Source organism: Paenibacillus agri, assembly GCF_013359945.1.
Classification (GTDB): domain Bacteria; phylum Bacillota; class Bacilli; order Paenibacillales; family Paenibacillaceae; genus Paenibacillus_AQ; species Paenibacillus_AQ agri.
The window spans coordinates 1-54,567 of the sequence record NZ_JABWCS010000184.1; the positions used below are offsets into that span (position 1 = coordinate 1).

A 54,567-nucleotide genomic window follows, 5' to 3' on the forward strand; every position below is an offset into this window, starting at 1 on the left:
GCATACAGAACACCATCCGTTCAATAAATAGTTACCTATATTATACAACATTAACGCGGTGTCGTCTTAAATAATTAAGACATAAAGAAAAAGGCTGTCGAAACTTTCTCGACAGCCTGAACGGCAGAAATGCCGTTTTTTGTTTGGAGACATTGATTTAAAAATAAGACGAGTACTGTCTCAGTTTATTTATATCTACGATAGTTACGGTTTTATTTTCCTTAATAATAATGCCGTCATCTATCAGTTCATTGAGTAGCCGCCGGAGATGGCGGTCCGAAATCCCCAGCATGCTGGCAACTTCCTTGCTAACAAAAAAGATTACCGGTGTTTCGAACAGCTCCGAAGTCTGTAGCAGGTATTTGCATAATTTGTTACGGGCAGGGTACAGCAGGGACCTGGCATTCTGAATGGAGGACCGCATCAGCTTCTCTGTTATGCTGGAGCACATGAACATTAGGAAGGGGACGGATCGGGTCAGCGTGCTATTCATGATCTCCAAGGGAATTCGCAAAATTTCAGTCGGCACAGCGGCAATTACAGTATGAAGGTATTGGCATTTATGAAAATATTCTATGTCCCCCAGCAGTCCTCCGCGCTCCAAATAATCCACTACCGCAATGTTTCCCTTCTCAGATGAATTATGAATGGCTACCTTGCCCTCGATGATGATAAAGAACTCCGTCAATTCATTGCCGGTAGAAATGACCGTTTCATTCTTCTTGTAACGCTTGATTTCAAGAGCAGGCAGGATCTCATCCGGAATAAGGTCCTGCAGATTGGCTTTTACGATGGCTGCTCTAAGGTCTGGCCGAGGCTTGTTGACCGTCATGCAGGCAGACTCCTCACGTCTTTATTTGTCGTTCTAAAAAGCGGACATATGTCCTCCTGTTTATGATTTTCAAATCATTATACTAGAGCCAGAAAGACAAGACAAATGCATAAAGACAGAGGTGACGGTATGAATTCTATAATTGATGACCATAGTTTGGCGAGCGCGGGAGCTGTAAGAATGCATTGGTTCCGGGAGCGGATGCCCGTTGTTGCTGGGGTAAACCAAACATTTAAGGAACAGCAGATCTTCAAAGGCAAGACGATTGCGGTATGTATGCATATTGAACCGAAAACCGGATTTTGGATTGAGGGGCTGCTAGGCGGTGGTGCGGATCATGTCTATCTGTTAGGCTGTCTGGGGACAACCAAGAAGGATACTGCGGCATACTTGGCCTCCCTTGAGCATATCACCGTGCTGGGGAAGGAAGGGGACACTTACGAAGACCACAAGGAATATCTAAAGCTGGTGATGGAGCATAAAATAGACCTTTTCCTGGACAATGGCGCAAGCCTGATTCTGGCGCACCATGAGCTTAATCCGGGCTGGAGCCCTATGGGCGCCAATGAAGAGACGCGTTCAGGGAAGCTGCTTATCGAGAAAGGTCAGGTAGAAACGGCCTATCCCATTGTGGTGATTGACGATTCGCCCCTGAAGCAAATTCTGGAGAATGCCGTAGGTGTCGGTCAGTCGGTTGTCGACGGATTTATGAGAACCACCAGCCTGCTGGTCGGCGGGAAAAAGGTACTTATAGTGGGTTACGGATACTGTGGGAGCGGTGTAGCGAAGAAGTTCCGTGGCTTAGGCGCCACGACCCTGGTGTATGATCTCAATCCTGTCTATCAATTGAAGGCGAAGTCGGATGGTCATATTGTAGGTGAATTGCAGGAGTTAATTCCTCAGGCGGATGTCATTATTACTGTGACCGGCGTCTTTGATGTAATTACCGAGCAGCACATTCCTTTATTCAAAGATAAGGTGATCCTCGGCAATTCCGGTCATTACAGCTTCGAGATCAATGTTAAGGCGATCAAGCAGGCCTCCATTTCAATAGATCAGGTCAAGGAAGGGATTGAACGAATCAGCTTTGGGGAGAAAAGTCTTTATTTGCTTCACCAAGCCAATCCGCTGAACCTTGCCGGTGCTGACGGTAATCCGATTGAAATTATGGATCTCGGGCTAGGATTACAATCCTATTCCGCCTATCGTATTGTTACAGGACTAGAGACGCTGCAACCCGGAATGCAGCCGGTGCCGGATGATATTAATGAAAGCATCAGTCAGCTATTCATTGAATCCTTGAAATGATCCATTCCCTTTCAAGGAACAAGAAAACGAACAGTTGATTTCACGAAGCGTAGCTTGTGGAGTTATACAAAGAGGCTGTCCCAAACACAAACTTTGGAACAGCCTCTTGTACTTACTCGGGGTATGAAGTTGTCTACTCTACGTGTTTATTTAAGGGGCGGAGTGCTGAGTGGAGCTTTGCGCACCTTCGCTGCTTGCTCATAAGAATATGCAAGCGAGAGGAGCAGCGGTTCGCTGTAATCGCGACCGAGCAGTTCGGCTCCGATTGGAACGCCAAGCGGCGCCGTTGCGGTTGGCGTAGAGAAGCCGCCTGGGAACGTGACGGCCGGGAAGCCTGTGCCGTTAGATAGCGTACCGTTGCGCTCCATCTGATCCGCTGCGCTGATCGGCGCGACGAGTACCTTCTGCAGCGGGTACAGGATGGCGTCAAGCCCCAAGTCAGCCATCTTCGAAGATACTGCCAGACGCAGTTTGTCACGGTTCAGGGTGCGGTCTTTATACTCCTGGTTGTTCAGGCCGTCTTCCACGGCAATTTCGGTTTCAAGTGTTTTTTGGACTGTCGGTGATGCGGTTTTGGAATCCACCAGCTGACGGAAGGTTTTCACGGGAGCGTTGGGTCCAAGTTCGGCGAAGTATTTATCCATCGCAGATCTAGCTTCCCAGCTAGCCGTCCCTACCTTCGGTGACAATGTATCGTATTCCGGAAGCGAGAAACGGATGATCTTCGCGCCTTTGGCTTCCATCGTTTTGATCACTTGCTCCATGACCTTATTTACTTCTGCATGGCGTTCCTCCGTACCGTACAGATTGGTCATGACGCCGATTCGCGCGCCTTTCAGCGAATTCGCATTCAATCCGGCCGCATAGCTTTTCGGGGTCTTGCCGACGCCGAATGCGGTGATAGGATCTTTCGGGTCATAACCGACCATGACGTCGAGCAGTCTGGCCGCGTCTTTCACTGTGCGAGTGATCGGGCCTATTTCATCTTGCGTAAAGCTGTTAGGCATGACGCCGGCACGGCTGATCAAACCCCTGGTGGGACGCACGCCAACCAGGCTGTTGGCGGAAGCGGGAGAGCGGATCGATTGACCGGTGTCGCTGCCCGCTCCCAGCACGGCGAGATTGCTGGCAATAGCCGCGCCGGTACCTCCGCTTGAGCCGCCTGGGGTCAGGGTTAAGTCGTATGGGTTCAACACTTGGCCGCCGAGGCTGCTGATGGACATGCCTCCGCGCGCGAATTCCTGCAGATTGGCTTTTGCGAGGATGATAGCCCCGGCTTTGCGCATCTTATCTACTGTGAAGGCGTCGGATGGTGGTACCGAGTCTTTCATGGCCACGTTGCCTCCAGTCGTAGGCATATCCTTAGTATTGTAGTTGTCCTTCAAAATGATCGGGATGCAAAACAAGGGACTAACCTTGCCTTTGCTGTCTTTGTACTGCTTATCCATCTTCGCTGCAAGGTTCAATGCGTCATTGTTGACGTTAATAATGGAGTTGATGGCTGGGCCTTTCTTGTCATAAGCATTGATACGGGCGAGGTAACTTTTGACCAGTGCGGTACAAGTGAGTGTTCCGTTCGCGAATGCGGCGTGAATGCTGTCTACAGTTGCTTCCTCAAGGACGAAGGGCTTAGCTTTTTTGTCTTTATCTTTCGCGTCCTTGCCGTAGGCGGGAAACTGTAAAACTCCGAAGATTAAAACCAAGGCGATGACAAGTGATGTTAGATTTCTGGGTGTAAATTTCATTAAATGCCCTCCTATTATTTTATGCGTCAGATTATATAACTTAAAATTTAAAATAGCAATAGATTTCGTAGATTGTGTTAATTTATATAACATTAAAATTTAAAGCAGACCTCGGGGCTGCGTGGAAGCCGTCGTGAAGCAGTTAGAGTCCCGGATACAGGAAACGCCAAAGGATAAGCCGCTAAAAAAAGCAGTACGCGCGTTCCGCAAAGACCGGCTCCCTCGTCTGCAAAAATACGAAGTTCAGCAAAGCAAAAATACGAAGTTCAGCAAAGCAAAAAAAATGGCGATGCAAGGATAACCCTTGTACCGCCATTTTTTCATGTGCGCCCGGCATGGGCGATAACTTGGCGGTGAAAGTCCGCTACAGGCTTGGCAGTAGGAACTGTTAGCCAAGGGCAAGGGTGTCTGCCGCGAGGCAGAATCTGAAGGAAGCCGGAGGCAAACCCTCGGTCTGACGAACAGAAATCACATACAAGGCAGGGTGGGACGGACGAGCTCGCATGACAAAGCAAAGTCCAATACTGCCCGAATCCCATCCTGTAAATGTGGCGGATAGATGAGGGGAAGGTTATCGCTCTTACCCGGGGAGATCCCACAGACGCGAAGTAGGAAAAAAATCCGAAATAGCGGAGTGAAGCTCGCTGTGAGAAGTCAGCAGAGGCCATAGTACGGAAAGTTTCATCTACCTGAACGAATTTGACCAGGAAATGAAGAGTCGGGAAGTGAACGTCATCCGGTATGCAGATAACATCGTGGTACTAGCCAGAAGCAAACGGGCAGCAACACGGCTTTTGGAATCCTGCGGGAGGTATTTGGAGAACAAGCTAAGACTCCAGATGAATGCGCAGAAAAGCAAGGTCGTCAGCGTAGTGGCCCGGAAGCATTTCAAATTCCTTGGTTTTGCACTAGGAAAGAACAGAAATAGCGTGGATATTCGCGCGCATGGTCAGTCCCTCGCAAAAGCAAAGAAGAAGCTGAAAGAACTGACGAGCCGCAGTCAAGGAAGGAATATCCGTCAAGTCATGGAGAAGGTGAAAGTCTACATTCGGGGCTGGATTGGCTACTACTATGTGGCCGACATGAATTGAATCTTGCAAAACTGGAGCGAATGGCTGCGGAGGCGACTTCGAATGTACATCTGGAAAGGATGGAAGAAGCCGAGAAGTAAGGTGCAAAACCTGCGCAAGCTAGGAATACCGGAAGGGCAGGCATACCAGTGAGCAAACTCGCGCCTTGGGTATTGGAGAATCGCCGGAGCCCGGTGTTGTCTCGTTCCATGACAAATGAAAAGCTCGCGCTGGCCGGATATTATGACTTTCCGGCACAGTACGAGCATCTACGAAAATAGCACGTATGCGGTTGAACCGCCGTATACCGAACGGTACGTACGGTGGTGTGAGAGGTCGGCTACTCAACGATGGGTAGTCTCCTACTCGATTACGTTGATAATTTCTTTACTTGGATTTAATCATTACATAATAAATCGTACTTATACTCAAAGGTGTTTACTAATAGTAAATATATACTTACTATGAGTGAATTCATGGTGATAAACCGCTCGCAGGGCATTGCAAATGCCGAATTTCGGGCCAAATATTAGGGTGGGGTGAACATATGAACCGGTTAATTCCTTTCCAGGGAACACATAATTTCCGTGATATGGGCGGTTATCGTACTGCCGATGGCCGTAAAGTCAAACATGGTCTTTTCTTTCGTTCAGACGAATTATTTGCGTTATCAGAGCAGGATATCAGGGATTTTCAAGGCCTGAATATCCGAACGATAGTTGATTACCGCAGTGAATATGAGGTACAGAAGAAGCCTGACCCGATCTTCCCGCAGGTGAACCATCTGCACGTACAAGCCATTACGTCCGGTTCGCTATCTATGATGAATATGCCGGATCAAACGGAGAATGAGGATCAGCAGGAGCATTTTATAATAGGTTTGTTAAAAAGCGGGTTCTTCAAGCAGTATCGTTCAGATACGATGATGTTGGATCTATACAGGAACTTGGTGTTTAACAACCCGGCATATCAACGGTTAATGGAGATGATTCAGCTTGAAAACAATCTGGGACTGCTGCAGCATTGTACGGCTGGCAAAGATCGGACCGGCGTGGGAGCAGCTCTGATTTTAATGGCGCTCGGCGTTTCGGAGGCCGATATTATGGAGGATTATCTGCTCACCAATGAAACGATGAGGGAGATCAATGGCCAAATTCTGCATCAGCTTGCCGGGCATGTGGATGAGGATGACCTGAAGAATATTGAGCATATGCTCGGCATTAAAGAGGAGTATATGGAGGCTGTTTTTAAATCTGTTAAGGACAAATATGGAGATTACGATTCGTATTTAGCCGCCCAGTTCGACCTAACGCTTTCCAAACGGGAAGCTTTACAAAAGCTGTGTTTGGAATGAGTGTCAGGAGGATCAATAACGTGGTAAACTTGGAAGCAAAACCGTTTAATTTAAAGCCTGCGGACATACAGTGGGTTCATGAAACACTGGCAGCGATGGACGTTAAGGAGAAAATCGGACAATTATTCTGTCTGATCGGTTGGACAGATGATCCCCAGCAGTTAAAGGTGCTGCTTGAAGCAGTCAAGCCGGGCGGAATGCTATTTCGCCCTGGAGCAGGGGCGTCTGTGCAGGAGACGCATCGCTTCATTCAACAGCTGTCTGATATTCCGTTGCTTCTTGCTGCTAATTTGGAAGCCGGGGGAAATGGGATTGCTATCGATGGTACCTACTTCGGTAATCCTCTGCAGGTTGCCGCTACAGATGATGAAGACATGGCCTATAAGCTGGGTCTTGTGGCTGGCAGGGAAGGATGGGCGGTTGGCTGCAATTGGGCCTTTGCGCCGGTAGTGGACATAGATCTTAACTTTCGGAACCCGATAACGAACGTTCGGACGTTCGGAGCCGATCCAGCACGTGTCGCAAGGATGGCGAAAGCGTTCACTGCAGGGATGCAGGAGAGTGGACTTGCAGTGTCGGTTAAGCATTTTCCGGGTGACGGCGTGGATGAGCGTGATCAGCATCTCTTAACTTCGGTAAATTCCTTGTCCGTTGAGGCCTGGGAAGCGACTTATGGGAAGGTCTTTCGGGAAGTCATCGAGGCGGGGGCCAACACCGTAATGGCCGGCCATATTATGCTTCCGGCATACTCGCGAATGCTTGCTCCCGGCCTAAGTGATGAAGAAATCATGCCCGCGACCTTGGCCCCCGAGCTGTTACAGGGGCTGCTTCGGGATCGTCTAGGTTTTAATGGTCTTGTTGTTACGGATGCGACACTGATGGCTGGTTTTATGATGGCAGAGAGGCGTGAGATTGCCGTCCCGAAGGCTATTGCTTCTGGCTGTGATATGTTCTTGTTCAACAAGAATATAGAAGAAGATTTCAGCTTCATGGAGAAAGGGCTGGAAAGCGGAATTCTCACCGTGCAAAGGCTAGATGAAGCCGTCACCCGCATTTTAGCCCTCAAAGCATCTTTAGGGCTCCATCAGCGGCAACGTTCCGGCACACTTGTACCGGAGCCGGAGGCGCTCTCGCTGCTGCAATGTGAGGAGCATCGGTTATGGTCGAAGGCCTCCGCAGACCAAGGTGTCACCCTTGTCAAAGATACGCAACAGTTACTGCCGATTTCCGCCGCTAAGCATAGACGTGTACTCTTATATAGTCTGACAAATGGTAAAGCGCCTGGGAAGGGTTCGGACGTAAGCCAACTGGCAGAGCGATTAGTGAAGGAAGGGTTTGAAATTACACGCTTTGACTCTGAACAACTTGGCTTTGCAGCCATATTCCAAGCCGTAGAGCAGCTGCGCGATCAGTATGATCTGATACTATACGCAGCAAATGTGGAGACAGCAAGCAATCAGACAACCGTTCGTATCCATTGGGAACCGCATCTTGCGGCTAATGTGCCATGGTTTATACGGGAAGTGCCTACGGTGTTTATTTCTTTTGCCAACCCGTATCATTTGCTGGATGTTCCCCGCATACCTACGTATATTAACGCCTATTCGTGCAATGAAGCCACAATCGAAGCCGTGGTTGACAAGCTGCTCGGCCGCTCACCTTTTGCGGGAACCGATCCGGTAGATTCATTCTGCGGTTTGTGGGAAGCAAAGCTGTAGGCTGTAAAGGATATCCTTATTGGAAATGCCAATTTCGGTAACTATAAATGAATAAGGGGGAGTTTAATGGAACCCAAATGGAAAGAACAGCTGGAGCTGCATAGAAATCAGCGGCGTGAAGATATTATCCAGCATGCAAAGCAGTTATTCTTGGAGCATGGTTTAACCACGGTTACACTTAAGGATATTGTTGAGGCTTGCGGGATTAGTAAAGTGACCTTATATAAGTATTTCCGCTCTCTGGATGAGATTATTTTCGAGGTGGAAATTGAGATTTTAAGCGCTTGGTTAGAAAAGGTCAATCATGCGACTCACCAAGGCGATAGTGGCTATGAAAAGCTGCAATTCTTGCTGGAGGAGCAGATCTTGGACTCAAAGGGAAATAAGGATGCGATTCGATTCATTGCGATGTTCGATACGCTCTATCAGGAAGAATATCCGACTCCGGAACTTGAAAATCGATACCGATCATTTCTACGTGGTGTGCCGCATCCCTTCTTATCCTCACTCCAAGAAGGGGTGAATGATGGATCGATCCGCCAGGATATAGATGTCAAAGCGATGGGTTACACCATAAGTAATGTCGTGAATGCGACCAAACAGCGGATGATGCTACGCGGGAAACTACTTCACCAGGACCAGGATACAGATCCTGCTATTGTGATGAGACATATGGTGGATATGATCTTGGCTTATGTAAAAGCTTAAGCTAGTACGCGTACGCACTTAAATCATCGTTTTTGTAAATATAAAGGTGCTATTCCTTTGGGAATAGCACCTTTTTTTGTTCCAGCAGGCTTGAAATCGCACATTGGAGCGGATGTGATCCGTCCCCGGAATTTTAACAATAGATTTACTTCATGTTGATGATACTGTGACAATTTGATTCTATACTAAGGGTGTTTACTTGTGGTAAACACTTATGTACTACCAGTAAATGGAGAATGGGCGCAATGACAACAATTTGACTTTTAGAAAGGGTAGGCCACATGACAAAATCAACTGCAGACAAAAGGAAAAGCAAAGTCAGGAAATCCGGCGTGCTGCTTCTAATGATGCTGCCGGGAATCTTTTACCTTGTAATCAACAATTACTTACCCATGTTTGGAGTGGTCATTGCATTCAAGGACTTCAATTATACCAAGGGCATTTTCGGCAGTGATTGGGTTGGATTCAAGAACTTTGAATATCTCTTCAAGACATCGGATGCCTTCGTCATTACAAGAAACACGATTCTGTATAATGGCGTCTTTATTATTCTTAATCTATTTATTGCGGTCGGCTTAGCCGTCTTGCTGAACGAGGTGAAGCAGCGCTTCTTATCCCGTTTTTACCAAAGTGTCATTCTGCTCCCATATCTGATCTCTATGGTGATCATTGGGTACCTGACCTTTGCAGTGTTCAGTATGGACAGCGGGCTCTTGAACAAGAGTATTCTGCCGATGTTCGGAATATCCGAAATTTCCTGGTACAGCGAGGCGAAATATTGGCCCTACATCTTGACCTTTGTACACAGCTGGAAGAGCGCCGGTTATCTGTGCGTGATCTATCTGGCAGCAATCATCGGGATCGATCAGGAATATTACGAAGCTGCGACGATCGATGGGGCGGGAAAATGGAGACAGATCAAGAGCATTACCTTCCCGCTAATTATGCCGGTGGTCACGGTGATGACGCTCCTGCAGATCGGGCGAATCTTCTATTCCGACTTCGGCCTGTTCTATCAAGTTCCGCTCAACACGGGCGCCCTGCAATCGACCACGAACGTTATCGACACCTATGTCTATCGCGCATTGATGACACTTGGGGATATCGGAATGTCTTCAGCAGCCGGGTTGTATCAGTCCTTAGTTGGTTTTGTGCTCGTCTTCATCTCCAATTATGTGGTGAAAAAATTCAACAGCGATAACGCCTTGTTCTAAAGGAGGGAATGTATTGAAAACAAGAAATTTGATGTGGCAATGGGGAATCAATATCATTCTGATGCTGGTTGCCTGTGTATGTATCCTTCCTTTTGTTCTGCTACTGACGTCTTCTATAACCGATGAGCAGGCTATTTATCAGCATGGTTATTCCTTCTTTCCGGAGAAGATCAGCTTTGCTGCTTACGAATATTTGCTAAATGATGCCTCGGGCATCCTGCATGCTTACGGGATCACGATCTTCATTACGGTAGTGGGAACGGCTTGCGGCCTGATCCTGACGGCTTTGTTGGCCTATCCTTTATCACGGCCCAATTTACCGTTTCGTAATCTCTGGTCATTCTTCGTATTCTTCACGATGTTGTTCAATGGCGGTCTGGTGCCGACCTATCTGGTGTATACACAACTACTCGATATGAAAAATACGATCTGGGCACTTATCGTGCCAGGGCTGCTGATGAATGCCTTCTATGTCATGCTGATGCGTACCTTCTTCGTAACGTCGATTCCTGAACCTGTTATTGAATCGGCCAAAATAGACGGTGCAGGTGAACTTGGTACTTTTATCCGGATTGTGCTGCCGCTTTCCCTGCCGATTCTGGCGACCGTTGGATTATTTCAATCGATTAACTACTGGAATGACTGGTTTAACGGGATGATCTACGTTACGGATAGCAGCCTGTTCAGTCTGCAGAACCTGCTAAACCGGATATTGCTGGATATTCAATTTTTGGCGAGTAGCAATTTTGGTAGTAGTCAAGCTGACGTGTCTTCCAATGCGCCAATGGAAACCGTACGGATGGCAATGGCGGTGATCGGTGTAATTCCGATTGTGGTAGCTTATCCATTCTTTCAAAGGTTCTTTGTCAAAGGTCTTACAGTAGGTGCAGTGAAAGGCTAAGGCTATGTCCAGTATGACACTGGTTAGCATAAATAAGGAACTCACTAGGGAGGCTTCAGAGATGGACAGAAGAGGGAAAAAAGCAGTGTACAGTATTTTGACGTTGGCGATTACGGCAACAATGGTGCTGTCAGGCTGCAGCACAAAGAAAGCCGGCGGGGAAAGTGCATCAACAGACGGGAAGAATGAAGCTCCTTACGAAGTGACCATGGCTTTCTACGGCAATGAGCAGAAGGATATGCAGGAAGTGCAGAATGAAATGAACAAGCTCATCCAGTCCAAAATCAATGCCACCGTCAAATTGCTGCCCATCGCAGTGAGTAACTGGGCTCAGCAAACGAACCTGATGCTTGCCAGCAATGAAAAGATAGATTTAATGTTCACATCTTCCTTATTCAATTACAGTACACAGGTGGCTAAAGGGCAATTGACACCACTCGATGACCTGCTGGACAAAGACGGAGAAGGGATAAAAAAAGCGTTGGATCCTTCCCAGCTCTCGGCTTCCAAAGTTGACGGCAAGATCTACGGCGTTACGCCAGTAAGAGATCTTGCTTCTGACTACGGTATCTTGATGCGTAAGGATCTTCTGGACAAATATCATATCGACGCGGCCAATATTAAAAACATTAATGATCTGGATGCGGTCTTTCAGGTGATTAAAGATAAAGAACCGGCGATAGTACCACTGGTGGCCAAGAATCCTGGAACGGCTCCGTTCGACGCAGGATATATCACGTACGACCCTCTCGGAGGAGGCGTAGGGGTTCTGCCCGACTATGATAACAATATGAAGGTCGTTGACTTCTATGAAACGCCGAAATACGCAGAACAACTGAGCACGTTGCGCAGATGGTACCAGCAAGGATTTATGCTGAAAGACGCAGGGACAAGCAAGCAGGATGGTAGAGAAATGGTGAAGGCGGGCAAGGCCTTCGCTTACTTTTCCAACCTTAAGCCGGGATCTGAAATTGAAGCCTCCCGCAAGAGTGGCAAGGAAATGACGGTAGTACGCCTTACACCGGCTTATGCTACGACTGACTCCATCACAGGCATTATGTGGTCCATTCCGGTAAATTCGCAGAATCCCGAAAAAGCGATGAAGCTTCTGAACCTGCTGTACTCTGATAAAGAGTTGTACAATCTGTTCACTTGGGGTATTGAAGGCAAGCATTATGTGAAGAAGTCCGACAATGTGATTGATTATCCGCAAGGCGTAGATATTCAGAGCCTGGGCTATAACTTCGGTACGCCGTATCTGTTCGGTAACCAATTCTTGTCCTACACCTGGACAACAGAAGATCCGGATATCTGGAACAAGATGGACAAGTTCAATAGGGGTGCCAAGAAATCCAAGGCGCTGGGCTTCAGCTTCAATGTGGACAATGTAAAAACTGAAATGGCGGCAGTCAATAACGTCCTCTCAGAGTTTAGAGTGGGACTAGAGACAGGTACGCTTGACCCGGCAGAAAATTTGCCGAAGTTTATTGAAAAGCTAAAAGCAGCAGGCAGCGACAAGATTATCAGCGAGAAGCAAAAACAGCTTGATGAATGGGCGAAGATTCAGAAATAAAGGGTACAGTGCAGAAGGAGTCAAAAGCGTATGCGGACCAGGGAGAATTTTGATACAAACTGGATGTTTCATTTTGGTGAGGTAGGAAAGATCGTGAAGACGGTTAAGAAAGCAGGGATGATAGCTGGCTTGACCAATGCGCTTGAGGAAGAGCGGCATGAGCCTTTCGCTATGGGTGAAGCCGCACGAATCACCCAGGATGTTATTCGGAAATTAATGGGTGATCCTCATTTTGAAATTTCGCAAATTTACGGATCGGATACGCCAGATGACAAGCATACAGGCTGGGTTTGTGTAGATTTGCCGCATGATTGGAGATTGGAGCAACCCTATAGCCAGGAGGAACATGGAGCAGCGTTTCAGGGATATTTGCCGGGTGGTGTGGGCTATTACCGCAAAGTGTTCCAAATTCCGCAGGAAGACGAAGGTAAGAAAATCGTCATCGAGTTTGACGGTGTCATGCGGGCCAGCTCAGTTTGGGTAAATGGGTGCTTCGTTGGCGATCATCTTAGCGGGTATACCAGCTTCCATTATGACATTACTGATCTGCTGAAATACGGAGAAGCTGAGGGGGATAATGTCATCCTGGTTCGGACGGATACCACCGGCGGAGATGAGGGCTGGTGGTACGAAGGCGGAGGTATCTATCGTCATGTGTGGTTAACCAAACATGATTATCTCCATGTCGACCGCTGGGGAACCTTTGTCAGAACCGACTGGGTAAAGAATGAGACGGCTGCGATTACAGTGGAAACGACGATAAGTAACGAGTATTCACGGACGATGGATTATCGCATTCGTACAAGTATTTTGGATAGGAACGGCAAGCTGTCCTCTACAACAGAGACGGATTGTACAACAGGTGGACTCGACAAATTAACAACGCTACAATCACTTCAAGTCTCGTATCCGCAGCTCTGGTCACTGAGCACACCACATTTATATGAGGTTGTAACCGAACTGCTACATGAGGGCTGTATCGTCGATACGTACCGGACGGTTACAGGCATACGCACGGTGGAATACCGTCAGGACGGATTATATCTGAACGGTGAGTACGTGCTACTAAAAGGCACTTGCAATCATCAGGATTTCGCAGGTGTAGGCATCGCACTGCCGGATCGTGTACATGAATACAAAATCAAACGGCTGCTGGAAATGGGCTGCAATGCTTATCGCTGTGCCCATCATCCCCCGGCGCCGGAACTGCTGGAGGCCTGTGACAGACTCGGAATGCTGGTCATGAACGAGAACCGTGTGATGGAAAGTACGGAGATCAAGCTTGAGGAATTGAAATCGATGTTGTACCGTGACCGCAATCATCCCAGTATTTTTATGTGGAGTCTCGGCAATGAGGAGAAGATCAGCGGGAGCTATCAAGCCAAGCGAATGCTCAAGCGCATACGGGAGCTGGCTACAAAAATCGATCCTACCCGTCCCCTTACGGTGGCCTGCTTAAGTCAGGATGGAATCGAGATTGATGTGAACGGCGTTAACTATGCTGAGTCTATAAAAGGTAACCAATCGATCGGAGAGTGGTTCCATGACCATCCGCAGGCCAAGGTGCTGAATACGGAGAATGTCTCCTTCTTCTCTACGAGAGGGGTCTATGAGGATGATCCAGGGGGCGGGCGCTGCTCCAGCTACGGCTCTAAATATACGATGTCAGGCAAGGAGATGGATGTAGGCAACCTGGGCGGGGCGGGCGGAACGTCGACACCTGAGCAAAGCTGGCGCTACTATCTGGATAACCGTTTTACGGGAGGTTTGTTCGTGTGGACAGGCTTTGATTATCGCGGAGAGACGACACCATTCCAGTGGCCGTCTGTGACATCGCATTTCGGTATCCTCGATTACTGCGGTTTTGCTAAGGATTCTTATTATTTCTATCAATCGATCTGGAAGGATGAGCCCATAGTTCATCTAATGCCGCATTGGAATTGGTCCGAACGGGCGGGACAGCCGGTGGAGGTCCACGTGTATACCAATTGCAGTGAGGTTGAACTGGTATTGAACGGACAAAGCTTAGGTATTAAGAAAGCGGAAGTGGAAGCAGGAGAACATACATTATCATGGCAGGTCGTCTATGAACCGGGTGTGCTCGAAGCTGTTGCTTACCGGGGCGGTATGGAAGTAGCGAGAGAGCGGAAAGAAACTACAACCGAAGCGTATGCTATTCATCTGGAGGCTGACGGGACAGAGCTTATGGCTGACGGTCAAGATGTATCCATAATCACCGTAACAGTAAGAGATACAGCGGGGAGACTAGTGCCTGTTGCCAATAACCTGATTCAGTTTCAAATTTCAGGGGAGGGCAAGCTGCTGGGCCTGGGGAATGGTGACCCCGGGTGCCATGAATCGGATAAAGGGAATGCCAGGAGCGTGTTCAACGGCTATGCTCTAGCCTTGGTACAGTCAAAGGATCAGGCAGGAAATATCCAAATTAAAGCGTCGTCGGTAGGCTTAGTGTCGGACGTATTGACCTTAACCTCAATGAATTCATCTGCTATCTAATAGTAATTGAAGAGCACCCCTTAGAATAGACATTGGAATAAACCTTTGGTTTATCTGATAGAGTTCCAGGGGGTGTTTTTGCTTCGTTGATACTAATTGGTGAAATTTTGATGTTCATGAGAATATAAAACAGGAAGGGGGAACTTATGAACAGATTCCTGAATGTACTCAAGGTAACACTCATGCTGATGTTTATCTCTGCGTGTTCACAAGCAAATTCCAATTCTGTTGCAGAACCAGAAGAAATGTTGACACAGAAAGATTTTATCACCAATAAAGTGGAATTCTACACCCAAGATCACTTTAGGTTTGTGGAGAAATTCACAATTGAAGGCTCAAAAGCCCCGTACACGCTCCATTTTACGTTTGTGCCGGAAGTGGGTTCTGCACCTATCAAAGAGGATATTTATCGTTCGATGGTGGACTATGCCTGGAATGTGAACAACTTCTTCCCGGAAATTAAACGTTATGAATTCCAAGTCTTATGGGATGAGAATGTCAAGAAAGAGGCGATAAAGGCCATTATGGACGAAGAGGCTGTAAGGAACCTGATCATTCGCTACCTGGATTTGAAGAATGCCCAATTAGGTGGCAGCGGCGACGTCTCGTATCGGTCGTTCTTCTCCAACCTCACTGAATCGGATGAAGCAAAGCGTTGGGCGGAGAAAGAGACTGGAGTTTAAAATGCACCAATTGGCTGGAAGTTCATAGTGAAGGGGCTGTCCCAAAACTAGGTATATTTCTTGATAAGAAGCCTACCTGCTAAAAAATATAGCGCAAATAGAACATGGCGGTGCTCAGAAAGAGTCCTGATCCCGCCATGTTCTATTTGTGGTCGATGACCACCTTCTTCGGCAAGGGAAAGGCAAGCGAAAGCCAGAGCCAGAGTGAAACCCAAACCCAAACCCAAACCCAAACCCAAACCCAAACCCAAACCCAAACCCAAACCCAAACCCCAACCCAAACCCCAACCCAAACCCCAACCCAAACCCCAACCCAAACCACTCGGCCTTCAGAACGTGCAAGTCCCGTAAAGTAAAAATGGGTGTTACCCGTTATGCAGCGCTTAAATAACTGGAAATTCTCCCGTTAATTTTTCGGAAATGGCGTGTTCCAACAAAATAACGGGAAAAATTCCCGTTAATCTCTAGGATACCCTTCGATTTTCTGATAAAGGGGAAAAATAACTGGAGAAATTCCCTTTAATCCGGGCAAAACGCTTGAAAGGGGAGAATTAACGGTACATTTTCCTGTTAAATCAGAGCTATGCCCAGATCCCAGAACCACATCTCAGATCCCAGTTCCCAAGTTAGGGTGTGAGGATCTGCATGGATTCTGACCAATCCACCATTCTGCGCTACAAGCGCACGAAGGTTCATATCCTTTTTGGGACAACCCCTTCGTCAATAACGTTCTCCGGACGGCCTTATTCTGATTAAGTCCGGTCTTCAGTGAGATAGGTTTTAACCGCCGGTGCGTTGTATGCCGCGAACTGATCCAGCATCCCCTTGGCTGTAGTATCGACCAGCACCATGGAACGGTATTTTTCCTGCATGAATTTCTCGGCAGCGATATGATCAAACATGGTAATTAAAGCGTCGTAGTAATGTTCGATATTTAGCAGACCCAGTGGCTTATCATGAAGTCCAAGCTGGCCCCAGGTAAAAATCTCGAAGTATTCCTCCAGCGTACCTGGTCCTCCCGGCAAAGCGATGAAGCCATCGGCGAGTTCTGCCATCTTGGCTTTACGTTCATGCATCGAATCGACAACAATCAGCTCGGTCAGGTGGTTGTGGGCAATTTCCCGGGTTTGCAGAAAATGCGGCAGGACGCCGACTACCTTCCCGCCTTTCTCTAATACAGCGTCCGCTACGGCGCCCATCAAGCCTACACTGGCTCCGCCATAGATCAGGGTGATGTTACGCTCTGCAAGTTCATGACCTAACTTCTGTGCGCCTTCTCTATAGACAGGGGATGCACCTTCACTCGATCCGCAAAAAACAGCTACACTTTTCATCGTATCCTCTCTCCTTCGGAAAGCTTTTTATAGGTATCCTACCATACGTATGTTCGGGTGTGAAGTGACCAGAGTCATCGGCATGAACGCTACACTTCGGGGCCGGAGGAAGTACATTTGACTTTAATGATGTCTCTACCTATAATTAAAAATATGAACGGTCTGTCTTTTATTTTTTCGTAATTGTCCTAATATTATAAACAGCATAAGGAGAGATTAGAATGAGCAGAGTATGGTTTATTACAGGAACGTCAACAGGGTTTGGCCGGAAATTCGTGGAGCAGCTGCTTCACACTGGAGATAAAATTGTTGCTACAGCACGGAACATTGATTCCATCGCCGATTTGAAGGAGAAATCGCCGGAGAATGTGCATATTGCTGCACTGGATGTCACGAAGAAAGAAGAGATTGAAGCAGCGGTGCAAGAGGCAGTGGACGTATTCGGCCGGATTGATATTGTCGTTAATAACGCTGGCTACGGGCTATTTGGAATGCTGGAGGAATATACGGATGAGCAGATCAGAGATCAGTTCGATGTGAACGTGTTCGGTATGCTGGATGTTATCCGGGCCACTCTTCCAGTCTTCAAGAAGCAGAAGTCGGGGCATTATGTGAATTTGTCTTCGGTCTTCGGGGTATGGGCTGTTCCAACTTACAGTGTATATGCGGCATCGAAGTTTGCAGTGGAAGGCTTCTCCAAAGCAATGGCAGCTGAGCTGGCGATGTTCGGGATTAAGACTACGATTGTGGAACCGGGCGTCTTCTTAACCGAATTCATGGGATCTTCCCAAAAACAAAGCGAACCTACCGACGAATATGCACCGGTGTATGAAGCCTTCAACAAGAGCTATGAGGCCTTGAATATAGGCGATCAGGGTAAAGCGGTCGAATCCATTATCGCTATGATCAACAGCGAGAATCCGCCCCTGCATTTCCCGGTGGGTGCTATGGCATCGTATAGTATCCGGGATGAGCTGGGCAAAAGAATCGAAGAAGTTGTGGCGTGGGAAAAGGTTTCGTTGATCGCGGAGTAAACCCCGCCAGAGTCACGCTATCAGCAAAGAGACCTTACAGATGAAGCCGTAAGGTCTCTTTTTATTGCCAACATCGGTTTATTTCAATACATCATCGATATAACGAGATAGTTGATCTTTGATCAGCTGGAGCGGGGAGAACGGAAGAAGCTTGTTCATGAGCAGGCTCCCCTCGATCAGCGAGAGTATGACTACGGCCGTATTACGGGTATTGGCATCCGATCGGAATTCCTCTTGGGCGATTCCTGTATTTATGATATCTTCCAGCAATACCAGCATTCTGTCCATCGCTTCTTGTGCATGTTGGAACAGGGGAGGGGAAACAGCTTCGGCTTCTACAGCGGCATTGGCAATAGGACAGCCACCTGGAAAATCGAGGTCGAGATAAGTCTCGACAAAGGCATTCAGCTTATCGGCTGCTGCTGATGCCGAGGCGATGGCCGGCTCCATCTGTTCAGTAATCAGTGTGCAGTTGTATTTGAACGACTCGATCATCAGGTCTTCTTTATCTCTGAAATGATTATATAAGCCGCCCTTTTGCAGTCCGGTCGCATCTGTAACCTCGGCCAGGGAGGTGGATAAGTAACCGCGCTGATTGAGCAGCAGGGAGGTTTTCTCGATCACATATTGTTTCGTTTTCTCACCTTTACGAATCTTCAACACCGCCTTTCAAGCTCATGCTTCTTCTTTATTCTAAAATCAAAGGAAGCAGACGTCAATAAAAGACGGATTGTTCGTTTTCATAGTGAATCATTCTGCATATTATTGTATAGCAGAGAATGTATGAACAAATTTTCGTATCCCCGGCAAGGCCAGCATTGAGTGCTGTTTACAGTCCGGCAAAGGATATGTTAGCCCCCATGTAATAACCGATAGAGGTGAATACCAGAACCCACACCAGTGATCCTAGGCTGGCGGTAAGGAAATATTTCCGAAAGGGCATGGCACTAATTCCGGAGATGTAGCTAGTAGCATGTCTCAGGCCTGGAACGAAGTATCCGAGCAGAATCGTCCAGAGACCAAACTTTGCGAACCAGCGCTTCACAATCTCAAACCGTTTGGTGGTGAGGCCGATCCACTTGCCATGCTTGTCAACCAGTGGTTGTCCCAGTTTTTTGCCCAGGGTATAGCTAGTGAGCATACCTGTGACCGCTCCGATGAAGCAGACCAGCACGGAAATCGAGAAATCAAGGACCATTACAGAACACAGATAGCCTACGAACAGCATTAGAATTTCATCGGGAACCGGAATGCCTATAATTCCAAGCGCAAGCAGCGCAAAAATCGCGAAATATCCATATTGAGTGATCATATCCATAATCCATGCCATGCTGCAGTCACTTCCTGGCGTAAGTTTTTTTAAAGGATGGAAACGGAATTCTGCTTATCATCAGAACAGACAGCAAGCCCATCACAAGCAGTGTCATTTCAGGCTTCACCCGGTCACCGAGTAATGTGGTAAGAGACAGTATTACTCCGGCAGCGGTAATGGGCAGACCGACGAACCCTCTGACGGGAGCACTTATATTAAATCTTGCCAACCGGAGCGCCCCGCATACCAGGAATACAACCGCCGCGAGCGGTCCGAGCCACACAGAATCCTCCAGCTTGTACATTAAGATCAGAAATACCGGAGCAATCCCGAAGGAAACGATGTCTGCGAGTGAGTCCAACTGTTTGCCAAAATCACTGGGACAATGCAGTAGACGAGCCAACAATCCATCCAGCACATCACATACGGCTGCCACCATCACCAGTGCAAATGCGACCATATATTCTTCGCGAATGGTAAAAAATAATGATAAGGCCCCTGCTCCCAAGTTGATTACAGTGAAAGCTGAGGGTAACCAAATCCATTTCATGTTTATTTTCACGCCTTTCGTGTAAAAAAAGATGATATTGAAAAATGATTAATGATCAAAGGTAATGACGATGCGAACGCCCATCCCCGTGTTCTCCGCTACATACCGGCAGCCGTGCAGATCCAGAATCCGCTTGACGATGGCAAGCCCAAGTCCTGTCCCGCCAGTCTGACGGCTGCGTGAAGGCTCAGCCCGGAAAAACCGCTCCCAGATTTGCTCCAACTGATGCTCCGGGATTTGCTCGCCGGTATTTTCAATGGAGAAAATAGAGGACTCTTCCAAGCCCTTGATACTTATAGTAATCGTGCTGCCTTCCACCGCATGACGGATCGCATTGGTAACGAGGTTAGAGACTACCTGTTCCATCCACCTTAAATCGCCATAGAGCGGGAGCTCATTGGAAGGAATAATCACAGCCTCGAGATTTTTTTGCTTCAATAAATAGACGAGCTTGCCCATTACATCTTCCACCAGCTCGCTGAGCATATAGGTTGTTTTACGGAGCTTGAGAGTGTCGGACTGCAAGGTCGCAAGATTCAGCATATCCTGAACGAGCATCTCCATTTTGTCCGATTCCTCGATAATGACGCCGATGTAGTGATCCTGCTTGCCAGCGCTCACCCCGTCCTGCAACCCTTCCGCGAAGCCCTTAATGATGCTGATGGGGGTCTTCAGCTCATGCGATGCATTGGCGAAAAACTCTTGCTGGGCGATCTCCATTTTTTGCTTTTCTTTCATATCACTCACCAGTTGCTGATTAGCCTCCTGAAGCTCCCCTAGCGCGCTGTCCAGCTTGCGCGAGAGGGTGTGCATGCTGGACGAAAGACTGCCCAGCTCGTCATTTTGCCGGATAGGCTCGTGATCAGTGAAGTCGAGATTGACCATTCGCTTCGCTGCATTGTTAATCGAGATAAGCGGACGGGTCACGATTTTTGAGAAGAAGAGAGACAGAAACAGGATTAGAATGAATCCACCGATGCCTAGATAGACATAGAACCACTGCAGGGCCTGATTCGTCTCACTGACCTCCTGGAGCGAAGTCACTGTGAACAACAGGTCAATGTCGCCGTTCTTCATCTTCACAGGGTAGAGCAGAACGGAACTGCGGACGCCGGTCCAGGGTTCTGTCCAATCTGCTTGCTGAACCTCCAGTTTTTTTAGCTTCTCAAGCAGGGTTGGAGTTAGAGGGAACCATTCCTCCATAGCAGACAGCATAAGAACCTGGCGGGGGTTCCATGTCTTCAGATCAGGGAGTACAATCTCTGTAACTGTGCCCGTAATGGTCTCTGTTTCCCCAAACTCGTCTTCGCCAGTTATCACTTTTGCAGAAGGTTCTCCAACTACCGGTCCGCCTTGCTTGTAAATGTTTATCGGATAAAGCACATGGATCTGCGAATCTTCAACGATATCGTTCTCACCGAAGATGGTTAGCTCATCGCCCTGCTGTATCTGGGCATTCTTCAGCTCCGTGCCATACATATTCATAAAAAGGGACAGGTTGATCGTAACGAGCTGCCCATTTTCTTTTTTCAACGTGATATGGAAGGGGTCGCCTAGCTTCACTTTGCCTTCCAGGGTCAGAATGGCCAGCTGGCTTTTGTTCTGAATGATGAACTTGGCCGTGTCCTTGGAAATTTGACTCATGCTCCGATTCTCTTCTGAGGCGTAGTTTGCGGCGTAAGTCTTCAAATGATTTTCTACCCGGGAGATTTTCTGGTTCTCGTAGAAGCCTTCGAAGAACAGCATTTGGCTGAGGATCACCATGCCGTAAAAGCACAGGAAAAAAACAACGGTCATGATAAACAGCTTATAGGTGACGCCACGCTTCTTCATTCTTCCTCCTCGAACTTATAGCCGGTACCGATTACAGTACGGATATGACGTGATTCCGTTCCGAGCTTGCTCCGCAGTTTTTTGATATGGGTATCCACGACACGGGAATCACCTTCAAAATCCAATCCCCATATCCGGTCAAGTACAGTGTCGCGTGAAATAACAATCCCTTTGTTTTTGATCAAATAAAGAAGCAGTTCATACTCCTTGGGAGCCAGCTCCACTTCCACATGGTTCACTTCCAGCCGCCGGGCCATCGTGTTCAGTACCGCACCGCCGAACGTTAAGAGTGATGGCTGAGCTTTGGAAAGACCCTCGACTCTTTTCATCAGAACATTCGCCCGGGCCACGAGCACCTTAGGACTAAACGGCTTGGTGACATAATCGTCGGCGCCCAGCTCAAAGCCTAATATTTTATCATCCTCGCCGGATTTGGCCGTCAGCAAAATAATAGGCACCTCTGAGCGGCTGCGAACCTGCCGGCATACTTCCCAGCCATCGATTTCCGGCATCATGATATCCAGAATCAGGAGGTCCGGCTGCAGGTCATCGAAACGGAGTAAGGCTTCTTGACCGTTGCCAGCTTCGTAGACATCCCAATCACTTTGTATAAAATAGTCGGCAATGACTTCACGAATACGGATTTCATCCTCAACGAGAAGCACTTTTTTATTCATGGAATCCCTCTTTTAATTCAGCTTGAAAAAAAGTATAACCTGCGGGTATGTCTTTCATGTGTCCATGAGGACACCGTGATAAATTTGGGGAAGAGGCGGGGGAGTCAATTTAAATATCATCAAATGAAGTGAAAAACACATTTGCGGGTGTTTTTGAAGACGCTGCCCTTTGGAAAGCCGAATTGCTTCGAGATGGTAATCCCGTTAACCGGTTCAAGCTGGCCGATGGCATCCAGCACATGCAGCATGATGATCGTCAGTTCCTTGATCAGATCTTTAAGGACCGGAATGTCCGTATGCTCTAGCATCCATGCGGTTTCCTCGTCATCCTCCTGCTGCAACTTTTTTTGTAAAGCATAGGTCTGCTCCAGCAGAGTTTGGATCAATGTATCATTATCGCCGCCTGTGCCGGGATCGGAATCAGGGGAAGAGTTATAGGATAGATTCATGTCTGCTCTCCTTATAAGTAAGGCTTCCTCAGTATAACAATAATAAGGTCACCTATAAAGTTTCGGGGAAACCATAACTGGTGTCACATATATATCATGATTTTTGAGATCAAAAAGCAATAAAATCATAGAAATTGGTACCTTCTTATCGTAGAAATGATAACAAAATCACAGCAATCGAAAGTTTAAAATGCGTTATAGCTGTGATAGCATTCCATTTGTAAGCGGATTCACGAAATGTAGAGGGGGTTCCACTTTGCTCAAAGAACTGAATAAGCACAAGGTCTTGTATCTGATGACCTTGCCTGCGATGCTACTGCTGCTGGTATTCAGTTATTTTCCGATGGCCGGCATTATTATCGCGTTTAAAGATTTCAATTTAAGTACGGGGATATTTCGCAGCTCCTGGGCACACCCGATCTATGAGAATTTTCAATACTTCTTTACTTCATCCAATTGGGTCCGGGTAACCCGGAATACCATCCTGCTGAATTTATTGTTCATCGCGGTTGGCACCTTCCTTAATGTGGCGCTGGCGATCCTTTTTAATGAGATCCGGTCGGTCTGGTTCAAGCGGGTTTCTCAATCACTAACGCTGCTTCCATACTTCATCTCCTGGATTGTGGTGGGTGTGTTCGCTTACAACATCCTGAGCTATGAGCACGGAATGTTAAGCGAGCTGCTGGTGAGATGGGGCTTTGATAAGATTGACTGGTATTCGCGTCCAATGGCTTGGCCTTTTATAATCGCCATAATTTTTGTATGGAAAAGCATCGGCTATAACAGCATTATCTACCTGGCCACCCTGATGGGAATTGACAATACGCTTTATGAATCGGCCCGGATTGACGGAGCTACCAAGTTCAGGCAGATCATTCATATTACCATTCCGATGCTGCGGCCAACCATTATCGTGCTGACCCTGCTTGGCATCGGCCACATTATGAACTCTGATTTCGGAATGTTCTACTCCCTTGTCGGCGATAACTCTCAGATCTATTCTACAGTGGATGTGATCGACACCTTTGTCTTCCGCAGCTTGAAGGGAGCCGGGGATATGGGAATGGCCGCAGCGGCGAACTTCTATCAGTCGGTACTGGCCTTCGTGCTTGTCTATATCAGCAACCGGCTGGCCCGCAAGTATGAAAGCGACGCAGCGCTCTTTTAAAAAAATGAGGTGCATAATGGAGGTACTTGCATGAAAATCAGCACATCCTTTTCCTGGGGCCAAGCGTTTCTAAATCTGATCGTCACGCTGATCGCCCTGTTCTGTGTCATCCCGTTTATCATTATCCTATCCAGCTCTATGACCCGGGAAATGGATATTCTCACCAGCGGGTATAATCTGTTTCCGAAAAATATTGACTTTGCGGCTTATCAGTATTTGTTCCAGCGGATGAGTGTGATCCTGAATGGCTACAAGGTCACGAGTCTGGTCACGGTGATTGGTACCATCGCCAGTCTGGCGATCACGGCCATGATTGCTTACCCGCTGTCACTGCGCAGGCTGAAATACCGTAATTTTATCTCCGCCTACGTGCTGCTCACAATGCTCTTCAGCGGCGGAATGGTTCCATGGTATATCATCTGCGTCAAATATCTTCATCTTCACAACAATATGGCTGCACTTATTCTGCCTTCGATGGTTAACGGGTTCAATGTGTTCCTGATGCGCAGCTACTTCTCCTCGATCCCGGAGGAAATGCATGAATCCGCCAAAATCGACGGTTCCGGAGAGTTCCGGACGTTGATATCTATCATTTTGCCGCTATCGACACCGGTGTTTGCCTCTGTAGGCTTGTTTATAGCTCTGGGCTACTGGAATGACTGGTGGCTGGGGCTGATGCTAATCGACAAGGTAGAGCTGCAGCCGCTGCAGCTGCTTCTGCGGACCATTATCTCGAATGTGGATTATCTGGCCAATTCCAGCGTGCTGGCCACGACTGCTGACCAGATGATGCCGCGCGAAAGTATCAAGATGGCTGCCACGATGATTACAATCGGTCCGATTATTTTTCTGTATCCGTTCCTCCAGAAGTATTTCGTCAAGGGATTGATGCTGGGGGCGATTAAAGGGTAAGACATTCGCGTGTTTGTCAGGTTGATGAAGGCTTGAACGGCAATGGTGCCGCTGAGCATATTCACAAAATTGTTAATAGGGGGAACGGCAATGGTCAAAGGAAAGAGATCGGCTGCACTGGGATTGACGGTGCTGCTGGCAGGAGGGCTGCTCGCGGGCTGCGGCGGCGGAGACAAAGAGAGTGCAAGCACCCCAAGTAATACAGAAGGTACTAAAACAAGCGAAGGACAAAAGACAGAGCTGAAGCCGGTTACGCTGCGCTTTTATTTCCCGGGAGATAAGCCGCAGGCGACTGATGAGGTGTGGTCGTATGTGTCAGAGCTGACTAAGGACACCTTGAATGCCAAGTTCGAGATCAATTTTGTCAACTGGAATGACTATAAGGATAAAATGAAGCTGTTGCAGGCTTCGGGCGATAATTATGATCTTAATTTTGATGCGAACTGGAATGATTTCTCCAACGCCATGAATCGCGGCTCTTACCTGGATCTAACCGATCTGCTGCCACAATATGCACCGAAGCTGACTGAAACGTACAAAGAACAGAATCTGCTGGACCCGATCAAGGTCAAGGGACGGGTGTATGGGGCGCCTTGGACACTGAAGAAAAGCATTAAGCCTATCGTCTGGTATCGGGGTGATCTGGCGAAAAAAGGCGGCTACATGAAAGACAAGGTAGAAACGGTTGAGGAACTGGATGAGTACCTCCATGCTGCTAAAAAGGCTTCGCCGCAAATTCTCCCTATCTCCTGGCGGCCGGATAACTGGTACAGCGATGTTGCCCAGGTGTTTCTGCAAAAGTATGAATACGAGAACCTGAACTCCATGGGCCTGGTCGTCAAGATTGATGATCCCGAGCATAAGGTCATCCCGTGGGAACAGACTGAAGCCTTCAAGGAACTCGTATTCTATGCTAAGAAGTGGAACGAGGCTGGTCTGATTCCACGCAACCTGCTGGCCACCAAAGGAACGGAAGGTGACTTCTCGGCCGGAACGCTGAGCGCTGCTATTAACCAGATTGACGGAGGAATTCTGGAGAACCCTAACACGTTCAAGCCGTCTGTGGAAGCTGAAGGAGCTGTGAAGACCTGGTCGGAATTCTATCCGGATAAGAAATGGGTGATCGCTTCACCGCTTGATAATATTGTAGCGATCAACAAAAATGCAGCCAACCCGGAACGGGTGCTCATGTTCCTGGAGGAGCTGTCGACGAACCAGAAGGTGTATGATGCTGTGATTTATGGCATTTTGGATAAGACCTACAAGCTGGATGGCGATAACGTGAAGTACATGGATGGGCAAGGTAATGGCCAGCCAACCAACTATCTTGATTGGCCGGGACAGTGGGGCTTCTGGCGTAAGGAGTTCCAGAAGTATGATGAGCAGCATACGCCGAAATACTATGAGACTTATGATGCCTTCATTAATCGTCCGAACCAGATCACGTCGACGGTCAAATACTTCGTGCCTGATCAGACACCGATCAAGACCGAGGCTGCAAAACGGGAGCAGCTGCGCAGTGAGCTGGGCAATCTGCTGATGTGCGGAATCAACATCAAGGATGTGGACAAAGATGTCGCCAATTTTATCGCCAAGGAGAGGGATGCCGGGACCGACAAGATTGTGGCTGAGGTCCAAAAACAGCTGGATGAATTTCTCGCAGCAAACTAAGCTGGATTAACGCTATTGCTTCAAAATCATCATCGCGGGTGGCGATATCATTGCCATTCGCGATCCTTTTCGTCTATACTGAATCCAATAATTGAAAGCGCTTAAAGAGAGAGGCGGGCTGTCGGTGGCAAAGCTCAGGCGGGATTCTTTATTTGTCCGGATGCTGTTATCCTTCATGGCATTGACGATGGTTCTTGTCGTGACGATGACCCTTGTTTTTTCCAACCTCTACTCCAAGACGCTCTTTAATCAGCTATCACGAGAACAAATCAAGGGCCTCGAAACTTTAAGCGGAAATATCGATAATCTCTTCCGGGAGATGGATCAGATCTTTCTGAATTTGGAGATCAATGACAACATCAATTATTTCCTGGCGTTAAGCAGCAGTGATGCCTTGACCAGCAACCAGGCCCGCATCCAGATCCGTAATATCCGCCAAATTAACCCCTACATCCATTCCATTTTTGTTTACAACTCAGCGATTAAAGAATTCATTTGTGAGGGAGAGCTTGGCTTCGATGCCGCAGGCTTTTTAAGGCAGGGGTCGAATTACCGCAAAAGTGTGGGCAACAAGCGGACCATCTATTTAACCCGGCTGGTTCCTGCGGGGAACAAACAAGACTTTTTGACCAATAAGAAAGATTACACCATCAGCATCGAATATACGAACCTTAGCATCAGTGGTGAGCAGCAAACGGTAATTATTAATATAGACGAGAATTTGTTTATTCACGATTACCTGGAAAACTCAGGCAATGAACTGCTGATTGCCGACGCTCAGGGAACGCTGCTCGCACATACGGACCCGGAGAGAATTGGCGGGGACATCAAGGACACATCTGCTTTTGCCACCGTATTGCAACAATCTGCGCCCAAGGGCAACCTCTCCGATAAGGAAGGAGCATCCCGATCGCTTGTCGCTTTTGTACAGAATCAAACCACCGGCTGGTATATTTTGAGCAAGGCACCCTATTCAACGCTGGTCAAGCCAATTCAGGATAAACGCAATGGCTTTCTCGCTGTCTGTTTAAGTGTGCTCCTGATGTGTCTCGCTGCTATTTTTTTGATTTCTAAGAGGCTCTACATCCCGGTGGAGAAGTTGACGGAATTGTTCAAACGCTCCCCGTTCCATGTGGAGGGCGGACATACCGGAGATATATCTTTTATTCAATTGGTGTATACAGAAACACTGCTGCATATGCGTTCACTTGAAAACGAGAATCGGAGCAATCAGCGGATTGTGAAAGAGAGTTATTTGCGCAGCCTGCTGACCGATGGGGGATCTGATGAACGAGAAGAGACTCATACAGGCGATTACAGACTTGTGGTTTGTTTGGACCGGTTCCGTCTGTGTCTGTTCAGGATCGATGCCTATTCACAGTTAGATGGGAAGGAGGCGGCCCTGTTCGAATCGCTGCTGTTCGAGAGTATCAGTCAACGTCTTCAAAATGATTACGCTTATGAGGCTGTAAGGATGCCCAAGGGAGAGATCGCTGTTCTAATTAACGAGAGTGAGGAAGGAACAGAGGACTTCGAGGATCTGCTGGAGTTATTGGAGAGTATTCAGAGGTTCATTGCGTCGCATGGGATCACGGTTAGTGTCGGGCTTAGCGATGTGCGACAGGATTGGGATTGCGCACTAGCTTATGCGCAGGGTCTGGAGATGCTTCAGCAACGGTTTGTGTTAGGCTCTGGCCGGATCATTCATCAGGCAGAGGTTGAAGAGACACTTACTCGCAGTTATGGACTTCCGGCGGAGATGGAGAAGAAGCTGGTCTCTTGTATTTCTATGAACGACAGAGCTGGATTCCAGGAGAGTTTGGGTGGTGCAGCCTATGTGCTAAAAGGGTTCGTGTACTCTGATGCGATTCAGGCGCTTTTCCATCTCTTTCTGGTCTGCATCACCCAGATGAACCAGACCATTAACGACGAGAACAAACGTCTCGGTGTGCTGTATGGGGAACTGAATCTGATCTTTACCGAGATGGAAACGCTGGAGCAGGCCATGGAATGGCTGCTTAGACAATTCGACCATTACAGCAGCAGCTTGGACAGTATCAAGCAGTTGAAGGAGAACAAGTTCTACCGCAAGGTCGAAGAGATTATGCAGTACATCCAGCAGAACTATAACGACAATAATTTGAGTGTTGAGGTTCTGGCCGAGCGGGCTGGCTATACGCCAAATTATTTATCTAAGATTTTCAAAGAAGTCACAGGAATCAATTCCAGCGAGTACATCCGCAAGGTGCGAATAGATAAGGCCAAGGAATTGCTGCGCAGCGATGAGTACCGGGTGAGTGATGTGGCCGAACTGTGCGGATACACCAACAGCAGCCACTTTTATTCTGCCTTCAAGAAGCAAGTGGGCCTGACGCCTTCGGCCTATCGAGAGCTGTCGCTGCAGGACAATTCGCCTGCTACGGGTTAGGCCATGCGTGATTTTGGTAAAGTTAGGGCTTTTGGATGCAATCTCTCCTCTCCTTTACCGGTCTTCTTAACAGCGGAAATGGTCCACCTCCCCAACTAACAGCATTTTTTCACCTTATATTTATAAAATATAGGTAAAAAAGGTGATTAAGAGCATTATTGTATCTTATTTTTGAAAAAATGCGCTGAAAGGGCAATTATGGAATATTTAAGGTACATTATTGCACTTATTTTCCAATACTCCTGAGCTGCAGAATAATTAGTGTACAAAAATGCCGTTAATTACACATGGGGAATCATGACGAGTCCAACATCACCGCAATGACGAACTTAGCGCATGTGAAAATCCGAAGTTCAGTCTATATACTTGAAAAAATAGAGCAATACGAGAGGAGAATGATTCACATGAGTTCAGCTTCACAGGTGACAGGAAATGACGATCTGAGGTTATGGTTTACCACCCCGGGCGACCGGTGGGAGAACGCCATTCCTGTAGGTAATGGCCGGCTTGGCGCGATGATATATGGTGATCCGGTGGAAGAAAGGATCGCGCTGAATGAAGACAGCCTGTGGTACGGTGGCCCGCGGAATCGCAACAATCCGGATGCCAAGGCAAATCTGGCGGAGGTCCGGGGGCTGCTGCTGCGGGGCGAAGTAGAAAAAGCGCAGGAACTGGCTGTTCTGTCTCTGTCGGGTGTTCCGGAAAGCCAGCGTCATTATGTTCCACTTGGAGAACTGGCGCTGGTGTTTGAGCATGGCAGAGAAATTGCGAATTATTCACGTCAATTGAATCTGGCTGATGGAATTGCCAGCGTCCGTTATGAAGTGGATGGCGTAGGTTATGAACGGGAGATATTCGTCAGTCATCCCGATCAGGTGATGGTTGTGCGCATCACGGCCAATGTTCCAGGAGCCGTGAGCTTCAAAGCCCGCCTGAAGCGGGGGAGCAACAATCGTTACTATGACGAGCTTGTCCAAGCCGATGGTCATACGCTGGTTATGCGGGGAAATGAGGGCGGCGCAGGTGGTGTGGATTTTCGCACCGTTGTGCGTGTGAAAGCTGAGGGTGGCGGGAAGGCAGCCATTATTGGAGAGCACGTTGTAGTGGAGCAGGCTGACACTGTGACTCTGTACCTGACAGCGGCAACCTCCTATCGCTATTCCCAGCCGGAGCTGCAAGCTTTGAAGGCTGCGGATCAAGCGGGGGGAATGGAATATGTCGATCTGAAGGAGCGGCATACCCTGGATATGGAAGCTGTGATGGGGCGGGTGTCAATCCGGCTTGGCGCAGAGGTCGAAGGAGACCAATTGCAAGGGGATAATCTGCCAACGGATATCCGTCTGGAGCGTATCCGCAGCGGTGCAGAGGACTTGGGCTTGATCGCACTCTATTATCAATTCGGACGCTACCTTCTTGCAGCTTCCAGCAGACCCGGCTCCTTGCCGGCTACGCTGCAGGGGATCTGGAATGATCAGTTTCTGCCTCCCTGGGACAGCAAATATACGATTAATATCAACACCCAGATGAATTACTGGATTGCAGAATCAGGCAATTTGGCTGATTGCCATGAACCTCTATTCGAGATGATTGAGCGCATGCGGAAGCCGGGCAGAATAACGGCCCAGGAGATGTATGGTTGTAAAGGTTTCGTAGCTCATCACAATACGGATTTGTGGGGTGATACGGCGCCGCAGGATCACTATATTCCCGCTACCTATTGGACAATGGGTGCGGCCTGGCTGTGCCTGCATTTGTGGGAGCATTACCAATACGGCAGAGATGCTGCTTTTCTGGGACGCGTATATCCCATACTTAAAGAGGCGGCGGAGTTCTTCGAAGACTATTTGACGGAGCTGCCGGACGGACGTATGGTTACCGTGCCTTCAGTCTCTCCAGAGAATACATATCTGCTGCCCGATGGTACTGCGGGGATCCTCTGCGCAGGTCCATCGATGGACAGCCAGATTCTGCATGAGCTGTTCAGCGCCTGCATTGAGGCAGCGGATCTTCTGGAGGTGGATGCTGCTTTCGCTAAGCGGCTGCATACGTTGCGTGAACGACTGCCGCAGCCGGAGATCGGCAAGCATGGACAACTGCAGGAGTGGCTGGAGGATTATGAAGAGGCTGAACCGGGCCATCGGCATATTTCACATCTGTTCGCGCTGCATCCTGGTACCCGCTTCTCCGCCAGGGAAACGCCGGAATGGATGAAAGCGGCGCGGGTGACGCTGGAGCGGCGGCTGGCGCACGGCGGAGGCCACACCGGTTGGAGCCGGGCCTGGATCATTAATCTCTGGGCCAGACTTGCGGATGGAGAGAAGGCGTGGGAGAATGTCCAGGCGCTGCTGGCTCATTCCACGCTGCCAAACCTCCTTGATAATCATCCGCCCTTCCAAATTGACGGGAATTTTGGCGGAGCTGCCGGGATTTCCGAGATGCTTCTGCAAAGCCATGCCGGAGAACTGTATCTGCTTCCGGCACTTCCGCAGGCATGGGCCGAAGGCGAGGTACGGGGACTGCGGGCCAGGGGCGGTTATGCAGTGGATATAATCTGGAGTCAGGGACAACTGAACCAGGCTATCATTCATGCCCACAGCTGCGGGGAATGTGTGCTACGTGTACCTGGTGATGGCGATGTGGAAATCACCTGCAATGGACAGCAGGCAGCCGTTACGCGGGACGAAAATGGCTCCGTGAGCTGGGCTGTAACGGCAGACGCAAGCTACGTGGTTCTTCCAAGACATTAATATTTGTAGAAAATCAATGCTTCAAAATGCCTTCAAAGCTCACTAAAACAGGCTGCCCTGATCAAACGTTCACTACGTTTGACCGGGGCAGCCTTTGATCTGCACATTTATACGGTTAAGATTGTGATTTCCATACCGGAAGCTGGATATAAGCGTTGTGATTTCCACCCCAGCAAATCGTTTGCTCGGCAGTCACCGTCTCCTGTATCGTAGACCAGTTGCCGGCCTGGTTAGGATGCACATGGTAAGCCGGGAAGTTGGAAGAGGAAATATCGACCCTGATCCGTGAGCCTGGTCTCAGTGCCCAGGTGATCGGCCATAACTGGAACGTTATTTCTTCGAGTGAGCCGGGAGAATAAGGCAGTGCCTCCGGCGAACTGTTCCGGTACGCCAGTGAAGTTATTCCGTCAGCGATATTGTAGGCTCTGCCGTCCGGCAGAACCTCACTCACTTTGACCGTGAACGAAGTATCTTCAGCGGTTGACTTGACCTGCAGCACAGCTTCGATGGAGCCCGCGAGGTAAAGTTCCTCCTCCAGCGGTGCAGAGAGAAAGCTCAGGACATCCTGGCGATAGCCCGGTTCCGGCTGCAGTGCACAAGCAGTGCGGGGCTGGCCGGGCCCAGCTTCAAAGGTGGATAAGAGACCGCTTCCACCTACAGTAATCACTGGATCAAGCGGATCATAAGTGTATGTTAACTGATGCTCATCCGCTTCGGGCGTTTCGCCAAGGGTGTTGTATTGCCCTAAATAACAGTTTCGCTTCTGCACCAGCGGCGGCCAGGACGTCCAATATTTCCAGTCATCCGCGCCGATTACATAGGTCTTGACTGTGCCAAGCTCCTCTTCATACGCTGCCTGCTTGAGCATATAATCAAACCATCCCAATACCTCGCGGAAGCCGCCATTGCCACCATTAACGGTTCCACCCGGAAAATCACGGTCGCCATGCGGCGCCAGCGAGTGCACCCAAGGCCCGACGATAAAGCGGCTGCGCGCCCGGATCTCCGGCGGAATCTGTTCGTAGGTCAGCATCATGCTGTCCAGAGCAATATCAAACCATCCTCCGACCATGCAGACCGGAACGGTAAGACGGGAGGGAATATGCTGGAACTCCCGCCAGAAGCCCTCCTGCCATAGCTTCTCTCCGGCTCCAGGGTTCAACAGGAAATCGCGGTACCAATCCAACTGTTTACCAAGCAGGGTCATATCCATCTCCAGGGGAGGGCGAAACTGGCGCGCCTGCTCTTCCAATTCCCGGGGACTGCGGCCTCCAAGATCGGCGCCAGCGTTGGTAACCGTCCAACTGGTATAGATATCCGGACGGAACATCCCGTCCATATAGATGAAGCGTTGCTGTTCGGTACCGATCACGGAAATATATAGCGTCTTGACCTCGGGCGGCAGACTGTCTGCGAGCACCCAATGGTTAAATCCGAGATAAGATCCGCCGTATAAGCCTATATTCCCGTTACACCAATGCTGGGCGATGATCCAATCCAGCGTATCGAGACCGTCCTGCTTCTCATGCACAAACGGCACCCAGCGCCCTTCGGAAGAGCCGCGTCCTCTACACTCCTGGATGATGACATTGTATCCATAAGCAGATAGTAGCACGACTTCGGGGTCTGGCCGGAATTCTCTGCCTATGTAAGGATTGCGGACCACTATCACTGGCGCAGGCTGTTCGCCCTTACTTAACCATACGTGGGTCATTAACTGCACTCCGTCACTCATCGCCACCCGTACGTCCTGACGTTCTCCCACCTCATGATGCGGGGCAGGGAATTCAGGATCTTGATTCTCTGACATGTTAGATGCCTCCCGATAAAAGATGGTGATCTGTTGTTTTCAAACAGGAATGCTATATTTGAATTCTATCATGCAAGCCATAGAGGTGTGCAGTTACTTCCGATGGCCTGACCTTTTGAGCCGTACAGAAGACGTAGCTGGTAAATCACTGTGTTATATTAAAAGGTTTGTCTTTTTAATGTAAAAATGAATAGATTTTGGTATTGTTGTATGGTTCATAATTCTAAGATTGTGGGTGGTAATATTAAATCTGTACGTCTATCTATTATCATTGGATGCTTAATGATTGTTTTATCGGCATGCAGTTCACAAAGTCCGAATAGTGGTGACGTGAAGTTAGGTGATGATGCATATCAAGAATGGGTACAACAAATTAAAACTAAACTTGCAGATAGACCCTATTTTCTTCCATCATACGATCCTAATGTTGGGCCGCTTGAATTGGTGTATGACATAAATCCTGCAAGCTATTCATTGGAGCTGTACCGGTCAGACACTTATAGTATTCAAAAAGAGCTTTCGGGGCCCCGTACTGTGCATGATCTTTATTATTCTTATTCCAGAAGTGACGGAAAACACCATCTTAATGATTCTGAAATTTCATCTCGTTTTAATAACCTTTTGGAATTTCAAAAAGGGAATAATGATATAAAGATATATGAACTAAATGGATATCATACTAACAATGAGAGGCAGGAGGCAATTATAGATTTCCTGCAAAAAAAAGGTATTAAGTCAGCTAGAGTTCTAGTAGTTGACCTAGAAAGAGACACAAATGTGGAATTTCATTTGATCGTCGATGATGATGTTGTTGTAATATCCTTTACGTTTCATGAGCTTGCTGAATTGGACAAATATCTAGCTGAACTGACATCACAATAACCGAGTCGGGAGAGGGCTCACTGCTTTCCTCTTTTTTCTCTAAAAAAAGAGGAAAGCACGAGCATAACCAATCCAATGATGATTAGCGTAATACCTGCTGGTTTATAAGGATAGAAATTTTCAATAATAAAACAACTAAAACCTCCAGCAAACAAAAAAATTCCAGCAACGGAAAGTCTTTTTCTTAGTCTCGGTTTGTTCATAAAGGTCGTCCTTTCGTTATTTATTACGATTACTATAATAATAAAATACAGTTTTGAGAATTATTAAAAGCTTTTTTTGTGTAAAATTTAATGTAGATATATATGAAAGCGGGAGGATTACAATCAAAAGGCATGCGTTGCTATTAGCGTCGTCGGTATTACTGTTTAATGTGCTCGTAGCTTGTAATAGTCAGCAACAGCAAAATCCGGGAGCAACTACTAACCATTCATCTACTCAGGAACAAAACTCTTCAGGTAATCTATCAAGTGTATTTCCAAGCTCAATTCTCGCGGATTCTCTTTCTATTGATTCTGTCAATGAATATTCCACGATCCGGGCAGAGCTGCTAACCGATAAGGGAACATTACTTATGATCTCTAACGGGAGAGAAGAGCGGGGACATTTGATCGTATCCAGTACACTGGGGCAAGAAGGGGACCAAACGTTCCAGAGTAATTATTCCATCGTCTATCGAGAAGGAGAGCAGGATACAGTTTTATTGGAACTGCCTGCTTATTTGTTTGTCCAACCCTCTGACAACACATTATCTTTTGAAAAGACGTCCTTTAAAGAAGCCGAAGTCTATGTTCTCACCCCTCAATATCAGACGGGCCACGGGTTGGAAGGGTATGCATTTGCGGTCAGCAAGCATAGTGGAGAAGCATTTCCTTTGGAGATTATTCATAGCGGTCATGTATCTAAAACACTTCTCTATTCTGAACTAGAATCGTTCCCAACAGTCGAAAATAATCGATTAATCGTACATCCGCCTATTGGGGCAGGTACGCCTGACGAAGATGCCAAGGCTATACATTACAGATTAGATTTGAGCAATAAGCAGTTAGTCGCTGAATAATTGAATTTCTCTTCTAATTGTTCTATAACTAAATCTATTAATAAAATTATTAGTCTGGAGGAGAAATGAAGTGAAATTCGTCTTTGACCTGGATGGTACCATTTGCTTCAAAGGCCAACCGGTATCTGAAACTATTCTGGCTTGTCTGGAAGAATTGACACATGAAGGGCATGAAGTGATATTTGCCTCAGCCCGTCCGATTCGTGATATGCTGCCTGTTCTGCATGAACGTTTTCATTCCTTTGCGCTCGTTGGCGGCAACGGGTCGTTAGTGTCCAAGGAAGGTAAGGTTCAGCATGCCGATGCTTTCACACAAGAGGATGTGCAGGAGATTCTTAGGTTGATTGAAGAACATCAGGCCACATATCTGATCGACAGTGATTGGGATTATGCTTACACCGGCCCGCACGATCATCCCATTCTGAATAATGTCGACCCCGCTAGGCTAGCCAAGCGCCTTCCTGTAGGATCACTGAAATCCATCGTCAAGATTCTGATTCTGACTGCTGACGATATGGAAGGGCTGGCGGAATCGCTGAAAGATCTTGGTGTGGTCATTCACAGGCACCGCAATGAAAATGTCATAGATATCAGCCCGCAGAACATCCATAAATGGAATGCGTTACAACGGCTTGGAGTACAGAAGGAGGAATTTATTACTTTCGGCAATGATGCCAATGACATTTCCATGTTCCAGCAGGCCCGGCATGCCGTTATGATTGGACATCATGAGGAGCTTGCTCCCTATGCTTCGGAATCCATTTCATTGGAGGGCGACTGTGAGGGCGCTATTGTTAATAAGCTGAAGGATTTATCGGCGTCATCAGTCCATTCTTGATCAGAGGGTACATAAATTTTAGAGATGAAATACAGCGTATCGCGTATACTAATGGAACGGCAGAAGTCTCTCACGACAATGCCGTTTTATTTTTTATTAGGCTATGTTAGATTGAATTGTTAATAACCGACATTCACAGCAGATCTGAGATTGAAAGGATGGGTCCGATGAAGAAGATATTTCTCTCACTTTTAGTCCTATTAATTATGTGTTCATGCAGTAATCAGTTTAATAAAGAAACCTGGTTAAAGAAACCAGAGAACAGAAATAGCATGGTGTATAGTCTGATAAATGAGCACGAACTACAAGGGAAAACGGAACCCGAGATTATCGACTTACTTGGAGAGCCCGAACAAAGATTGGATGAACCATCCCTCCAGTATGTTTATTATTTGGGGAGAGCAGGATTAGGCGTAGATGATCGTTTGTTACGACTTCACTTTAATGTGAACGGTGAGCTTGAGAGTCACCTGGTAACGAATGATTAGAACTTTTTTTGAAAGAGATTATCTGTGCAATTTAATATCCACCCATAAAAGTTCAGGATTACCCCCGTGCATTCCAAACCGCTGTCAGGTAGTATGAAACTAAAGCATAATGTTGCCACAGGAAACAGAGGTATAAAAATGCGAATCGGGAAGGTGAACAGATGCTTAGCGTACTTATAGTGGATGATGAATATGAGATTCGTGAAGGTTTGCGTAACCGCTTTCTTTGGGAGGACTACAATATTACGGAGATTCTGGTGGCAGAGGACGGGGATATTGCCCTGCATACGGCGCTTGAAGCCAGACCGGATCTGATCATTACGGATATCAAAATGAACCGCATGTCGGGCCTGGAGTTCCTGAGCGCTCTGTCCCCTGTGGAGGATTATAAACCGGAGAAGATTATTGTCAGCGGATATGATGATTTTGAACTGGTAAAACAAGCTATGCAGACAGGTGTATGCGATTATATCTTGAAGCCGATCAACCTGGATGAACTGGGAAAAATGGTGGATAAATCAGTGGAGACGATCAACCGCAGAAGGATGGATCAACGCAACCGCCAGATGCTACGGAACCAGGCCGTCTTTGCCATTCCCAAAATGCGGGAGGAACTGCTGAAGGAAATGATCGAGCATGTCTACGATCCCAATCTTGAGATGCGCAGATGTCACCGCCTGCAGACGCTGGAGCTCGAATGGATGCTCAGTGAGCCCATGTTCTTGATAGTCATCGAGGCCGATAATCTCAAGGCGATTGAGAACCGGAATCCGCATGAGAAGGAACTGATCCTGTTCGGCATCGGAAATGTCGTTCATCAGACGCTGGAGGAGGAATATCCGCATCCGTCCGCTCTTTATAAGGATAACCACAACCGCTGGATCGTTGTGCTCGGCAGCTCACAGCTTGAGCAGACGGAATTTGCCCAGGGAATGGCACAGCTGTTGATCCAGAGAATCAATGAATTTGTCAAAATCACGGCCAGTGCGGGGATGTTGACCAAGCCGGGGAACACCCGGAATCTTTATCACATGTACACTGAGGCATTAAGTGTAATGGAGCAGAAGGCGGTATATGGCGGCAATCGGCTGTTTACAGAGCAGGGGCTGTTTTATGATGGTGAAAATGAGGATCTGTCGCTTCAGGAGCCAGAAGAAATGCTTGATTTAGTCCGCTACGGAACGGATGCCGATATTTCAAGAGCAATGGACAGCTTCATCGAGATGGTCCATTCCTGGCAGCTTACCCAGCTGAGGGATATTCAGCAGAAGATTTTTGAGTGGCTGTTCGAAGTGTTCCGCAGAGGGGCGGAGGGGACGGTTCTTAAGAACTGGAGGAGTAATCCGATTGCGGTCTGGGAGCTGCTGGAGCAGTACGATACACTGCAAGCCCTGCGTGTGCAGACTGAAGCGTTCTTGCATGAGATTGCTGCTGATTTCCGCAAGCTCTCGGAGACGCCAAGCCAGATCGTCAGCGAGGCGGAGAAAATATTGCACCGTGACTATGCTGAAAGCCTCACCCTTCAGAGCGTGGCTTCTGCTGTTCATGTAACACCGGTGTGGCTTAGCAAGCTTTTTAAGAAGGAACTGCATAAGACTTTTCTCGAATATCTGACAGAGATTCGTGTCAAAAAAGCAAAGGAAATGCTGTACGATGTGAAATTTAAAATCTATCAGATTTCCTACCAGGTGGGATATAAAGACCCGGTGCATTTCTCGAAGCTGTTCAAGAAGCAGGTAGGCTGCACACCGAAGGAGTTTAGAAGACAGCTGGGGATGGCTGAGGAATGATTTCGAGGCTGTCGATTGGAGAAATCGGCAGCCTCGAAGTTGATGCAAACTAATTCAGTGGTAGACCATATGAATAATTTAGGTAGGGAGAAGAAGGTTATCGGGACGAGATTCCGACAGTCACGATACCTGCTTTGCTCACTGGGAGCGATTCTTCCAGAACGTCCGAGGTGTGCTGTTCCATGATATTGCTGGCATAGAGCACGGTATCCCCGCTAGTTTGGATGCTCAGTTCGGACGGTGCATCCGCAAGGTTGTACCAGCGGGCCATCAGGTCACCGCTGCCTTCGCTGAGCTTCAGGTTGGAGAAGGCAAGCCCTTTTCCTTCCCAAGTGAGGAAGTTGTGTACGGGCGGCAGTTCGCCTTCATGAATATCCGTTTGGGCTGTGATGAGCGGAACGGCGAAACGATAGGCTTCACGATAAGCATCGAAGCGAGTGTCCCCGCCACGGTGCGGAATAATGCTCCACTCTGCTTCATTTGCTCCAAGGCACTGGGCATCAGGGGTATGGAAGACGCCCCAGTCGCCCAGCTCTCCGACACTGCGAAGCAGTGTAACGGCAATCGTGCCTTCGGCATCACGCAGAACTTCGTATTCGTTCAAGCCCTTACCGGCGGCAGTCAAGCCTCTGCCGTCTCCATGCACATCGACGAACGATTGCATATGCTGACAGTTGCTCGGGTTCTCCCACTCTGGTGCGGGTACGGTCTGGCGTTCAGCTACTTCAAAGACAGAGTCGGCATAATGCACAGCCGACTGGACGCCGGATGGCAACAGGACCCGCAGGCGGTGATCCTTCGATTGATTGTCGATAGTGGTATGCACCTGCAGAGCATGACTGCTACGCTCCAGGCTGATGCGGGTGACGATATGAAGCGGGACAAGCTGCTGTGATCGGATCGCTTGGCGCTGCCTGAACTCTACCATCGTCTCTACTTCCTGTTGCAGTAACTCATTAGCCGAAGCCGGAATCTCCAGCGTGTGGCGGATTTCAAAAGTAGCACGGTAAGGCGTATCTTCGGTCAACGTAATCTCGGCCTGTACACCACGGCTTGTGATGGCTGTATCGCCTATAGGTTGTTTGAAAATATATTCGTTCCCGATGTCGCCGACATCCTCATAAATGCCAAGGCCGCTGTACAGCTGGCCACTGATTTTATCAAGAAGCGAGAAGCTGCCGTCTTGTTCCAGGCTGACCCGGAGATGCTCGTTCTCCATAGTCAAGTCACCGGTGACCAGATAGACATCCTGCGGCTCCTGTTCCACTTGGGCATCCTTGCTTGGAATCCACGCGTAGGAGGCCAGACCCAATGCAGGAAGATTCGTCGCCTCAAAGGTCAGGCGCAGAGCCCGGGCCATGTAAGGCTGTCTGAACTTGTCGCCGGGCAGCTCGTAGCCGAAGCGTACGCCCAGATCTACGGCGGTGACATCAATTCTTAGACCTGCCGCATCAACCAGATAACCTTCGCCATGCGTACGGCCGGCGACCTCGTTGAAGACAGCTACAGGATCTTCACTTTGGTTGAAGAAACGACGGGACCATTCCACTTCAACGGTCACTGCACCGCTGGTCGCGTAGCCGCTTGTATTATAGACCACGAACGGGACGGCCTGGTCTCCGTATGATGCGAATACAGATGAATCCACCTTGGAACTGATGAATTTGGCACTCTCGGTGGCGAGGGATGAGCCGACTTCCATGCTCTTCGCGAACCGGGTCTTCATCTCATGATACACTTCGTCCACGCTGCAGCCGCAAATGCTGTCATGCGGATGGTTCTGCATCAGGGTCTTCCAGGCATATTGCAGCAGACCATGCGGATAGGCTTTGCCCAGCCCATGTGCCAGGGCAGCCAGCGGCTCTGCCGTTTTTTCCAGAAGCGTCTGATTCTGTTGATTGAGCTGCTTGATATATACGCGCGCTGATGCTGTATTCACTAGCGAATACCAGCCGTCAGTATGCTGCCCGCGCAGCTCGCCGGTAGTGAGGGTCAGATCTTCCGGAAGCTCTTCTTTCAGGGCCTTCACGTAATCATCAAAATTCGAATGGATGAATTCGCAGTCGGGATAGAGTTCGCGCGCAACACGTAGGGCTTCGGACAGGTCGGTCTGGATGGGTTGGTGATCACAGCCATTCATCAGCAGCAGATGCCGGGTGGAGGCATACTGCCGGGCACGCTCCAGACGAATATCCCAGTAAGCCTTGGCCGCCTCGGGGTCAACAGGAATTTCCATACCGTTGTTGTACCAGTTGGCGAACAGGATACCGAGAACACTGGAGCCGTCGGGAGATTGCCAGATCAGCTCAGAGTATGGAGATTCCAGGCCGGAAGCATCTTCTACACGGTTGTTAAAGCCAGTGGCTTTCACACCTCTCCCGAACACGGATGTGCTGATACCGGCCTGCTGCAGGATTTGCGCAGCCTGGCCCATGTTGCCGAAGGAATCCGGGAAATAGCCGAGCTTCGAGATCGGACCGAACGTGCTGGCGTCACGGTGGCCGATTTGCAGATTACGGACATTGGCTTCGCCGCTCGTCAGGAATTCATCCTGAAGGATATACCATGGACCGAGGGACAGCTTGCCTTCATCGCACAGGCGCTGGATAATTTCGCGCTTCTCGGGATAGACCTGCAAATAATCCTCTACCACGATGGTTTGTCCATCAAGGTAGAAACTCTTGAATTCAGGATCAGACTCGAACGTTTCAATCAGGGTATCTATCGTTTCGATGAGTTTGACGTGATGGGCTTCATAGGGCATATACCATTCCCTGTCCCAGTGAGTGTGGGAGATGACATGTACAACCGTTTTGCTGGGTGCTGTCAATGCGATTCCTCTTTTCCATAAGATGATGGACGCTACAGCATAATTATATTAAATGTATCCGTTGTCACAATGAGTGGATCGCAAACTATTGCGGGGATTGTTATCGACATGCAAGGAAGGGAGGGCTGAAGCAGTGAATCGTTTTTCTCTGCGGCTGGGAGCATCGTTTCGGAACCGGATTATTCTGGTGTTCTTTTTGATCATTATTATGCCGTTCCTTATCTTTGCTTACTATGCACATATCAAGTCCATTGAGGGTATCACCAACACCAACACTAAGATTTCACTGAGCTATCTCCAGCAGGCCCGCAAAAATTTTGAGATCTATCTCAATAAGCTCAATGATCAGGTCAATACGCTTATCGGCAATAAACGTCTGCAGGATCTGTTAGTTGACCCGCCAGCCAATACCGCTGAAGAAGAGGCCTTCACAGTAAACCTGCTGACACTGCTCTATCAGGCGACCCCGCAGATCGACGCCTTCCGGGTCAGAGTCTATCCGATGAATCCAGCCCTGTACCCTTCTTATATGAATACACTGGGAGAATCGGCTGATCTTGTATCTGAGGAGGACTGGTTCCAGAAACCTCAGGAGAGTGTGGGGCCGATCTGGAAGCAGTTCTTGCCGGAGCAGGGCAAGTATGGACGGCCCTTGCTTGCCTATATCAAACGTTTCTCAGGCCTTTATGACCGGAAGCCCCGTGGTGTGGTTGTCACAGAAGTCTCGGAGGATCATCTGAAGCGTTATTTTTCGCCGACGGAGCAATTGAAGAATCAAAAGCTGCTTCTTATGAACAAGGACGGCACCATTTATTACGATTCATCTGCCAATGAGTGGGCAGGGACAGCTTTTCCTTCGGCATCTTTCACAGAACATCTACAACAAAGTCCGGAAGGCTCACAGACCATCAAGATCGACGGCAACACCTATCTTGCAACCTATGTCGGACTGAGTAGCGAGCCCTGGGCGATCGTCAGCCTGACACTGCTCAAGGAGTTAACCGGGACGAATGATGAGATTAACCGGCTGTTGATTATTTTTCTGATCATCTATTTAATCTGCTGCATTGCCGTTGTCTTCTATATTACGGTGTATTTTACCCAGCCCATTGCGCGTCTGGTGCGGTTGATGCGAAGAATGGAGGACGGAAACTTTCATAATATTGTACTGAAATCGCCCCGGAAGGACGAGGTTGGCTGGCTGTACCGCGGGGTTGGCAGTCTGGTTCAGCGGATTGATGTGCTGATTCAGGATGCCTGGCGTTCAGAGCGGAAGAAGAAAGCCTTGGAATTTCAGGTGCTAAGCCACCAGATCAACCCGCATTTCCTCTATAATACGCTGGAATCTATTCGCTGGAAGGCGGAGAACCATGGACGCAGCGATATTAGTGAAATGGTATCTGCACTCGGTAATCTGCTCCGGCTGAGTCTGAATCAGGGCAAGGAGATTACGACGCTGCGGCGTGAAATCGAGCAGGTCAAGGCCTACGTGCTGATTGAACAGGCCCGAATGGGCAGTGCAATTCGCATTCTGTATTCTATTGATGAAGAACTGCTCGACTCGCCATTCCTGCGGCTGCTGCTGCAGCCTCTGGTGGAGAATGCGATTCAGCACAGCGTACGGAGTGATTTTGAGAAAGGCAAGATCATTGTGTCCGCGCGCAGCGAAGGGCAGGATATGATCATTGAGATTACCGATAACGGTAAAGGCATTCCGCAGCAAATCATAGAGGAACTGGAGCATGAAGTACCTGCCGAGGAAATGTATACAGCCACACGCCGGGGGGTAGGACTCCGCAATGTAAATGATCGTCTGAAGCTATACTTCGGGTCTGACTACAAGCTGCAGATTGAGACCGGCCCACAAGGCGGTACCCGCATAGTGCTGCGCCATCCCAAGAAGATAGAGGTGGAATTACCTAGACCGGACGACAGCCGATAGACTCTTAGAATTGTAAAAGCAAGCATAGTAGCGGGTCTCCTCATCAGGGAGAGCCGCTACTTCCTGTTTGGGGGATCATGACCTGTAATAGGGTCATCAGGACAAAAGGAAACTACAAAGTGCAAGAATGACTCATAGAAGTGTGTATCGCTCTCTTTTACAATTAAGTCATCCAAACAGCGAAAGGGAAGTCGATATGAAACTAAACGGAGTGTTCAAGGAACTGTACAAGAATCGCACCTTGCTGCTCATGTTCCTCCCCGTCGGGGTACTATTCTTGCTTTTTAACTATTTGCCGCTGGCGGGTCTTGTCATCGCTTTCAAAAATTTCGATTTCTCCAAAGGGATTTTTGGTAGTGAATGGATGAACCCGCTGCTCAGCAATTTTGATTATGTATTCTCTTCACCGGTAGCCTTTCGGGCTATCCGCAACACGATTCTGCTCAATGCGCTCTTCATTGCTATAGGGTTAGTGTTTGAAGTAGGATTTGCTCTATTGCTGAATGAGATGCGTAACAAGTATTTCAAACGGATTACCCAGTCGTTGACCTTTCTACCATTCTTCATTTCCTGGATCGTCGTAGGCGTATTTGCTTACAACCTGCTGAACTTTGAGAACGGTGCAGTCAACCGCTTTCTGGAATACCTGCATCTGCAGCCGATAGACTTCTATAGCCGGGCCGAGCTGTGGCCAGCCATTCTGACCATTGCAGCACGCTGGAAAATAACCGGTTACGGCACGATAGTTTATCTGGCGGCCTTAACCTCTGTTGACAATTCTTATTATGAAGCCGCTTCAATTGACGGAGCTTCCAGATGGCAGCAGATTCGTTATATCAGTATTCCGATGCTGCGGCCAACGATCATCATCCTGACCCTTCTGGCGGTAGGAAGAATCATGAATGCGGACTTCGGCATGTTCTATGCCATGGTAGGGGATGCTTCACTGCTCTTCCCGACCACGGATGTTATTGACACCTTCGTCTACCGGAGCTTGCGTAAATCCGGTGACATCGGGATGGCTTCCGCTGCGGGCTTCCTTCAGTCCTTTGTCGCCTTCTTCCTGGTGCTTGGCAGCAACTATGCGGCACGCAAAATTGACAAAGACTCAGCGATATTCTAAAGGCTGTGTGTCCGAGGTGCTAGCTAATCTAATGGAGGCACTTCGGATACCAGGCACATCATACTTTTAGGAGGTCATCCCACACGATGTCAGCACGAAAATTTTCCCTCAGCCAGTTTCTTATTGCTCTGGTCATCGGCCTGTTCAGTCTGGCCTGCCTATTCCCGTTCCTGATGGTAGTCTCAGGCTCACTGAGTACAGAGAAGGACATCATGCAGTATGGTTATTCTCTTTGGCCAAAGACGATTACTTTTGACTCCTACCGAATCCTGCTGCTTGGCTCCAACCGTATATTCCAGGCTTACGGGGTCAGCACATTCGTTACAATCGTCGGTACCGTATTGTCCCTGTTCCTGACGAGTATGGGCGCTTATGTTATGGCCCGCCGTTCCTTTAAATACCGGAATATTCTTTCGATCTTCGTCATTATCACCATGCTCTTCAGCGGGGGACTCGTGCCTTGGTATATTATTATCGTCAGATACCTGCACTTGAAAGATACGATTTGGGCACTTATTCTGCCGTCTCTGGCTAATGCCTTCAACATGTTCCTCATCAGAAACTTTATGCTCTCCATCCCTGAAGATTTGCACGAATCGGCCAAAATGGACGGTGCTGGTGAATTCCGCATCTATGCCCGGCTGATCATGCCGCTGGCTTTACCCGTTCTAGCGACTGTTGGTTTGTTCGTAGCCTTGGGCTATTGGAACGACTGGTTCCTCGGTCTGATGTTCGTCGATAAGCAGGAGCTTCAGCCATTGCAGCTGTTGCTGCGCACACTGATCTCTAATGTCGAGTTCTTGAAGAGCTCCAGCAATGCGGCGGCGATGCAGCGGATCTCGACCCAGATTCCTTCCGAGTCGATCAAGATGGCGCTCACAGTCATCACGATTGGCCCGATCATTTTCCTCTATCCGTTCTTACAGCGTTACTTTGTAAAAGGCCTCATGGTTGGGGCTGTAAAAGGTTAACTATGCCGACCACGGTCGTATAGTATAAATTACATTTCAAAAAGGGGAGATTTGGATGCGCAAAAGCATCGGTAGATTTCAGCTAATCCTAACCGCACTCCTGCTGTTCAGTTTAGTCTTGTCCGCATGTGGCGGTAGTAACAACAATACCACTTCAAATGCAGGCGAAAAGACGAATGCTGGCGGAGGAAGTGACACAGCAGCAACGAAGACTGAGAATGAAGTTACCCTTAAATTCTATTTCGGCGGTGATAAGAAGGCTGCCACAGATGAAGTCTGGTCCAAAATCAGTGAGTATGTGAAAGCCAAAGGTCTTAATGTCAAATTTGACATCAACTTTATCCCGTTTGGTGACTTCAAGGAGAAAATGCTCGTTATGGCCGCATCCGGCGATAGCTGGGACATGAACTTTGACGGCGACTGGCTCTCCTACAAGCAAATGGCGGCTAAAGGCTCCTATATGGCCCTGAATGATCTGCTGCCGAAATATGCACCTAATCTGGAGAAGAAATACGAAGAGCAGGGTACATTGGGCGCAGCAACAGTAAACGGCCAAATTGTCGGATTGCCATGGACGATGAAAATGAATGAACGTAAATTTGCCGGCTGGCGTTCGGATCTTGCCGAGAAGGCAGGCATTAACATTGCGCCGGATTCTATCCAAACGATTGAAGATGTAGACAATCTGCTCCGTGAGTTGAAAAAAGCTTACCCGAACGATAAGCTGTCCCGTACTACACCGTTGTCCCTCTATTACATCCGCGATGAATGGGTGGACCTGAACTTCCACGGTCTGGGCTTCTACCTGAATGATCCGAAGATTACCGTTCAACCAGTTGAACAACAACCGTTCTTCCTGGAGGCTTCGCAGCTGGCGAAGAAATGGTATGATGACAAGCTGATCAACAGAGATGCCATGATTGATAAAGAAGGCGCTGAAGACCAGTGGAGAAACGGCAAGCTGCTCTTTACCGTGACTTCTCATGAATGGGCTTACGCTGATCCAGGCTTCTCCGATTCTTCCTTTAAACAAGGAATGTCGCTCCTTTATCCTGATAAGAAATACGTTAACCGTACCGCTCTTGCTAACGTAGTAGCGATCAATGTGAACTCCAAGAATCCAGACCGTGTGCTGCGTTTCCTCGATATGGTAGAAACGGATCAAACGCTGTATGATTTGCTGCAATATGGTATCGAAGGCAAAACTTATGTCCTGAACGGAGATGCTGCGGATTATCCGGAAGGTATGCAGTCCTCTACAAGTAACTATATGGAGTGGGGCGGACAATGGGCATTCTGGAAGCCGCAATTTATGCGCCCAACCACAACGTATGCTAAAGATTTCTGGGTGAAGGAAGCAGATTTCGCTAACCAGCCGAACAATGTGAACTCGCCAATCGACGGATTGTTCATTGCTGAAGACAGCATGAAGAATGAGCTGGCCAAGCGTGACCAAGCTACCGATGAGATTAGCAGACCGATCGAATACGGTATGGTGAAAGATGTTGAGAAATCTGTAGCCGATTATGTTGAGACTCAAAAGAAGAACGGACTCGATAAAATTATCTCTGAAACACAGAAACAAATTGATGCCTATCTTGCTGCCAAAAAATAAAGCTTGCGGCAAACAGGAAGCCGCCTTGGGGTGTGCTTCCTGTTTTTTAGTCATAGCGTCATTGTCTATCCGCGGGAATGAATGGCCAATAAACTATTGGAGGTGCGTTTGTGAGTACAAATCGATCATGGGTCAAGCTCCGGGTACAGGTATCACGGGTACTTGCGGCCCTGCTGCTGGTGTCCAGTATCCAGCTTCCTCTGGGCACGGTAAAGGCTGACGCCAACGCTGTGCATGTTAGCTTGGGAGAAACACCGGTTGAGGAGGGGCTATCCGCTAGGGCAGGTGATACTACCGACGGTCTGAAGACCGGAACGGTTACCGGAGTCACCTATTGGGAGACTGGCAAGGACCTCGGTACAAGCTACATCTATCTGGACGTGGACAACGATTATTTGTATGACAGCAATGATTACGATGTGGATGTCACTGTAGATTATTATGACGAGGGCAGCGGAAAGTTTGTTCTGCAATATGATGCCCAGACGGCAGCCTTCAAAGATGGAACTGTGTTTCAGTATGGCGACTCCAAGACCTGGAAAAGTCATACCTTCACACTGAAGGATGCCAAATTTGCAGACCGCACGAACGGAGCGGATATGCGGCTCAGTGTGGAAGGCGGGGGCATTGATGCTGCGGCTAACAAAGACCTTAAGGTTGCTGGTGTTACAGTTTCCAAGAAACTGAAAGCGGATTCAAATAAACAGGTCGCTATCAAGTTGGGGGCACAAGTCGACTCTAACGGTATTACCGCGAGACCTGGAGATGGACCAGCTACAGGTCTTTTGACTGGAACAAGGGACGGCAAAACTTACTGGCAGACGAATCAAAATGTAAGCTCGTCGGATCCGGGACAGAACGTCCTCTACTTCTATTTTAATGTGGGCGACGATTACTTGTATCAGAATACCGATCAGGATGTATTTGTAACAGTGGAATACTACGATCGCGGCAATGGTAGCATGGTTCTGCAGTATGATGCAGAGTCAGCGCATTTTAAAGATGCACCATTATTCACTTATAAAAATACAAATACTTGGAAGACACATACCTACAAATTAAGCGATGCTTATTTTGGTAACGGCACTAACGGTGGCGACTTCCGGCTTGGTGTTAGTGGCGCAGGCGCTCCGGCAGGTAATCCGGAACTGATCTTGGCTTCGGTAACGATCACGAAAGCTCCGCGCACTGCTGTGGATGCGCAGACCAAGGTATACACAACGAATTATGCAACACAGGATGTAGTTATAGCCGATGGCAGTGTCAAGGATTTTGGTGCTGTCGGGGATGGCGTTAAGGATGATACGCAGGCGTTCCAGGATGCCTTGACCGCAGCGGGCAACCGTGGAGGCGGGGTAGTCTTTGCGCCAGAAGGCCATTACAAGATTACCAGTAATCTCATCATTCCAACTGGCGTTACACTCCGCGGTGACTGGGTAAACCCTGACACAGTTAATAAGCAAGTAAAGGGTACGGTTCTCGAAGCTTACGGTGGTAGAGGAGATGCTGAAGCGCCAAGTTTCCTGCAGCTCGCTCCTTCCAGTGGTGTTACGAATCTATCGGTTTGGTATCCGGAGCAATCGGCAGAGCAGCCGGTCCTCTATCCATGGACCTTTGAGCAGCTCTCAGGTGATAGCGCTACCATTCAGAATGTGACAATGGTCAACTCCTATAATGGTATCAAAATCGGTCCGATCTGGAATGAGCTTCATTATGTCAAAAATGTATTCGGTACCGTACTGAACACCGGGATTTTCCTGGACTTCACCACAGATATCGGACGCCTTGAGCATGTTCGTCTAGCTCCTGATTATTGGTCCGGTTCCGGTCTGGCCGGGTCTCCGCAGAAGGAGCAATTGACGAATTATCTTACAGGCCATGCCGAAGGGATTGTCATGGGCCGTTCGGACTGGGAATATATGTCGGACATTTATCTGTCGGGCTTCAAGACCGGGATGCGCGTGACTACCAGAACGGATAGCCTGGAAACGGCAAATGCCCAGCTCTACAAAATCAATATTGAGCATTCCCAGGTAGCGCTCAAGATTGAAGGCGTCAATGATTATGGTCTGCTGGTGACTGACAGCAGCTTTAAAGCCGATGTCGGAGCCAATCCAATTGCCATTCAAGCTACGCCTGGGTTCCGCTCCATCGTCCAGTTCAACCAGGTGACGATCGGCGGTCAGCCGCATCAGGCAGTCGTCAATGAAGGAACGGGTATTCTTTCTTTTGAAAATAGTACTTTCGAGAACTGGGATGACCAGGCTGGCGGCTATGCTATTGTGGCCAAGGGCGGCTCGCTTATTCTTGGTCAGTCCACCTTCGACAAGCCGTCAAATCACATCTTACTTCAAGATACTGTGGCTGAAGTGAATGCTGTCAATTCCGGCTATGAGGGTCAGCTTCAGGTGAAGAATGAGAGCGAAGGCGCGCAGCTGAACATTCACCAGGATGACAAGTACAGCCTGGAGGCACTGCCAGAAGTAGCAGCTCTTGATCTGGCACAGCAGCCGAAGCCGGCAACAAACGGATTATACAATGTAACTGAACAACTTTACGGAGCTGATAAAAGCGGCCAAATCGACGCAGCTGCCATTGTGCAGCAGGCCCTTAATGATGCGAAGCTTGCCGGCGGCGGCACCGTGTATTTGCCAGCAGGGATCTACCGGTTGAACTCACCTATTACTGTGCCAAGTGGTGTTGAGCTGAGAGGATCATGGGATGTGCCCCATCATACGATTGGTGGCGGAACGGTGTTCTTCACCAATTATGGGGAAAATGATCCCGATGGCACACCACTGATCACTCTGGAAGCCTCCTCGGGGGTCAGAGGCTTGTCTGTTTATTATGACAAGCAGAACTGGAACACAGTGAAGCCTTATTCCTGGACGATTCAGGGGAAAGGCCATGGCGTGTACGCCATCAATACGACTTTGATCAACTCTTATCAAGGGATTGATTTTGGCAGCTATGATACCAGTGGACATTATATTGATTATGTCGCCGGTTCTCCGCTTAAAGAAGGGATCTTCCTCGGCGGCGGAGCAGAAGGCGGAATGGTCCGCAATGTCCAGTTTAACCCGCACTATTATGGAAGGAACAATTATCCGAATCATCCTGAAAGCGGCGAGGACTTCAATAAAGTCTGGAACTACCAGAAGGATCATCTGGATGCCTTCCGCGTAGGACATGTGAAGCAGGAGACCATCTTCAATACTTTTGTTTACGGTTCAATGTATGGCATTCATTTCGAGGAGCAGAATGGCTCTGGTCCGGAAGCGGTTGTCATCGGTCACGGAACGGATGGTAGTAAAAAAGGTGCCGTTATTGACAGTGCGGGTCCAGCAGGACTTTCCCTGATCAATACCGAGCTTGTATCGATGAGCAGCTCGGATAAAGTATATGTCGTAGTCGGCGAAGGCTTTGACTCCAAAGTTACGCTCTTCAACACTTCTATGTGGGGAGATACGACCCGTTCCTTCGATATTCACGCGGGAACCGTACGTATTCAGCAAGCTAACTTCACTACTGTTGGAGAACGGGGAATCAATGCTCTGGGCGGGGATACCGCATTATACAATTCCTACTTCCAACAGCCGCGCACTACACATGTCTATGCTGGGCCGGATATTAGCAAGCTGGTGATTTCTAACAACCTTTTCAAAGGTGGCATGCAGCTGGTTAACGAAGCTGTGAGTAAAGTATTTGGCACTAATCTGGTTCCGGTTGCCCTGGGCATTAAACGTAGTCCGTTCAATGCTAGTGAACCAGACAAAGCGAACAGCGTGCTCACCGTAACTAATGTAACAGAAGAACAGCCGCTGAGCGGGCGTCTGGAGTTACTGCAGCCTGCCGGATATGCCGGGAAGCTCAAGCCTGTCCGATTTGAAGGTATTGCTCTGGGACAGTCTTTGGAGATTGCCTTGCCATTCCTGTCCAGTGACACACTGAAATACCGTGTCACACTGGATGATGGCTATACTTATACAACTTCTGTCAGACTGGCACAGTCCTTTGCCGAGCGTAATGGAGCGGAATCGACGGTTACTCCGACGATTGAATTGTCCAGCATTGACCAATATTCCAGTGTAGGAGGTCAATGGAAAGGCACAGACGATCTCAGCGCCCATGCATCTGTAAGCTGGGATACCCAGAATCTGTACACCACGATTGTTGTGAAGGACGATGTGCATGCACAGACCTGGAGTGGCGGGGATATCTGGCAGGGCGACAGCATCCAGCTTGGCATTGATCTGTCCAAGAAAGATGGATCGGCCAGCAAAAATGTAAATGAGCTGGGCTTTGCCCTGAATAATCAAGGTAGTGTTACTAAGTGGAGATGGAGAGCACCGGAAGGGGTGCAAACCGGGGCGTTTAATAATGCCCAGGCAGACATTACCCGTGACGAATCCACCCATCTGACCACCTATAACCTGAAGATTCCGTTCAGTGAGCTGCACAAACCTGGATATACCTTCTCGCCTTCCGATGTGATCGGCTTCACGCTCTTGATCAACGAGAACGACGGAGCAGGTCGTGCCGGATTCATGGAGTACAATCAAGGCATTGGCTCCAGCAAGGATGCAACACTGTATGGCGATCTGATTCTGCTGGACAGCGCTTATGCCGGTCTGCTAGAGCAATCGGCAACAGCACAGGTTGCGCAAGCAGAGACGCATAAGGATATCACCCATAAGGATTCAGCAGCCAATTTTGTTAGTCTGCTGCCTGAAGGTCCGGTGAAGACTACATTGATTGCCCGGTTGGCAGCGATCGGAGGCTCGGTCGATCCCGGACCTGGCACTGATCCGGGCACTGACCCGGGGAATCCAAATCCAGGGAATCCAAATCCGGGCACTGATCCGGGGGGACAAAAGCCGGAACCCGGCACAGAAACGCCGTCTACCAGCAATCCAAGTTCGGGATCTTCATCCTCTGTCCCTGCGGCTTCCGGAAGCAAGACATCCATCACTCTGCGGGGAGATGGAACTGTCGAAGTAAAGACCGTACCTGTAGTGGATAGCGCAGCGCAATCGGCGAAGGCCGTTGTGGCATCATCGGAGCTTACAAGCGCTTTTGCTCAGGCTAAGCCTGATAAGAATGGGGTAAAACATGTATCTGTTCAGGTAGCATCAGCCAGCGGAGCCAAAGGCTATAGTATTGAGCTTCCTACTGCCTTCGTTGCCGCGGGTTCTCCAGATCAAGTGCTGGAGCTTGTACTGCCGACGGGAACACTTACTCTGCCGGGCAATCTGCTGGCATCCCTGAGTAAGGAGCTGGATACGACAGTAACCTTCTCCTTGCGAGAGGCTGACCGCACAAAATGGAGCAAGGACCTGCAATCTAAACTGGGTAGTCGCCCGGCAGTAGAACTGTCCATTTTGTCGGGGAACAAGACTCTTGCGTGGAGCGACAAGAATTCGAAGCTTACTCTGTCGTTACCTTACGTGCTCTCTGGCACCGAGCAAGCCCAAGCATCCGGCCTTGGAATTTGGAAAATTCTGCAGGATAAGCAGGGTGAAGCCGTAGCTGGAGCGAAATACGCAGACGGAACGGTTCAATTCAAGGTAACAGAAACAGGTCAATATGCGGTTGTTTTAACCGCGCCAATTTTTGCGGATTTGAGCAGTGTTCCTTGGGCGCAAGAAGCCATTGAACAACTCGCAGCTAAAGGAATCATACAAGGCGTGTCTGCTTCAGCCTTCAATCCAGAGGCACAGATCAAACGGGCAGACTTCGTGAAGTTGCTCGTGGACACTCTTGGCTTGACCGCAACCACCACTGCTAGTTTCAGTGATGTGGAGCAGGACGCTTACTACGCCGAAGCAGTGAGTATAGCCAAGGCTCTTGGTCTTGCAACGGGTTCCGGTGATGGTGCATTCCTGCCGAATGCGGCCATCAGCCGTGAAGAGGCAGCGGTCTTCATTGACCGTGCACTGAAGCTCCAGAAGATTGAGCTGGCGCAAGCCGGCACAAGCACACTGGGCGACTTCAAGGATTCCAGCCTTATCGCGGGCTATGCCCGAGGCAGCATTGGAACACTGGTGGAAGCCGGTCTGCTGCAGGGTAGCGGTAGCAGCCTGAATCCTAAAGGCAAGCTGACACGCGCAGAAACTTCCGTGCTGTTGTACCGGATTTATAGCCTGTAATGCCCGACTTTCAAATGCTTGAATAGGAAGGCTGTGTAAGTAAAAGGTTAAAGGTCTATAAAAAGGCGCCCTGAACAGTCCGTATATCGGTTGTTCGGGGCCCCTTTTGTTTGAAGGAGTTTAAGTAGTATGCGGAAAAAGGAAGTTCTAAAAGCGATAGCTCTAAAGAATGGCTAAAAACGAAGAGCAGCGATTCTCCAATAACGGGATCGCTGCTCTGTTAGCTTTTACAGTTTTGAAAATGAAGAGAGTCTGTCTCCGCTCGCAGAGAACCCAATAAAGGATTAGACTGGCCGATAGCCATTACTCTAACGGGCAGGATAGTTCCAATATGTGGTATTCTAAGGTAAGGGATTTGAACAGGGGGGGCAATGTTGAGGGAAATAAAGCATCCAGTTAAGAGTCCATCAAGTATTGGAACTATTATAAGTATGATTGCTCTTATATCGAGTCACTCTATTTTTGTATTGAGATTATGGGATCAGTTGGGTGTATTCTACACTTACGCTTCGTTAACAGCGTTTCTTATATGTTTAGTTGTACTGTTACTCGCATTGTACAGAACATTTTTTACGAAACCAACCGAGTTATGCCTATCCAATGAGCAAATCACATTAAATGGGAATATAATTCATTCAAGGGATATTAAAGTGTTAATGATCAGGGGGTACTTTAAACCTGTTATTGGGATATTACCTTACAGGAGGAAGATCGTCCCATTGGATATGGCATTTAGGTATTCAAAGGATGAAGATAAAGGTATCTCGGATTTAAAGAGTTGGGCAAAAATGAACAATGTAAAGATGGTCAATAAATCGTTTCAAACGTGGATATAGGTGTATTCAAAAGCACTATCCGGTACGGTCATTATCTTATTCAGAGGATGAGTTTAACCAGGATGACATGCTTGTTCGTTACACTCCCTCGAAATGATTCTGTTTCCTCACTCAGACTCATGAATTCGCAGGATTTCATCCTGTAGTTATAGTAAAGAAGGGGATGATGAAGGAACTGGTGGCTGGGAGATGGAGAATTGGGCATAGGTAAATAAAGGGTGAGTAAGGATCACCCATATTGTTCCATCATGTGCACGTCTCCACTTCACCCTAGCGATTCTCACTCCCATGTCTCAACGGGTCATAGCTCTTTCATTCCTTCGTCACATCTAACTAAGGGGTGGAGGTCGGTCTTTCTAACGGAACGGGTCCGAGCTCTTTTGTTTAACATCTCCCGATACTCCGTGCTTCTTGTCATCCTGCGAATGCATGAGTCGATGAGGATTGATTGGTTTTATGCTGTTTGCTGGAATACCTTGATCGGTTCGTAAGCGGTAC

Annotated in this window: 39 protein-coding genes; 27 read left to right on the forward strand and 12 right to left on the reverse strand. The window is 48.4% G+C overall.

Annotated features, from left to right (window positions below; translation table 11 throughout):
• Nucleotides 1–157 precede the first annotated feature (157 nt).
• Nucleotides 158–832: a Crp/Fnr family transcriptional regulator gene (locus HPT30_RS03015; protein WP_175370018.1), complete on the reverse strand. Its 675-nt coding sequence runs from the start codon at nucleotides 830–832 to the stop codon at nucleotides 158–160.
• Nucleotides 833–961: 129 nt separating this feature from the next.
• On the opposite strand from HPT30_RS03015, the gene HPT30_RS03020 reads away from it, so the two are divergent.
• Nucleotides 962–2,140 carry an adenosylhomocysteinase gene (locus HPT30_RS03020; RefSeq protein ID WP_175370019.1) on the forward strand — a complete coding sequence of 393 codons (1,179 nt, stop codon included), beginning with the start codon at nucleotides 962–964 and terminating at the stop codon, nucleotides 2,138–2,140.
• Nucleotides 2,141–2,286: 146 nt separating this feature from the next.
• On the opposite strand, the gene HPT30_RS03025 is transcribed toward HPT30_RS03020, so the two are convergent.
• Nucleotides 2,287–3,978: an amidase family protein gene (locus HPT30_RS03025; protein ID WP_312876282.1), complete on the reverse strand. Its 1,692-nt coding sequence runs from the start codon at nucleotides 3,976–3,978 to the stop codon at nucleotides 2,287–2,289.
• A gap of 40 nt (nucleotides 3,979–4,018) precedes the next feature.
• Here HPT30_RS03025 and HPT30_RS03030 point away from each other — a divergent pair, with 40 nt between their 5' ends.
• From HPT30_RS03030 to HPT30_RS03075, 11 genes are all read left to right on the forward strand, one after another.
• Nucleotides 4,019–4,186 (forward strand): hypothetical protein, encoded by a 168-nt coding sequence (locus tag HPT30_RS03030; protein ID WP_175370021.1) that lies wholly within the window; start codon nucleotides 4,019–4,021, stop codon nucleotides 4,184–4,186.
• 424 nt (nucleotides 4,187–4,610) lie between these two features.
• Nucleotides 4,611–4,976 (forward strand): group II intron maturase-specific domain-containing protein, encoded by a 366-nt coding sequence (locus HPT30_RS29525; protein WP_312876283.1) that lies wholly within the window; start codon nucleotides 4,611–4,613, stop codon nucleotides 4,974–4,976.
• Nucleotides 4,977–5,104: 128 nt separating this feature from the next.
• A complete protein-coding gene (locus tag HPT30_RS30330; RefSeq protein WP_281364451.1) occupies nucleotides 5,105–5,236 on the forward strand; it encodes a hypothetical protein in 132 nt (43 codons plus the stop codon).
• A gap of 266 nt (nucleotides 5,237–5,502) precedes the next feature.
• Nucleotides 5,503–6,309 carry a tyrosine-protein phosphatase gene (locus HPT30_RS03040; RefSeq protein ID WP_175370022.1) on the forward strand — a complete coding sequence of 269 codons (807 nt, stop codon included), beginning with the start codon at nucleotides 5,503–5,505 and terminating at the stop codon, nucleotides 6,307–6,309.
• A 20-nt stretch (nucleotides 6,310–6,329) separates the two neighbouring features.
• Nucleotides 6,330–8,027, forward strand: coding sequence for a glycoside hydrolase family 3 protein (locus tag HPT30_RS03045; RefSeq protein WP_312876284.1), 1,698 nt, complete (start codon nucleotides 6,330–6,332; stop codon nucleotides 8,025–8,027).
• 66 nt (nucleotides 8,028–8,093) lie between these two features.
• Nucleotides 8,094–8,735 (forward strand): TetR/AcrR family transcriptional regulator, encoded by a 642-nt coding sequence (locus HPT30_RS03050; RefSeq protein WP_175370024.1) that lies wholly within the window; start codon nucleotides 8,094–8,096, stop codon nucleotides 8,733–8,735.
• Nucleotides 8,736–9,016: 281 nt separating this feature from the next.
• Entirely contained in the window at nucleotides 9,017–9,949 is a 933-nt protein-coding gene (locus tag HPT30_RS03055) for an ABC transporter permease (RefSeq protein ID WP_066364578.1), read from the forward strand.
• 13 nt (nucleotides 9,950–9,962) lie between these two features.
• A complete protein-coding gene (locus HPT30_RS03060) occupies nucleotides 9,963–10,850 on the forward strand; it encodes a carbohydrate ABC transporter permease (RefSeq protein ID WP_246316904.1) in 888 nt (295 codons plus the stop codon).
• 61 nt (nucleotides 10,851–10,911) lie between these two features.
• The gene (locus HPT30_RS03065; protein ID WP_175370025.1) at nucleotides 10,912–12,423 is read left to right on the forward strand and encodes an ABC transporter substrate-binding protein; all 1,512 of its coding nucleotides are present in this window, start codon (nucleotides 10,912–10,914) and stop codon (nucleotides 12,421–12,423) included.
• 30 nt (nucleotides 12,424–12,453) lie between these two features.
• A complete protein-coding gene (gene galA, locus HPT30_RS03070; protein WP_175370026.1) occupies nucleotides 12,454–14,937 on the forward strand; it encodes a beta-galactosidase GalA in 2,484 nt (827 codons plus the stop codon).
• A 146-nt stretch (nucleotides 14,938–15,083) separates the two neighbouring features.
• Nucleotides 15,084–15,620 (forward strand): hypothetical protein, encoded by a 537-nt coding sequence (locus HPT30_RS03075; RefSeq protein WP_175370027.1) that lies wholly within the window; start codon nucleotides 15,084–15,086, stop codon nucleotides 15,618–15,620.
• A 752-nt stretch (nucleotides 15,621–16,372) separates the two neighbouring features.
• On the opposite strand, the gene HPT30_RS03080 is transcribed toward HPT30_RS03075, so the two are convergent.
• Nucleotides 16,373–16,954 carry an LOG family protein gene (locus HPT30_RS03080; protein WP_175370028.1) on the reverse strand — a complete coding sequence of 194 codons (582 nt, stop codon included), beginning with the start codon at nucleotides 16,952–16,954 and terminating at the stop codon, nucleotides 16,373–16,375.
• 221 nt (nucleotides 16,955–17,175) lie between these two features.
• Between HPT30_RS03080 and HPT30_RS03085 the strand changes: the two genes are divergently transcribed.
• Entirely contained in the window at nucleotides 17,176–17,988 is an 813-nt protein-coding gene (locus HPT30_RS03085) for an SDR family NAD(P)-dependent oxidoreductase (protein WP_175370029.1), read from the forward strand.
• Nucleotides 17,989–18,066: 78 nt separating this feature from the next.
• On the opposite strand, the gene HPT30_RS03090 is transcribed toward HPT30_RS03085, so the two are convergent.
• The 6 genes from HPT30_RS03090 to HPT30_RS03115 all read right to left on the reverse strand — a co-directional run bounded on the left by HPT30_RS03090 (nucleotide 18,067) and on the right by HPT30_RS03115 (nucleotide 22,809).
• Nucleotides 18,067–18,648 carry a TetR/AcrR family transcriptional regulator gene (locus tag HPT30_RS03090; RefSeq protein ID WP_175370030.1) on the reverse strand — a complete coding sequence of 194 codons (582 nt, stop codon included), beginning with the start codon at nucleotides 18,646–18,648 and terminating at the stop codon, nucleotides 18,067–18,069.
• Between the two features lie 169 nt (nucleotides 18,649–18,817).
• Nucleotides 18,818–19,318, reverse strand: coding sequence for a DedA family protein (locus HPT30_RS03095; protein WP_175370031.1), 501 nt, complete (start codon nucleotides 19,316–19,318; stop codon nucleotides 18,818–18,820).
• A 7-nt stretch (nucleotides 19,319–19,325) separates the two neighbouring features.
• Nucleotides 19,326–19,850, reverse strand: coding sequence for a CDP-diacylglycerol--serine O-phosphatidyltransferase (pssA, locus tag HPT30_RS03100; RefSeq protein ID WP_175370032.1), 525 nt, complete (start codon nucleotides 19,848–19,850; stop codon nucleotides 19,326–19,328).
• Nucleotides 19,851–19,898: 48 nt separating this feature from the next.
• Nucleotides 19,899–21,683, reverse strand: a complete 1,785-nt coding sequence (locus tag HPT30_RS03105; RefSeq protein WP_175370033.1) for a sensor histidine kinase — start codon at nucleotides 21,681–21,683, stop codon at nucleotides 19,899–19,901.
• Nucleotides 21,680–22,360, reverse strand: coding sequence for a response regulator transcription factor (locus HPT30_RS03110; protein ID WP_175370034.1), 681 nt, complete (start codon nucleotides 22,358–22,360; stop codon nucleotides 21,680–21,682). Before HPT30_RS03110 ends, HPT30_RS03105 begins: the two co-directional genes overlap by 4 nt.
• 119 nt (nucleotides 22,361–22,479) lie before the next feature.
• The gene (locus HPT30_RS03115) at nucleotides 22,480–22,809 is read right to left on the reverse strand and encodes a hypothetical protein (RefSeq protein WP_175370035.1); all 330 of its coding nucleotides are present in this window, start codon (nucleotides 22,807–22,809) and stop codon (nucleotides 22,480–22,482) included.
• A 256-nt stretch (nucleotides 22,810–23,065) separates the two neighbouring features.
• On the opposite strand from HPT30_RS03115, the gene HPT30_RS03120 reads away from it, so the two are divergent.
• From HPT30_RS03120 to HPT30_RS03140, 5 genes are all read left to right on the forward strand, one after another.
• On the forward strand, nucleotides 23,066–23,977 hold the full coding sequence (locus tag HPT30_RS03120) for an ABC transporter permease (protein ID WP_246316905.1): 912 nt from the start codon (nucleotides 23,066–23,068) through the stop codon (nucleotides 23,975–23,977).
• A 30-nt stretch (nucleotides 23,978–24,007) separates the two neighbouring features.
• Nucleotides 24,008–24,889, forward strand: coding sequence for a carbohydrate ABC transporter permease (locus tag HPT30_RS03125; protein WP_175370037.1), 882 nt, complete (start codon nucleotides 24,008–24,010; stop codon nucleotides 24,887–24,889).
• A gap of 90 nt (nucleotides 24,890–24,979) precedes the next feature.
• Nucleotides 24,980–26,560, forward strand: a complete 1,581-nt coding sequence (locus HPT30_RS03130) for a DUF3502 domain-containing protein (protein ID WP_175370038.1) — start codon at nucleotides 24,980–24,982, stop codon at nucleotides 26,558–26,560.
• A 124-nt stretch (nucleotides 26,561–26,684) separates the two neighbouring features.
• The gene (locus HPT30_RS30670) at nucleotides 26,685–28,988 is read left to right on the forward strand and encodes an AraC family transcriptional regulator (RefSeq protein ID WP_175370039.1); all 2,304 of its coding nucleotides are present in this window, start codon (nucleotides 26,685–26,687) and stop codon (nucleotides 28,986–28,988) included.
• Nucleotides 28,989–29,392: 404 nt separating this feature from the next.
• Nucleotides 29,393–31,735: a glycoside hydrolase family 95 protein gene (locus HPT30_RS03140; RefSeq protein WP_175370040.1), complete on the forward strand. Its 2,343-nt coding sequence runs from the start codon at nucleotides 29,393–29,395 to the stop codon at nucleotides 31,733–31,735.
• A 115-nt stretch (nucleotides 31,736–31,850) separates the two neighbouring features.
• On the opposite strand, the gene HPT30_RS03145 is transcribed toward HPT30_RS03140, so the two are convergent.
• Nucleotides 31,851–33,545 (reverse strand): CocE/NonD family hydrolase, encoded by a 1,695-nt coding sequence (locus HPT30_RS03145; protein WP_175370041.1) that lies wholly within the window; start codon nucleotides 33,543–33,545, stop codon nucleotides 31,851–31,853.
• 210 nt (nucleotides 33,546–33,755) lie between these two features.
• Between HPT30_RS03145 and HPT30_RS03150 the strand changes: the two genes are divergently transcribed.
• Nucleotides 33,756–34,427 carry a hypothetical protein gene (locus HPT30_RS03150; protein WP_175370042.1) on the forward strand — a complete coding sequence of 224 codons (672 nt, stop codon included), beginning with the start codon at nucleotides 33,756–33,758 and terminating at the stop codon, nucleotides 34,425–34,427.
• 17 nt (nucleotides 34,428–34,444) lie between these two features.
• On the opposite strand, the gene HPT30_RS03155 is transcribed toward HPT30_RS03150, so the two are convergent.
• A complete protein-coding gene (locus HPT30_RS03155) occupies nucleotides 34,445–34,630 on the reverse strand; it encodes a hypothetical protein (RefSeq protein ID WP_175370043.1) in 186 nt (61 codons plus the stop codon).
• Between the two features lie 53 nt (nucleotides 34,631–34,683).
• On the opposite strand from HPT30_RS03155, the gene HPT30_RS03160 reads away from it, so the two are divergent.
• The 3 genes from HPT30_RS03160 (at nucleotide 34,684) to HPT30_RS03170 (ending at nucleotide 38,603) form a co-directional block, all read left to right on the forward strand.
• Nucleotides 34,684–35,487 carry a hypothetical protein gene (locus tag HPT30_RS03160; protein ID WP_175370044.1) on the forward strand — a complete coding sequence of 268 codons (804 nt, stop codon included), beginning with the start codon at nucleotides 34,684–34,686 and terminating at the stop codon, nucleotides 35,485–35,487.
• 70 nt (nucleotides 35,488–35,557) lie between these two features.
• On the forward strand, nucleotides 35,558–36,325 hold the full coding sequence (locus tag HPT30_RS03165; RefSeq protein WP_175370045.1) for an HAD-IIB family hydrolase: 768 nt from the start codon (nucleotides 35,558–35,560) through the stop codon (nucleotides 36,323–36,325).
• A gap of 649 nt (nucleotides 36,326–36,974) precedes the next feature.
• Nucleotides 36,975–38,603, forward strand: coding sequence for a response regulator (locus tag HPT30_RS03170; RefSeq protein WP_175370046.1), 1,629 nt, complete (start codon nucleotides 36,975–36,977; stop codon nucleotides 38,601–38,603).
• 97 nt (nucleotides 38,604–38,700) lie between these two features.
• On the opposite strand, the gene HPT30_RS03175 is transcribed toward HPT30_RS03170, so the two are convergent.
• Nucleotides 38,701–41,433 carry an alpha-mannosidase gene (locus HPT30_RS03175; protein ID WP_281364452.1) on the reverse strand — a complete coding sequence of 911 codons (2,733 nt, stop codon included), beginning with the start codon at nucleotides 41,431–41,433 and terminating at the stop codon, nucleotides 38,701–38,703.
• Between the two features lie 133 nt (nucleotides 41,434–41,566).
• On the opposite strand from HPT30_RS03175, the gene HPT30_RS03180 reads away from it, so the two are divergent.
• The 5 genes from HPT30_RS03180 (at nucleotide 41,567) to HPT30_RS03200 (ending at nucleotide 53,233) form a co-directional block, all read left to right on the forward strand.
• Entirely contained in the window at nucleotides 41,567–43,375 is a 1,809-nt protein-coding gene (locus HPT30_RS03180; protein ID WP_312876285.1) for a cache domain-containing sensor histidine kinase, read from the forward strand.
• Nucleotides 43,376–43,571: 196 nt separating this feature from the next.
• Entirely contained in the window at nucleotides 43,572–44,498 is a 927-nt protein-coding gene (locus tag HPT30_RS03185) for an ABC transporter permease (protein ID WP_066364530.1), read from the forward strand.
• Nucleotides 44,499–44,584: 86 nt separating this feature from the next.
• Nucleotides 44,585–45,469, forward strand: a complete 885-nt coding sequence (locus tag HPT30_RS03190; protein ID WP_175370047.1) for a carbohydrate ABC transporter permease — start codon at nucleotides 44,585–44,587, stop codon at nucleotides 45,467–45,469.
• A 55-nt stretch (nucleotides 45,470–45,524) separates the two neighbouring features.
• Entirely contained in the window at nucleotides 45,525–47,084 is a 1,560-nt protein-coding gene (locus tag HPT30_RS03195; protein WP_175370048.1) for an extracellular solute-binding protein, read from the forward strand.
• A 110-nt stretch (nucleotides 47,085–47,194) separates the two neighbouring features.
• The gene (locus HPT30_RS03200; RefSeq protein ID WP_312876286.1) at nucleotides 47,195–53,233 is read left to right on the forward strand and encodes an S-layer homology domain-containing protein; all 6,039 of its coding nucleotides are present in this window, start codon (nucleotides 47,195–47,197) and stop codon (nucleotides 53,231–53,233) included.
• Nucleotides 53,234–54,567 lie beyond the last annotated feature (1,334 nt).

Coding starts and splice junctions, on each gene's coding strand:
- HPT30_RS03040 (WP_175370022.1), top strand. CDS start 5,503: ATGAACCGGTTAATTCCTTTCCAGGGAACACATAATTTCCGTGATATG.
- HPT30_RS03145 (WP_175370041.1), bottom strand. CDS start 33,545: ATGTCAGAGAATCAAGATCCTGAATTCCCTGCCCCGCATCATGAGGTG.
- HPT30_RS03130 (WP_175370038.1), top strand. CDS start 24,980: ATGGTCAAAGGAAAGAGATCGGCTGCACTGGGATTGACGGTGCTGCTG.
- HPT30_RS03110 (WP_175370034.1), bottom strand. CDS start 22,360: ATGAATAAAAAAGTGCTTCTCGTTGAGGATGAAATCCGTATTCGTGAA.
- HPT30_RS03080 (WP_175370028.1), bottom strand. CDS start 16,954: ATGAAAAGTGTAGCTGTTTTTTGCGGATCGAGTGAAGGTGCATCCCCT.
- HPT30_RS03015 (WP_175370018.1), bottom strand. CDS start 832: ATGACGGTCAACAAGCCTCGGCCAGACCTTAGAGCAGCCATCGTAAAA.
- HPT30_RS03125 (WP_175370037.1), top strand. CDS start 24,008: ATGAAAATCAGCACATCCTTTTCCTGGGGCCAAGCGTTTCTAAATCTG.
- HPT30_RS03155 (WP_175370043.1), bottom strand. CDS start 34,630: ATGAACAAACCGAGACTAAGAAAAAGACTTTCCGTTGCTGGAATTTTT.
- HPT30_RS03195 (WP_175370048.1), top strand. CDS start 45,525: ATGCGCAAAAGCATCGGTAGATTTCAGCTAATCCTAACCGCACTCCTG.
- HPT30_RS03075 (WP_175370027.1), top strand. CDS start 15,084: ATGAACAGATTCCTGAATGTACTCAAGGTAACACTCATGCTGATGTTT.
- HPT30_RS03095 (WP_175370031.1), bottom strand. CDS start 19,318: ATGGCATGGATTATGGATATGATCACTCAATATGGATATTTCGCGATT.
- HPT30_RS03185 (WP_066364530.1), top strand. CDS start 43,572: ATGAAACTAAACGGAGTGTTCAAGGAACTGTACAAGAATCGCACCTTG.
- pssA (WP_175370032.1), bottom strand. CDS start 19,850: ATGAAATGGATTTGGTTACCCTCAGCTTTCACTGTAATCAACTTGGGA.
- HPT30_RS03050 (WP_175370024.1), top strand. CDS start 8,094: ATGGAACCCAAATGGAAAGAACAGCTGGAGCTGCATAGAAATCAGCGG.
- HPT30_RS03190 (WP_175370047.1), top strand. CDS start 44,585: ATGTCAGCACGAAAATTTTCCCTCAGCCAGTTTCTTATTGCTCTGGTC.
- HPT30_RS03140 (WP_175370040.1), top strand. CDS start 29,393: ATGAGTTCAGCTTCACAGGTGACAGGAAATGACGATCTGAGGTTATGG.
- HPT30_RS03065 (WP_175370025.1), top strand. CDS start 10,912: ATGGACAGAAGAGGGAAAAAAGCAGTGTACAGTATTTTGACGTTGGCG.
- HPT30_RS03025 (WP_312876282.1), bottom strand. CDS start 3,978: ATGTTATATAAATTAACACAATCTACGAAATCTATTGCTATTTTAAAT.
- HPT30_RS03085 (WP_175370029.1), top strand. CDS start 17,176: ATGAGCAGAGTATGGTTTATTACAGGAACGTCAACAGGGTTTGGCCGG.
- HPT30_RS03150 (WP_175370042.1), top strand. CDS start 33,756: ATGGTTCATAATTCTAAGATTGTGGGTGGTAATATTAAATCTGTACGT.
- galA (WP_175370026.1), top strand. CDS start 12,454: ATGCGGACCAGGGAGAATTTTGATACAAACTGGATGTTTCATTTTGGT.
- HPT30_RS03170 (WP_175370046.1), top strand. CDS start 36,975: ATGCTTAGCGTACTTATAGTGGATGATGAATATGAGATTCGTGAAGGT.
- HPT30_RS03115 (WP_175370035.1), bottom strand. CDS start 22,809: ATGAATCTATCCTATAACTCTTCCCCTGATTCCGATCCCGGCACAGGC.
- HPT30_RS03055 (WP_066364578.1), top strand. CDS start 9,017: ATGACAAAATCAACTGCAGACAAAAGGAAAAGCAAAGTCAGGAAATCC.
- HPT30_RS03020 (WP_175370019.1), top strand. CDS start 962: ATGAATTCTATAATTGATGACCATAGTTTGGCGAGCGCGGGAGCTGTA.
- HPT30_RS03105 (WP_175370033.1), bottom strand. CDS start 21,683: ATGAAGAAGCGTGGCGTCACCTATAAGCTGTTTATCATGACCGTTGTT.